This window comes from Hathewaya proteolytica DSM 3090, from assembly GCF_900142225.1.
Classification (GTDB): domain Bacteria; phylum Bacillota; class Clostridia; order Clostridiales; family Clostridiaceae; genus Hathewaya; species Hathewaya proteolytica.
In genome coordinates this window covers 230,686-288,356 of sequence record NZ_FRAD01000003.1, presented here as the reverse complement: position 1 = coordinate 288,356, position 57,671 = coordinate 230,686, and the positions used below count along the sequence as shown (strand labels likewise).

Genomic DNA, 57,671 nt, shown 5'->3' with positions numbered 1-57,671 from the left:
TTATCAATGGTGATGAATCAATCGAAAGTACAAGAAGCAGCTAACATAGCAGTTATGAAGATGGCAATGAATACTGGCAAAGAAAATGCTATGCAAATGACAGAGATGTTAAAGAGTGTGGCAGTGGACCCAAATTTAGGACAAAACTTTGATGCTATAGTATAATCCTTAGCCACAGCCCCCTTATCTCTGCCAATATTTTATTAAGAAAGTCACCTATGTGGTGGCTTTATCTTTTGAATGAAAAGCTGTGTTTGACTTTCCAGTGGTGAATTACTTATTCCCAACCTAGCAATTTTCTCTCTAAGGATTCAAAATCATAAGTGCGCTGCGGATAATTTGTAAAGTTGCCTTTGCATGATTTGAATGTAGTTTTCTCGTTTAGATAGCCTTCAAACTTGTCCCCAAAAAGTGTTTGAGGTCGTAAATATTTGCACATCTCTGTATTTTCCCAGGACTCAACTTTTTTATCAATGACAGTTTTAAAATCTTCCTCAGTAAAACCTTCGCTCAACCTGGCACTTATGAGCTTCACTGTTTTTTCGCAGGATGGGCTATACTTTAAGTTTGCCCTTTGGTTTAGATACTCAACTATATTTATACATATTTTTTTATTAAAATCGTTTTCTTTAAAAGAAGAATTATTAAAAGATCTATCTTTTGTTATGGTGTTTTCAACATGGGTTTGTTGATTATATAACGGAGGGTAGGTGTCATTTTTAACATAGGAGGTAGGCAATTTTAACGACAAAAACTCCTGACCAAAGCTATAAAAGGAGTATGTACCATTTTCTTTTAATGTCATATGTTTTAAAACCCTTAATTTCACCATTTTTTTTAGTTTTCTATAAATGCGATCCTTGGAAATGTTTAAAATCGGCAATGATTCCATTATGGCATCGTATTTAAGCCAATAGTACACATCCCCCTTGTGTTTGTGTTCAATCATCTTGCCAGTTTCCGCAAAATCTGCAAAATACCTTAGAATTACCGCATCGTCCATGTCCATGCCCAATCTGCATAAGGCTTCTTGCTTAAAACCTAAAATAGAATTTCTCATTTTACCAAAACTCCTCTCAACTTGAAATCAATCCTTTTAATAATATATACGACGAAGCAATTATAAAACTACAAAAAAATATGGATATTTCTTTTTAACTATGAAGAACTTAAACCAGGTTTAAAATCATAGGACGTTGGAAAAGCTAATATAAAGTGAAATAAAAACTAAGAATAAGACGACGAAAGGATTATAAAAATGGAGAGAAACACAAATTCAGAGAGAAATGATGATAAAGCAGACATGATTGAGGTGGTAGAGACCTTGGAGGAGAAAATAAAAACAGACCTCAAAATTGTGCCAGAAGAAAATAATGAAAATGAAGAACTTGATGATATGGGTGGCAACTTGGAAGATATGGGTCCAGAGTATTTCGAGGACGAATTGGGGGATGAAGTGGAAAAAGAAAGGGAAAAAAGATATTTCGACAAAAAATTTGAATAGGTGAGTTAGAAAAAAACTAATTATTTTACCATATAGCCCTTCTAGTAGATTAAAAAGCTGCTGATGTGGCTTTTTTGTTTTTTCCATAAAAAAGCTATGTTGTATATGTTGGTGTAGGGATTACTTTTATGATTAAGTAATGATTAAGACCTTTTTGTATATAATACCATCATTATTATGAAAATTCTTTGTACAGATCCATGCAATCGTGGTAAAATGTTTACAATAATATAAATGAAATATGGCATAATAAAAGGTGATTTTACAGGGGGTAAAAAGTGTGACTAATCATAAACAAATTCAAAGCGCAAAAATAGCAGATCTATATGAAAAATTGATAAAGGGGCAGTGTAATGCACTAGATATTTTTTGGGATGATATAAAACAAAGTGGCTCACCTATTATAGAAGAAATACATGGTGATGATAAAAATGTCATGGTGACTTTTGTATATAGGGCAAAGGATGAAATTGAAAATGTGGTGGTTTATGGGGCATTCCCAAGCTATAGATATAAAGAAAATCTCATGGAGCACCTGCTAGATACTAACCTATGGTATAAAACATACATTGTGAGAAATGACATAAGATTCGGTTATAATTATTCCGTAAATGATGCTTTAGATGATGATTACAAGAAAAGAAATATGAATTTTATTTTAGACGAGTTTAATAAGAATAAAATAGTTTTCCTGAAGGACGACGAAGATGAAGAAGATATGGATATACAAAGATCTTTTGTAGAATTATCTAAGGTAAAAGATGATGTATGGACAAGAAAAATGGACCATAAGTGTAACGGGACTTTAGATATAACTAGGTATGAAAGTAAAAGTTTGAATAACACTAGAAGAGTTTGGGTGTACAAACCTTTTGGGTATGATAATAATGACAATGATGAAAATATCAAAGAAAAAAATAATCTTATTGTGCTAACAGATGGTTTTATGCAAATTAATATACTTAATGCGGTGACTGTCTTGGACAACCTTATATACCACAACATGATACCGAGAAGTCTTTGTGTTTTTGTGGATAGTAATAGTGACAGGGTGAATGAGTTAGCTTTCAACAAAAAGTATGGCGAGCTTATTGTAAATGAAATTTTACCATGGGCTCGTAGTAAGTATAATGTTACTGATAAACCAGAGGAGACCCTTATAGGTGGAGTCAGTCTTGGTGCCCTTGCTTCAGCGTATATAGTTCTTGAGTTTCCTAACGTGTTTCATAATGTTCTTGCGCAATCAGGTTCATTTTTCTGGGATAATCAATGGTTAATCAATAGATATATAGATAGTGAAAAGGTGAACTCTAAATTTTATTTAAATGTGGGATTTTTAGAGGACAGACCTTATGACGATGAACCTGTAATGAGAGATTCTATTGATAAGTTGCGAGATGTGCTTTTGAATAAGGGATACGAGGTTGCCTATGATAGATTACCTTCAGGACATGATTATCTAAGTTGGGGAGAGGGTCTTGCCAATGGTCTTATAGCTCTTATGGGAAAAAAGTAATCTAAGAATAGGCTTTATGGAGCCACAATATGGACGATTTTTAAATATGATGTGAATAGAGGGTATTGAGAAATGAGTGATAATAAGTCGAAATTAATTGAGCTATGGGATAGTGTTGCAAGCAATTACGCACAGTTAGGTCCAAACTATTGGCAGAAATTTGGGCAGAGATTAATAGAATTATCCCACATAAAAAAGGGGGCGCATATTTTAGATTTAGGCACAGGACGTGGTGCGACATTGTTTACAGCATCAAGTATAGTTGGGGATGAGGGACGGATTATTGGCACTGATATTGCAGAAAATATGGTTAAGATGACTAATAGCGAGATCCAAGATAAACATATAAAAAATGCAATGGTAATTCAATGCGACATGGAACAAATAAATTTTTTAGATGAATTTTTTCATAACGTTACAGCAGGGTTCAGTATTGGGTATATATTAAATAATAGTCAGTCCTTACAAAATATTGTCAGGATGTTAAAGAAAGATGGAGAACTATCTTTTAGCATTTGGGGGACTCAATGTGATCAACAATGGCTCACGGATATAGTGGATGAATATCTAAACCAACATAAAAAAGAAGAAACAACAAGCAATCACCATATTGTGAATAATATAAAGGTTGCATTAAAAGCTGTACATCTAAAAGAAATAGAGGTTTATGAAGAAGAAAGTGAAGTAATATATTTAAATGAGGCTCAATGGTGGGACGAGATGTGGAACAATGCTGTAAGAGGAATTTTTGAAAGTATACAAAATCTCGGGGAAGAAAAATTTAAAGAGTTTCAGTTTAAAGTAAATAAAAAGTTGCAATATTATAAGAATGAAAAGGGCATATGCTTTAACATGAATGTTATATATTTTATAGTTAAAAAGTAAGTGGAGAAGCATAAAACTTATGTTAAATTAGGATAATGTGAATAGTAATATTCATCAAGAATATTATCTATATTAGTTTGGAGGGGTATTATGAAAAAGGTTTTATTGTATTTGTATAACAACATGGCAGATTTTGAAGTTACATTAGCTTGTGATAGTTTGAGTAGCATAGATGGTATTGAGCTTATTACATTTGCTCAGAATAAAAATAATGTGGAAGCAAATTCTAAGCTTAAGTATGTTCCGGATATGACTTTGGAAGAAACTTTGAAAATTGAAGACATAGATGCACTTATAATACCAGGAGGATATGAGAGAATTTGTAGTGACAATCTTGTAAAACTCATAAAGTCACTGGATTATAAGAAAAAACTTTTGGCAGCTATATGTGCAGCACCAGAATTCTTGGCAAAATCAGAAGTTCTTCAAGGACATAAGTTTACCACTAGTTTAAATAAGGAATATTACACGGAAAACAACATAGAGGACAAGTTTCAGTGGGACAATTATGTGGATGAAAAAGCAGTAAGAGATAGCAACATTATCACAGCAAAAGGGAATGCTTTTGTAGAATTTGCGGCAGAAATATGTGATTATTTAGGAGCCTTTCAAAACGCTGAAGAAAAACAAGAATTCTGTCTTTATTTTAAATAACTAGGTGGCTGAAAATGAGAAGTTGAAAAAATTTAAAATTTCCTCTTGAAATCTTCAGGTATATTGTATATAATAATCTGTGTCAAAGATAATAAATACAAATTACTATGCGGATGTGGCGGAACTGGCAGACGCGCTAGATTAAGGATCTAGTGGAAGAGATTTCGTGCAGGTTCGATTCCTGTCATCCGCACCAAGATGTTATATGAAAACAAATGCCGGACTTTTTAGTCTGGCATTTGTTTTTTTAAAAAAATATAAGTATAATATTTGTAAGATGTGCTAAAGAATAATAATGATGAAAAAAGGAGAAATTATGCAAAAACTGCTTATTGTAGATGATAATAAACAAATTACTTCTATTCTAGAGGAATATGCAAAAAAAGAAGGTTATGAAACTTTTTTTGCATTGGATGGGGAAGAGGCAATAGAAAAATTTGAAGAGCATAAGCCGGATGTTATGCTTTTAGATGTTATGATGCCTAAAAAGGATGGTTTTGCTGTTTGCCGAGAAATACGAAGGGTATCTAATGTGCCAATTATTATGGTTACTGCCAGGGGAGAGGATTTTGAAAAAATTATGGGTTTAGAAATAGGGGCCGATGATTATATAGTAAAGCCTTTTTCACCGGGAGAAGTGATGGCTAGAATTAAAGCTATTATGCGGAGAATTGTACGAGAAAAAGCGCAAGCACAGGTATTTACTTATGACAATTTAACTATTAATTTGGATGATTATACTGTGACAATTGATGATTCTTTAATACCGTTGACAAAAAAAGAAATTGAAATCTTTTGGATATTAGCTACTTCAAAAAATAAGGTGTTTTCTCGCGAAAATCTTTTGAACGATGTATGGGGCTATGATTATTTTGGCGATAATAGAACTGTTGATAGCCATATCAAGCGTTTAAGAGCAAAAATTGCAGAATTTAATCATCCGTCATGGGAGATAAAAACCATATGGGGTGTTGGATACAAGTTTGAGGTGGCCTTAGATGAAAAAAAATAAGATTGCGTTAAAACTTAGCATGAATTTTGCCGTGGCTCTTATAATTTTTTCTCTAGTCATTGGTGTTTTCTTCTTTTTACTTTTTAAAAACCACACTGTGGAAATGCATAAAAACCAACTTCAGAAATATGCAGAATCATTGGCAGGAAGCTTATCTGGAGACAACAATCATAAATTAGGAAATGGCATGGGTGGCTATGGCGCGTATCTTAAATTTATTGTGGATGTTGCAGAGACGGAGGTTTGGATTGTAGATGAAAATTCTAATTTCATAACTTCTGGAAAGGGACAGGGGATGATGAATGGATCTTCTACTTATAATCGGTCCCAGCTGCCGCCCAACGCCAATGAACTCATCAACCAGGTTTTCCGCGGTAAAACAACCTTTAGTCAGGAATTCAGCGAAACTTTCATGCAGTCCACTTTAACTGTGGGGACACCTATAAAAAACGAAGATGGATATGTATGGGGCGCTGTACTTCTTCATTCGCCTATAAATGGCACTACATCGGCTATTAAAAATGGATTTTCAATCCTTGCAATAAGCATTTTCTTGGCACTTATAGTTGCCTTTGCACTATCCATGGCACTTTCTTTTTCCTTTACAAAACCATTGACCAAGATGAAGTCCGTGGCCTTCCAATTATATGAAGGCAATTATTCAGCTCAATGCAATATTAAGCAAAATGACGAAATTGGCGAACTGTCCCAGGTATTGGACTTACTTTCAGAACATTTGGAGAAAGCGGACAAGGAAAGCAAAAAACTGGAGAATATGCGCCGTGACTTTGTAGCAAATATTTCACATGAGCTTCGGACTCCCATCACCGTAATACGAGGTTCACTGGAGGCTTTGTGTGATAAAGTGGTAACGGATCCTGAAAAAATTCAGGAGTATTATATTCAAATGCTTACTGAGGCTAAATTTTTAGAGCGTCTTGTGGGGGATTTGCTGGATTTATCTAGACTTCAAAATGTGGATTTTGTAATAGAAATGCAAGAAGTTTGCATTTGTGATGTATTATCCGATGTTTCTAGAAGCATTCTACAGGTGGCGAAGAAGAAAAATATCCATGTAAATACGGAGATGAAGGGGGATTGTACAACCATCCTTGGTGACTATGGCAGGCTGAGACAAATGTTTTTGATCATTCTTCACAATGCTGTGAAATTTTCACCGGAGAATTCAAGTGTTGACATAGTAGCCTTGGACCATGAAATAAAAATTCGAGACCATGGGCCAGGTATTGCTGAAGATGATCTACCCTATATATTTGATAGATTTTATAAAACCCAGGGTGAGGAAAATAAGAGTGGCACGGGGCTTGGACTTTCCATTGCCAATCAAATTGCAGAACGGCATAACATAAGAATCATTGCTAAAAATTGTCCAACGGGTGGTGCAGAATTTGTATTTCAAATACCTTCAAAATGAAAAAGAAAAAACATAGTTTTGACATAATTTATGTGTATTATTTAATTAAAGCAGAAAACAATCTGCAAAATTAAATTTTGGGAGGTAATAATAATGAAAAATCTAAAAAAAATCATTGCAATGGGAGCTGTTGTTTTAACTGTTGGAGTAACTTCTATCACTGCATTGGCTGTATCATCATATAAAACCCCTGCAGAAGCAGTTGCTGGAATAACTGGTAGAAGTGTAGACCAGGTTATTGCTGAAAGAAAGGATAAAAATAAAACTTACGGTACTATGGCATCAGAGGCTGGTAAGTTAGAAGAATTTAAAAAAGAAATGCTTGAAATTAAAAAAGCTAATCTTGCCGAAAAGGTAGCTAAGGGTTCTCTTACACAGGAAAAAGCGGATGAAATTATTGCAGCCATTGAAAAGAACCAAGAAAATTGTGATGGAACTGGTAAAGCTAAAATAGGTAAAAACATGGGTGCTAAATTTGGCAATAATAAACAGGGTAATGGGCAGTGTGATGGAAATGGCAATGGTAATGGAATGAAAAATGGTAATGGAAAAGGGAAAGGCCTTGGTGGTATGAGACTTCAAAATGGAACTTGTATGGCAGAGTAAAACAATAATAGTAAGTAGTAAAATTTAAATTTATGCTAAAGAATTAAGAAAAGCAGTGTTCTGTAAAAAATAAACAGGCACTGCTTTTGCTTTAAGGAGTGGTAATAGGGTTTACGATGCCTAACCACACTAGGTCTATATCTGTATCAAATTGCTCTATAAGGTTATAGGAACCGTTGTGAATGCACCAGTCGAAAATAAGGCCCCTTAAAAAACGAAATATGTAATCGGTAACATAGGCACAGTCTTTTATACGCATAAAGTTGTTTTCTATACAAAGGTGTACATAACAGGGGCGAAATCTACAGATATGCAGTCGCCAGAGAGTTGTGAGCACCTTTGTGGCAAGTGTGTACAATATGCTGAGCGTTGGAAAGATAAGGCTGATGTGCTTTGGGAAGATAGTTATTGTTAATATACAGGAGAGGCTTATTTTTGCACTTTTTTATATTTTTATAGTTTAGAAAACCCATCACTTTCTCAAATACGTCGTTATTGTTGTTAATCTTCTCTACTGATACAATATGATTAGAAACCGGTTTTGAATAGTGAAATGAAGGGAGAATTTTTATGGCAATAAATCAGGAAAATGTCGGCAAAAATATTGCGCTTTTGAGAAAGGCTAAGGGTCTTACACAAAATGAGCTTGGTGATAGACTTTGTGTATCTTATCAGGCTGTTTCCAAATGGGAGCGAGGTGAGAGTATGCCCGATGTGGGGCTTTTGGTTGATCTTGCTAATATACTAGAGACATCAACGGATAATATTTTGATGGGTGGAGAAAAAATGTTGAAATATAAAAGAAAAATAACCATGGACCAAATTATGGAGGGCATAAATTGTCTTGACAATATGGGTAAATTGCTGGGAAAGGATACTCTAATGTATCGTTATGCCATAGATGGCATAAACAATGGTATGAATATGGATATCCAAGAAAACTTAAAAAATGAATATGAAAGAGAAGCATTAGTAGCAGAGGCTGTTATCCAAAATCTTATGGTTGGAGCTTATATTGATGTATCGGATGTAAAAAGAAATTTTAAAAACACTCACTTCGCAGAAGTTGTTTTAAAATATGCTGAAAAGTATGAAATAAAATAAAAAATATTTCAAAAAATATTGACAATGTTCTTAAAAAGATGTACCATAAAATAGAATTGAATATTTAGTATAAACCGTTGAAGCGGAGATAAAAAAGTAAAAAGCCCTTACAGAGAGCGAGGATAGCTGAGAGCCTTGCAGGAGACAGTACTTTAAATGGACCGCTGAGGGTATGGTGAAAGGTCTAGTAAGGCTGAGTATTCCATAACGTAACAACTGCGTCATTGTTGAAGAATATGTCAGTATTCTGCAAAGAGGCAAGCTTAAGGCTTGCAAAACAAGGTGGCACCACGGGAGTGAATTTTAACCCGTCCTTGACATTATATGTCATGGGCGGGTTTTTTGCGCTTAAAAATGTTCATCTATTTTTATATGAAAGGGGATTTTTATGATGAAAAAAGACATGATTATGGGAAATGAAGCCATTGCATTAGGGGCTATGGTGTCTGGTGTGAATTTTGTTACTGGATATCCAGGGACGCCTTCTACAGAAGTGTTGGAAAGCATAGTAAAGTTTAGCAAAGGGGACATATACGCAGAATGGTCTGTAAACGAAAAGGCAGCAATGGAAGTAGCGGCTGGGGCAGCTTATGCTGGAGCCAAAACCATGGTTACTATGAAACAGGTTGGGCTTAATGTGGCATCTGATCCACTTATGAGTCTTGCCTACATTGGAATAAAGGGAGCTATGGTTATTGTATGTGCCGATGATCCAGGTCCTATATCTTCTCAGACGGAGCAGGATACTAGAAATTTTGCGCAGTTCAGCAAATTGCCAGTTTTTGATCCGGCAACTGTGGAAGAGGCTTATGAAATGATACAAGATGCTTTTAAATACTCTGAAGAGTATGGTACACCTGTGTTGTTTAGGCCTACTACAAGGATATGCCACAGTTATGCTTCCCTTCACTATGAAGAAAAGTATGTTCCTTGCAAGCCAATGGGCTTTGTGAAGGATACTTCAAAATGGGTGATTTTTCCCAAAACTTCGTATATGAATCACAGGAGAATATTAAAAAGAAATGAGGAATTGGCTGAACAGTTTGGAGCTTATAGATTTAATACCATAGAAGGTTCTGGAAAAAAGGGGATTGTAACTAGTGGTGTAAGCTATGGCTACGTGAAAGAGGCTTTGGATATGATGAATGTGACACTGGATAATGTGAGGATTTTAAAAATTGCTACGGCTTATCCATTTCCTGAAAGTCTAGCTTTGGAGTTTTTAAATAGTGTAGAAGAGCTTATGGCAGTTGAAGAATTAGATCCGGTGCTAGAAAATGAACTGCTAAAAGTATGCGGAAAGCATCATATTAATATTAATGTCATGGGAAAATTTACGGGGCACATGAGTGATGCTGGAGAAAATTCCATAGACAGTGTAAAAATTGTTTTGAAACAGTATCTTGGATTATGCCAGCATGGGGAAAAATGCAATTTTACTGAGTTAAGCAGTGGTGGCGTAAATAATGTGGTACAAAGACCACCAGTATTATGTGCAGGATGTCCTCATAGAGCTTCTTTCTATGCGGTTAAGAAGGCTATGGAGGGCAGGAAGGCTGTGTTCAACGGTGACATAGGATGTTACACTTTGGGAAATGCAGCGCCACTTAATATGGTGGATACCTGTCTATGCATGGGTGCCGGAATTACCATAGCTCAGGGTATAGGTAGAGTTAGTGATGATACAGTAAATTTTGCATTTATAGGTGATAGCACATTTTTTGCATCAGGCATTACAGGGGTTATTAATGCGGTGTACAATAGGGCTGATATGGTGTTGGTTGTTTTAGACAATTCCATCACTGCCATGACGGGCCATCAAGTAAATCCAGGCATGGGGAAAAATGTTTTTGGCCAAGTAACTAATGTAATCAGCATTAAGAAGGTATTGGAGGGCATTGGTGTGGATATGGTAGTGGAAGCGGATCCTCTAGATCATCAAAGGGCTGTACAAGCTGTAAAAAAGGTGGTAGATAAAAAAGGTGTGAGAGCTATTATATTTAAATCCCCATGTATTGCAATCCACAAAAGTAGAAAGTATGCTTTTGTTTGCGAAGAAGAATGTATAATGTGTGGGAAGTGCATTAGAGAAGTGGGCTGTCCGGCTTTATATGATGATGGGGAAAAAATTTATATAGACAAAAATTTGTGTAATGGCTGTATGCTTTGCCAACAGGTTTGTCCTGTCAATGCTATAAAAGGAAGTGAGAAATAACTATGAGTAAAAATTATATTTTATGTGGTGTAGGTGGACAGGGAATTGTGCTTGCCTCTAAATTATTATCTCATTGTATAATGGACAAAGGGGTGCAGGTGAGAACGGCTGAAACCATAGGTATGGCACAAAAAGGTGGCAGTGTGGTTACTCATTTGAAGATGGGAGACAAACTGTATTCTTCATTAGTGCCCAAACAAGGTGCGGATGTAGTCATAGCTTTTGAAGCTATAGAGGCTCTTAGAAATCTTCCATATCTTAAGGAAGACGGTGTCATGATAGTGCATAAAAAGGTAATTACTCCTTTTGGAAAAGTGGCTCAGGAGGAATTAAAGGAAGAAAATATCATAAAAGAATTGAAAAATAAAGTTAAGAACTTATACGTGGTGGATGGAGAAAAAATTTATAGGGAAGTAAAGAGCTACAAGGCTGTAAATGTTATGATGGTTTCTATGGTGTGTCTTTTAGGACTAGTGGATATCACTATAGAGGAGCTAAAAAATGCCATTGAAAAGTGTATAAATCCAAAGTTTCATAATATGAATATAAATGTTGTGGAATTATGTAAAAAATATAAAGGGGAGATTTTAAATGAGAATGAAGGAAGAGCAACTACAACTTATTGTTAAGCAGCTTAAGAACCTTGTGTCCAAGGATTGTTTTTACAAAGAAAAATTTAAGGACATAAATGTGGAGGATATTAAAACCCAAGAGGATTTCGAAAAGCTACCATTTACATGGAAGGGAGATCTTAGGGAAGCATATCCCTTGGGTCTTATGGCTGTACCACAGGAGGAAATTGTTAGAATTCATTCTTCTTCTGGTACTACGGGGACACCAGTTATAATTCCATATACGAAAAAGGATGTAGAAGATTGGGCCATCATGTTTGCTAGGTGCTATGAAATGGCTGGGGTCACAAATAAGGACAGAATTCATATAACCCCTGGTTATGGGTTGTGGACTGCTGGTATTGGATTTCAGGCAGGGGCTGAGAGGTTAGGGGCCATGGCAATTCCTATGGGTCCTGGCAACACTGAAAAACAGTTAAAAATGCTTATGGATATGGAATCTACGGTGCTTTGTGCCACATCGTCTTATGCTCTGCTTTTAGCGGAGAGCATTGAGAAAAAAGGCATAGGAAATAAGATAAAATTGAAAAGAGCTCTTATTGGATCTGAGAGATGGGGATACAAGATGAGAAAAAGAATAGCCAATGAACTTGGTGTACAACTTTTTGATATATACGGCCTTACAGAGGTTTATGGTCCAGGCATAGGCATAAGCTGCCACCATGAATGTGGTATGCATATGTGGGATGATTATATTTATTTTGAAGTGGTGGATCCTAAGACTGGTGAGGTTTTACCTGATGGTGAAATAGGTGAGCTGGTAATCACCACTCTCAAAAAGGAAGGTGCTCCTCTTATACGCTATAGAACTCACGATCTTACAAGAATTATACTTGGCCAATGTCCATGTGGTTCAAAATATCCAAGAATTGATACTATTTTGGGCAGGACGGACGATATGATAAAGGTAAAGGGTGTAAATATATTTCCAAGTCAGATAGAAGAGTTTTTAAAGGATGTTGAGGGAGCTTCTAGTGAGTACCAAGTAATTATTGACCACCTGTATGGAAAAGATATTTTGACTTTGTTTGTGGAGTGTGAAGAGGGGGTAGACAAAAAACAGCTTGAAAATACGATTGTGGCTGAATTTAAAAATAAAATCGGCATCACTGTAAATGCAAAAGCAGTTGGAATGGGTGATTTGCCTAGAAGCGAGAAAAAATCCACTAGAATCTTTGATAATAGATATTAAAATTTATCCTTGCAATGTAAGTAAATTAGGAATATAATAAATTGCGAGGAATATGCGGATATGGCGGAACTGGCAGACGCGCTAGATTCAGGTTCTAGTGAAAGCAATTTCGTGCAGGTTCGATTCCTGTTATCCGCACCAAAAAATAAGGGCTAGTGTCATGGATTAAAAGTTCCATGGACCTAGCCTTTCCTTTTATTTTTTATCGTTGAATAGATATTCTTGCAACTCAGTTTTTACTGTGGGAATATCAAATTTTAAATAGTATATACCTGTGCTCATATCTCCTTTGCACTGTCCATCCCTTGGAAAACGCTCCTGTTGTAGATTATGGCTTTGCAATGTAAATAGCTTAGTGCCCAGAGAAAGAAATTCGCCATATGTTAAGTTTGTTTGAACTAAAGGCAGCATATCATTTAGCAGTGACGGGTATGATGTAGGTGATGCTTTTAGCGCTTTGGCGTAGATAGCGGACATAACAGTTCTATGTCTGTGAGTTCTTTCATAATCACCACCAGTAGCATGCCTAATTCTGCAATAAGCTAAAGCTTGGGCACCATTTAGTAAAGTGTCGCCCGGCTTAGTTAAACCCGGAATATGTTTTATTTCCTCTTCAATAATGGGAATATTAATTCCTCCCATAGAATCGATTATTTTTGGCAAGGATGAAAAGTTTACCGACAAGAAATCTTCTATGTTGAGACCAAAGTTTTCGTTTAAAGTCTTTATGGCTAACGTAGGTCCTCCAAAGGCGTAGGCGTGATTGATTTTGTCCATGCCATGGCCAGGTATATTTACATAAGAATCTCGCATTATGGAGGTTATTTTTACTTTGTCGTGTTTTTCATCTATGGTAGCTATCATAATAGAATCTGAGCGCCCACGATGACCGTCATTTGCATCTATACCAAATAAAGCGATGTTTTTTATTGACTTGTGGTCTTCAAATTTTTCCAGCTCTTTTTGTGGTACAATACTTAGCTCTTTATTATCCAATGGAATGTTATTCATCTTGTTGAATAAAATAAAAGAATATGACATAATTATAAAAAATGAAAATAATATTAAAAAAATTAAAATCACTAAAACTTTAAATATAGTTGGTTTTTTACGAAATTTACTACACAAATTTAAACTCAAAATATGTCCACCTCCAGTTTATGATGATTTAATTTTAACATTTTTTCAGTGAAATAGAAAGTGGACAATGAAACTAATTATGTTGAAGTTGCCAAAATTTTTGCATTGAATAAAAAATATATATAATGGAGGAAAAACAATGAATAGATTAAAAAAGTTTACATACACAATACCAGCTGGGCTGTGGATGGTTATTATATTTGCCTTTTCTCACCAGCCCGATGATTTATCTAGCAAAAACAATCATTTTATAGCTGAGTTGTTGAGGAAAATTCATATTTCTCTATTTGAAAATATGGATTATGAATTGTTGAATTTGCTCATCCGCAAGGCCGCTCACATAACAGAGTTTCTTATTTTGTTTTTCCTTGTGTATTACGCAGTAAAAAATATTTGCCAAAATAACTGGGAGCTTACATCTTCTATAATTACATTGCTATACGCTTGCAGCGATGAGTTTCACCAGTTATTTATCAAGGGAAGGGCGGGAAGAGTACAGGATGTATTAATCGACTCCATGGGGATAATAATTGGCCTTATTATATTGAAGATTATCAAAATTATAAAGGACAAGAAAAAATCTAGCCATATGAGGAAAATGGGTATACAATAAATATAATAGTTTTGTTTGTCATATATTTAATTTAATCGGAGGAAATAAATGATTCTATCAGGGAAAGAAATACATAAGCATATTGGGAAAGAAATAATAATAGAGCCTTTTGACGAAAAAAGATTAAATCCTAACAGTTATAATCTGTCTTTGGCCAACGAGCTTCTAGTTTACGATAATGAAGTGCTAGATATGAAAAAGCCCAACTCAGCGTCTAGAATTATTATACCGGAAGAGGGCCTTCTTTTAGAGCCAAATAAGCTTTATCTTGGCAGAACCAATGAGTTTACCAGCACAACTAAATATGTGCCAATGCTAGAAGGAAGATCTTCTACGGGTAGATTGGGGCTATTTATCCACGTTACAGCGGGCTTTGGCGACATTGGATTTTCAGGTTTTTGGACTCTTGAAATATTTTGTGTCCAACCAATAAGAATTTACCCTAATGCTGAAATCTGTCAGATTTATTATCACCACATAGAAGGAGATTATGAATTGTACAAAAGCGGCAAATATCAGAACAATACTGGGATACAGCCAAGCCTAATGTACAAAGACTTTGAAAAATAGCATATATAACTTGAATTAATTAATATAAAGAGATAGAATTGATAGGTATCTATATTGACGAAAGAAGGTGTTATGCGCATGAAGTCTAGTGCAATATTGATGACTAATGGTTCCATAAGCAAAAAGATAATTAAGTTTGCCCTTCCAATATTTTGGGGCAATGTATTTCAGCAACTATACAACATTGTGGATTCCTTGGTTATCGGAAATTTTGTAGGTAGGGATGCCTTGGCTGCCATAAGCTCTACAGGATCCTTGATTTTTCTACTAGTGGGATTATTCGGTGGAATATTTATGGGGGCAGGGGTGGTGATTTCTAAATATTTTGGAGCAGGAAGCGAAGAAAATGTTAAGAAATCTATACATACTGCTATTTGTTTTGGTTTGATTGCAGGTACTTTTCTTACTGTCATAGGACCTTTTTTAGCTCCAGCTATACTTAGAATAATGGGGACTCCAGAAAGTGTTTTGCCTGATGCAGCATTGTATGTAAAAATATATTTTGGGGGAATTTTGTCCATAGTTATGTACAACACTGCCAGTGGAATTTTCCAAGCAGTGGGTGATAGCAAGCATCCTCTTTATTACTTGCTAATATCCTCTGTTATCAATGTGGTTCTTGACTTGCTATTTGTGGCTGGATTTGGCATGGGCATTGCCGGTGCAGGTATTGCTACCGTCATAGCTCAAGGAGTAAGTGCCATATTATCTTTTAGATATCTTATGAAGGCAAAGGATATATATAGGGTTGAATTTAAAAAATTACATTTGGACAAGGGCATGTTAAAACAAATTCTTCACATGGGGATTCCTTCAGGCATTCAGAATTCTGTTATTGCACTGGCCAACATGGTGGTACAGTCTAACATAAATGCTTTTGGGGCTGTGGCAGTGGCTGGTTGTGGGGCTTACTCCAAAATAGAGGGTTTTGCTTTTATCCCTATTACTAGTTTTGCCTTTGCCATGACCACATTCATAAGTCAAAACTTGGGGGCAAAGGAATATGACAGAGCCAAAAAGGGAACTTATTTTGGCATAGCCGTAAGTACCATAATGGCTGAAGTGGTTGGAATAATATTTTTCCTAGCAGCACCATTTCTCATCAGTGTTTTTAATAGGGAAGCAGATGTAGTTCTTATTGGAACCAATCAAGCTAGAATTATATCGCTGTTTTACTGCCTTCTGGCATTTTCACATTGCATTGCGGGTATACTTCGTGGTGCAGGTAAATCTTTAGTGCCAATGCTAGTTATGCTAATATGTTGGTGTGTAATTAGAGTGGCATATGTAACTGTTACCATCAACTTTATCAACGATATTAAGGTGGTATTTTGGGCATATCCAATAACTTGGACCCTTAGTTCCATTGTTTTTGTAATATACTATTTTAAGTCAAATTGGCTTCATGGACTGGATAGCAAAGTATAATTTTTTAAAAATATTTGATAATTAATTTGTTTGGTGATATAATGATTTCGTAAAAACAAGGTCGGTTACAGCCGCCTTGTTTTCTATGCTGATGTGGCTCAATGGTAGAGCAGCGGTATCGTAAACCGCAGGTTGTCAGTTCGATCCTGACCATCAGCTCCAAAAAAACCATGCGATTTTAAATTTTGCATGGTTTTTTTTAAGTAAATTTTAAAAAAAATTCAGAAAAAGTTTTTCATAAATATTGGATTTTTAATTTAATTATGCTATTATATTCACATGGTAGTATAGCTACTAATAAAGCTAAAAAGGAGATCATATTATGTTAACAACTTTTAAAGCAACTGCTAAAAAATTATCTGATGGTTTACAAGTAGAAACAAATGCTAGAGGTTTTAAAATCATAATGGATGAACCAAAAAATTTAGGTGGCACTGATGAGGGAATGAACCCTGTTGAGGCACTACTTTGCACACTAGGAGCATGCCAAACAATTGTAGCAAGTGCTTTTGCTCCAGCTCATAATTTTACCTTTGAAGAATTTCACGTTGAATTAGAAGGCGATTTAGACCCAGACGGTTTTATGGGTAAAGCAGATGTAAGAAGTGGTTTCCAAGAAATTCGTTTTGTAATGCATTTTAAGACAAACGAGCCAAAAGAAAAAGTAGAAGCTTTTGCAAAGTTTATTGAAAATACATGTCCAGTAGGAGATTGTCTATCTAATGGAGTAAAATTGGTGATGTCAGGTGTTGAAATTGATTAATTAGTAGAATACATAAAAAGCAGCCCAAAGGCTGCTTTTTTTAATGTAGCCTCCTATTTTCTATACTTATATTATATGTTGTTAAAAAAATATCAAGTTTTAATATATACCCTGAGCATTCATGGCTTCAGCAATTTTAATAAAGCCTGCCATATTTGCACCGGAAACTAAATCATAGCCTAAGCCATATTCTTCAGCTGTGTTCATGGCGTTGTTGTGTATGTTTACCATAATACTATGTAGTTTTTCGTCTACCTCTTCTGCAGTCCAGGAAAGTCTCATGCTGTTTTGGGACATCTCAAGGGCAGAGACAGCAACTCCACCAGCATTGGCAGCTTTTGCAGGTCCTATTAGTACCTTGTGTTCTTTAAAATATGATATAGCGTCGTTGGTTGTTGGCATATTGGCTCCCTCGCAAAGGAAAGAAACTTTGTTTTCTACTATATTTTTTGCATCCTCTAGAGTAATCTCATTTTGTGTAGCACAAGGCATCACTATATCACATTTTACCTTCCAAGGTTTTTCCTTAGGGAAGAAGTCACAGTTAAATGTATCAGCATAATCTTTTAAAGTCAGTTTCCTTTTGTTTCTCATTTCAAGAAGGTAGTTAAGCTTTTCCTCTGTGCACACGCCATTTTTATCGTAGACATACCCATCAGATCCTGAAATAGTAATGACTTTTCCACCAAGGTCCGCAACTTTTTTACAAACACCCCAGGATACTTGACCATAGCCTGAAACGCATACTGTTTTGCCTTTCATATCTGTTCCTTGATGTTTTAACATTTCCTCACAGAAGTAAACGGCACCGTAGCCTGTGGCTTCAGGTCTTATAAGGCTGCCACCAAAAGTTAGACCTTTACCCGTTAGAACTCCATTCTCGTAAGAACCTCTTATTCTTCTGTATTGACCGAAGAGGTAAGCAACTTCTTTTCCACCAACGCCAATATCGCCAGCGGGAACATCTACATTGGGACCAATATGCCTATATAATTCTGTCATAAAACTCTCACAAAAACGCCTTATCTCACTATCTGATTTGCCCTTTGGATCAAAGTCAGAACCACCCTTACCACCGCCAATAGGAAGGCCAGTTAGGGAATTTTTTAGGATTTGTTCAAAGCCAAGAAATTTTATGATGCCAAGGTAAACAGAGGGATGAAATCTAAGGCCACCCTTGTATGGTCCAATGGCTCCATTGAATTGAATCCTATAACCACGGTTCACGTGAACTTTATTATTGTCATCTGTCCAGGGAACTCTAAACATTATCTGCCTTTCTGGCTCGCATAGCCTTTCAAGAATGTTGTTTTCTATATATTCTGGGTGCTTATCTAGAATTTTTTCAAGGGTAGGGAGGACTTCTTCTACAGCTTGAATAAACTCCTTTTCGCCTGAATTTCTAGATTTTACATTTTCAATTACGGAGTTGATATAGTCTTTTGTATTCATTACTTTTCTCCTTTATTTATTAGTTTGATTATTTTACTTGTGCCAAGTCTGTCAGCTCCAAGTGATATGAATTTCTCAGCATCTTCTAAGGAGGATATACCTCCAGCAGCCTTTATCTTTATTATCCCTTTTAATGTTTCATTCATGAGCTTAACGTGGTGGAAGGTAGCTCCACCAGTGGAAAAACCTGTGGAAGTCTTTATAAAGTCAGCCCCTGCATGTGCCACTATATGGCACATCATGGTTATCTCATCATCACTTAGAAGGCAAGTTTCTACTATAACCTTTAATATTTTATCACCACAGGCGGATTTTATATCCTTTATTTCTTTTTTTATTTTTTCATACTTTTTGTCTTTTAACATACCTATGTTTATGACCATGTCAATTTCATCGGCGCCATTTTCTATGGCATCCGTGGTTTCAGCTAGTTTTATCTTACTAGTGCAGTAGCCATTAGGAAAGCCAACCACAGTGCATACCGGTATTTTGCCCTTTAAGTAATCGTGACATGTTTTAACATAGCATGGAGGCACACATACTGAAGCAGTTTTGTATTCTAAAGCTTCACGGCATAGTTTTAATATATCCTGTTCAGTACAGGTAGGGTTTAGCATAGTATGGTCAACTTTGGTTAAAATATTATTAATATCCATTTATACACTGCCTTTCAATAAAAAGATTAATTGTATAACATATATTATACATCTATATTTATATATAATTAATAAAAAAGCAATATATTTTATAAATAATGATAAAATATATTGACATAAACATTTTAAATGAATATACTATAACATATAGTTATGAAAACTACATGATAACAAATTATAGTGTGGAGGAAATTATGAGAACAAGATTATGTGACAGAGTTTTACCAAATTATACAAAGGAAGAAGAGCTTTTTAATTTTGTATCCCACGTGGTTGGCGGTGCCATTGGCATAGTTGCCACTGTGATGTGCATAATTATAGCGGCAATGCACGGAAATGCTTACGGTGTAGTAACATCTTCTATATATGGAGCGTCCATGATCCTATTATATACTATGTCCAGTATCTATCACGGACTGAGGCCAGGTATGGCAAAAAAGGTATTTCAGATTTTAGATCATTGTTCTATATATATATTAATTGCAGGGACCTATACTCCTATAGCTCTATGTGCCATAAGAAAAGTTAGCCCTACAGCTGCATGGTGGATATTTGGTATAGAATGGGCATTGGCGGCTATTGCCATTGTATTTAATGCCATTGACATAAAAAAGTATCAGATACTATCTATGATATGCAATTTGGGTATGGGATGGGCAGTGGTTTTTATATATAATATTGCCTTAGAAGCCATGGGATTTTCTAACATGATGCTTGTATTGGCTGGTGGCATTGCCTACACAGTGGGGGCTGTGCTGTACGGTATAGGGAAGAAAAAAAGATATATGCATGGGTTGTTTCATATATTTGTGCTTATAGGAAGTTTATTTCATTTGGCAGCCATAGTGTGTATATTATAATAAGAAAAAAATTCAATGAATATAACCTTAAAGTGTGATAAAATTGATTTAGAAAATATTTGCACGCTAGGGGGAAAAGATTTGAAGATTGTAGTAATTGACGGACAAGGTGGAAGAATAGGAAAGAATATAATAGAAGAGATTAAAAATAGCGGTATGGATTTGGACATATGGGCCATAGGGACTAACAGCATCGCCACTTCTGTTATGTTAAAAGCTGGAGCAGATTACGGTGCTACTGGAGAAAATCCCATAGTAGTCAATGCTAGGGATGCGGATGTGATTATAGGGCCACTGGGTATTGTCATAGCAGATGCTCTTTTAGGAGAGGTGACGCCAATCATGGCTACTGCCGTTGGACAGAGTAGGGCTGAAAAATTCTTGTTGCCAGTAAATAAATGCAGAAATCACATAGTGGGCATAGGGGATTTTACCTTAAGCCAGATGATATCATCTGTTATTCAAGATATTAGAGAGATGTACAAGAAGTAATTGAACATTAAAAATAAGTATGATATAATGTCATAAGAATTTAGCTGAAGCTAAATGGCTATAAGTAGAAAACTTATTATGTACAATTTTTAAAAGTATAAAAATAAAAAAGAAAATATAATCGCAGTCCTAACGATATCACGCAGGTATTAAGTTTCATAGAAATGAGACAGAATAGCTGCGTATTATTTTTAGGAGGAAAAATATGAATAAAAGTAAAAAAATCGTATTATCAGGGTTATTGTTAGCATTGACTATGATATTGCCATTTCTAACAGGACAAATTCCACAAGTGGGGAAGATGCTATCGCCTATGCATATACCAGTTCTTATAGCTGGTTTCATCTGCGGCTGGCCATATGCCATTGTTATAGGTTTTATTGCTCCTTTTTTAAGGTTCTTTCTTTTCCAAATGCCAAAAATATTCCCAACAGGTCTAGCTATGAGTTTTGAATTGGCAGCCTATGGTTTTTTAGCAGGGATTTTATACAAAAAATTAAGAAAAACTAATGCAAATATATATGTTACTTTGATAGGAGCCATGTTAGGTGGTAGAGTAGTTTGGGGGATTGTCATGTTTATTATATCCATGGCTACTACTGTAAAATTTAGCTTTAAGATTTTTATGACAGCCGCTTTTATAAATGGGATTCCTGGAATAATACTTCATATAATATTGATCCCAGTTGTAGTCATGGCTTTGAAAAAGGTAGGGTTTATGAAGGATGAAAGCGTTGCAGAGCTTAGTAGAAAATAAAGAGTGTGAAAAAACACGAAGTATAGAGAAAATCACAAAAAAACTCATAGAAATGTCACATAAAAGTGATGGTATCATAGTAGTGGCTATAGACGGTAGGTGTGGTAGTGGGAAAACCACTTTATCAGAATACTTATCACATAAGCTACATTGCAGTGTGATCCATATGGATGATTTTTTTCTCCCAAGTCACCTTAGAACTCCATCTAGATTGAAGGAACCTGGTGGAAATATTCATTATGAGCGATTTAGTGAAGAAATTAAGGAAAAGCTTAAAATTGATAAATGTGATAAAATATCTTATGGTATATTTAACTGTGCAAAAATGTGTATAGACTCACAAGTTGTCCTTCCTAAAACCAAAATAATTATAGTTGAGGGGACTTATTCCCTCCACCCAAATTATGATGAAATGTACCACTATAAAATTTTCTGCAATGTGGATGAGGAAATTCAAAGGCAACGGATTATAATGAGAAATGGTAAAAAAATTTACGAAAATTTTAAAAATAAGTGGATACCTATGGAGGAACGATATTTTTCTTCCATGGACATAAAAAACAAGTGTGATATAATTTTAAATATGGATTAATAATAAACTTTCCTCAATAAAAAGATAAAACTTTTTGTTTTGGAAAGTTTTTTTCGAAAGTATAATTTTCATTACATAGTTAATTTTCTTTATAATTGTATACTATAAATGTATAGTATATAATTACCTTGTTATATTAAATTGAAGCAATGAAAATAGGAGAAATTATGGAAAATAAGTGTATTTATGAATATGATTATATTGAAAATGGACAAGCACCTTACAATGATGGAGATGATAAGAGCAAAAGCATATATATATTTCTTACAAAGACCAATACTTTGTTGTCTAATATAATTCATTATATTACCAGATCAGAGTATACTCATGCAGGTATAAGCTTTGATTTAAAAATGAAAAATCTATATAGCTTTAGTAGGATATACAGAAATAATCCATTTATCGGCGGTTTTATGCGGGAGGATATCGAAAATGGGGTATATGCATGTGGAAAAAGTATTCCCTGTGCCATATACGAACTGAAGGTTTCAGAGGAGGTTTATAAAAAAATAGACATAAGAATAAAGCAGATGATGCTAGAACAAAAAAAGTACAGATACAATGTGAAGGGACTTATTTATAATTATTTTAACATAGAAAAGCAAAGACCTTATTATTATTTCTGTTCGGAGTTTGTAGCGGAGATGCTTTTAAATTCGGGTGCCATAGATCATCCCATAATACCGTCATTCACAAAACCAAAAGATCTAAAGGAAATTCCCGAGATGAAATTGGTTTTTAGTGGGGATATAAAGAATTTGAAATCCATATCCCTTTAAATGGTTTTCAAAATACAAATGATAAAAGGAGGAAATAATCATGAAAATAACTAAACAAACTGCATATGAATACGGGCTTATAATGGTGGGGTGCACTATACTTGGTTTTGCTATAAACCAGTTTATAACTCCCAACAATCTTGTCATGGGTGGCATCGCCGGTATAGCTGTCATACTTCAGTACTTTGCTAGCATCCCTGTGTGGCTTACCAATATTATAGTAAATGTTCCATTATTGCTTGTAAGTATAAAACAAAAGGGTTTTAAATTTGTGGGGAGAACAGTTTTTGCTGTAATTTATTTGTCCTTTGCTATGTGGTACACAGAGTATATACCTTTAATGCTTAAAAACTCTAATATATTCTTAAGTAGTATCTTTGGGGGCATAGCTTTAGGACTTGGTGTTGGACTTGTATTAAGAGCATCTGCTAGTACTGGGGGGACAGACACTGTGGCGGCTCTTTTGCACGATAAATTTAAATCAGTTTCCATTGCAACCTTTTTAAATACCTTGAATTCTGCTATTATTATAATTGGAGCCTTAGTATTTGGTGTAGAGATTGGGCTTTATGGATTAATTTCTGTTTATATTAGTTCAAAGGTGGTGTCTATGATATTAGAAGGTATGCATTTTGCCAAGGCTGCCCTTATTATATCTGATAAAATGGAGAATGTATCCACAGCGCTTAATCAAAATATAAAACGTGGGGCAACAATTATAAAAGGAAGAGGCATGTATACTAAACAAGAGAAAGATATGATATACATGGTAGTATCTGAAAAGCAGATATTTCAGTTGCAAAAAGTTGTGAAAAGTGTGGACCCAACAGCCTTTATCATCATAAGTGATGTAAGAGAAGTGCTAGGGGAAGGATTCCAAAATGAGGCACTGTCAGACAATTAAAGTGAATGTTGTGTTGAAAAAACTAATTAACTAGTGTACAATAGACAATTGAATGAATACAAATAAATGGGGAGCTTGTGTGTCAGGCTGAGAGGAAGTAAATAACTTCGACCCTTATACCTGATTTGGGTAATGCCAACGTAGGAATAAGAGAAGATTTTGAGAAAATTCCTTTGGAGTTTTCTTTTTTTTGACACGTGAGATCCTAAATGGGAGTGGAAAATAATGAATGAAAGTAAAACATCTGTATTTTCTAATGGCTTAATTTGGTTTGGAGCGGCGGTATCTATTGCAGAGATTATCACAGGTACCTTCATGGCACCACTGGGGTTTAAAACTGGCATTATGGCTATTCTGCTTGGACACCTTATAGGCTGTGTTCTTTTATATTTGGCAGGAATTATAGGAGGACAAACGGGTAGAAGTGCTATGGAGACAGTGAAGTTGTCTTTTGGAGAAAAGGGGTCTCTTATATTTTCCTCACTTAATGTGCTTCAACTGGTGGGTTGGACTGCTGTTATGATTGTAAGTGGTGCCGCAGCTGCTAATACTATTTTTAGTTTTGGGTCACAAAATGTGTGGAGTATAATAATCGGACTACTTATAATATTATGGGTTATGGTAGGATTGAAAAATTTGAGCAAAATAAACATGATAGCCATGGGTGCACTTTTTATTGTTACTCTTGTGCTGAGTTTTGTAGTGTTTAGGGGAAATGCTTCTTCCATCATTACAGGAGATATGACTTTTGGAGCCGCTGTAGAGTTATCTGTGGCTATGCCACTTTCCTGGTTACCACTGATTTCAGATTACACAAGAGTTGCTGAAAAGCCTAAAAAAGCTACATTTGCCAGTGTGGGTGTGTATTTTATAGTAAGCTCGTGGATGTACATAATTGGCCTTGGTGCTACCATATTTACAGGTAACAGCGATGTGGCAAAAATTATGGTTTCATCAGGACTTGGAGTTATGGGATTAATTATAGTTATATTGTCCACTGTTACTACTACATATTTAGATGTATACTCAGCGGCTGTGAGCAGTGAGAGCATATATAAAGGATTTAAGGAAAAACCAGTGGGTGTTGCAGTAGCTATAGTAGGTGTTTTGCTAGCTATGTTCACACCTATAACTAAGTTTGAGGACTTCCTTTACCTAATAGGCTCCGTATTTGCACCGATGATTGCCATTCTTATAACTGATTTCTTTATACTTAAAAAGAATAATTCAAAAAAGGGAATAGACATGACAAATGTATGCATTTGGATTGTTGGTTTTATAATTTACAGAGTGTTTATGCAAGTGGATACATTTGTGGGAAGTACATTTCCTGTGATGATTGTTATATCATTGCTATGTATAGTAGTAAATATGGTTGGCAAGAAATTAACAAAATAATATGTGAGGCGATTTTATGATAAAAAAAGTTTTGACCATTGCTGGTTCTGATTGTAGTGGAGGAGCTGGGATACAGGCTGACATTAAGACTATTACAGCTCACAAAATGTATGCTATGAGTGCTATTACTGCTCTTACGGCACAGAATACCACAGGAGTTTATGGCATCATGGATTGTACTGCAGACTTTGTTGCACAACAGCTTGATTGTATATTTAAGGACATAAGGCCTGATGCAGTAAAGATTGGTATGGTGTCTAATAGCAACCTTATAGAGGTGATTGTAAGTAAACTAAAGGAGTACAAAGCAGAAAATGTTGTGGTGGACCCTGTCATGGTATCTACCAGTGGAAGTAAACTTTTATCACCTGAAGCCATTGACACTCTTATGACAAAGTTATTGCCTATGGGTGCTGTAATAACTCCGAATATACCAGAGGCAGAGGTGCTTTGTGGTTTTAGTATCAAGGATAGAGATGATATGATAGAGGCTGCCAAGGCCATTGGGAAAAATCTTCAAAATGCTGTGCTTATTAAAGGTGGTCACCTTGTCAGCGATGCTACGGACTTGCTTTATTGCAGAGGAGAAATGAAATGGTTTTCTTCAAAGAGGATAGATAATCCCAATACTCATGGTACGGGGTGTACTTTATCTTCTGCCATTGCATGCAACTTAGCAGAGGGGAAAAACGTAGAGGAAAGTATAAAACGTGCTAAGGAATACCTTACCGGAGCTCTTAATGCTCAGCTAGACCTTGGAAAAGGTTCAGGTCCTTTAGAACATACATATTGGTTAAATATAAAATAAAAAGAAAATAAGTATAAAATACCATGTGATATTGCCTATTATATTAGTATAGAGGAAAATCACATGGTATTTTTTTAATCATAAGATAGATTTAAAATCTTCTGTGTAGTATCTTAGATCCACCACAAATATGTTGTCAAAATGCGATGTTAAAAATGGTAAAAAGCAGTTTGCATAGGAGTCCTTTATAAGAAGCAATTTGCTTTTATTTTTAGCTTCTGTGCGTATTTTCATATGGACGAGTTTTTTGTGAAAGTTTGTTTTCCACTTTTGATACACTATTATTTTCTTTTTTTTCTAATTTTGATACGTTGTTACTGATTTCTTCTTTTGATGCTACTTTTTCTTTTGCTGTTACTTTTTCTTCTGATGCAGCCTCATTGGGTTTATTGCCACAGCCATAGAAGTTACAAATAAGTAGGGAAAATAGTATAGAAGCTATAAGTTTTTTTGTATGTTTCATTTTTATACCACCTCAAAATATGTTTTACACGTTAAGCTTAAACTTTTTTTAAGAAAAGTTGGTAACATTAGAGTAACATTCAAAGATATACAGTTTACAAAATTATTAATATGAAAATAAAAGCCAGTATTAGACAATGATATCTAATGCTGGCTTGGTTCTTGGGAGTTATATTATTATTATTTTTTCAATACTGAAATATTTTTTAATATAATGTATAAAATAAAAGTCTCTAGGGGAAGTATAGCTAGATTCTTCACTATTCGCATTGTGGAGTAGATGGCGTAGGCGTTGCCATACATCATTCTAAGCCAAATTGGTGTTAGAAGAATATTTACAATAACATTCACTGATAGTTTTGCGTAAAATACACGCCATATGGATACTGGTTTTTTATAGAGAAATATACCCATAATAAAACCACCCAAAAATTCATTTAAAGTAAAACCCATGAAAAATGGACCTGTGGGGTGAATGAGAAATTTTATTATATCTAGAAATGCTAGGATAAGTCCTGACATGACTGGACCGTAAAGAAAAGCCGATATTCCCACAGGTATAAAAGTAAATCCAATTTTCAAAACCTTTGGGATAATAGTGATGGTAAATTGAGTGACGATGATGTTAATGGCGGACAGCAACGCGCTGCCAGTGATACTAGATACTTTTTTGAATTCCAAGGCACTAAATTTAAAAGCTTGGAATAAACCTTGTTTTTTGGAATTTTCCATAAAAAAAACCTCCTGGTATACAGTTTTACAGAATTATCTGCAATAATAGTCACTGCATATAGGCGATTACGCTCTTGTATGCAGCAGCGGGATGCAAAATCAAAACCGCAAAGGTAAACTTCTTCGTCCGTAAAGCAACTCCCCGTCTTTACAGCACTTGACGCTTTGATTTTTACTCTGCTGATATGTGTCCTAAGGACACTTATTAGACAATTCAATTATATATGAAAGCACTTATAAGTACAATAGTATTTGCAATGAAAGTTTGTCATTGCTATGGGAATATATTATAATTAATCTGATGGAAATTTAAATAGCAAATAGAAGAGGTAAATTATGAGCTCAAAAAAATATAAAAAAACAAATGAAACATCTTATTCTTTAGGAATAACGCTCACTGTAGAATTGCTTAAGAAAAAGCCACAGCAAGTTGAAAAGCTTTACTTCCACAGTGATTTTGAGAAGAAAGAAGTATATTACGAAATAGAAAAAATCTGTCAAGAACACAGAATTCCCATAGAAACGGGCAATAAAATTTTTAATGTGGTATCTAATAAAGAAAATTGCTACGTCATAGGTGAATTTAAAAAATTTGAGGGCCAAGCAAAAAAATCTGGAAAGCATGTAGTCCTTGTAAATCCATCTAATTCTGGAAATCTGGGGACTATACTAAGAAGTGCTTCTGGATTTGGCATAAGCAGTGTTATAATAATAAATCCAGCGGTGGACATTTTTGATCCTAAAACTGTAAGGGCCTCCATGGGAGCAATTTTCAATGTGGATTTTAGACATTATGATTCTTTTGAAGCTTACTATGAGGAATTCTCAGAGAGAAAAATGTACCCCTTTATGCTTCAAGCGAGCAAGAGCATTCAAACTGTAGATTTTGAAGAGGATTGCTCTCTAGTTTTTGGCAATGAAGCCACAGGGTTGCCACCAAGATTTCTTAACATTGGGCAAAGTCTCATTATACCTCACACAAAAAATATAGATAGTTTAAACCTACCGATAGCTGTGAGCATAGCCATATATGAGGCTACTAAAAAGCAATTCAATATGATATAATAATTTAAAACAATGGCACCATGGAAGATGTTGTGCCAGATTTGGGGGAGGATTGTATATGGGTTTATTTGATAGGCAGTTAGCCAATATTGTGGAGTGGAATGAAACTAATGAAGATATGATTTTTTGGAAGTGGTCCAACAACGAACTTAAGAAAGGATCAAGACTTATTATAAGACCTGGTCAGGATGCCATATTTTTATATAACGGTGTAATAGAAGGTATATTTAAAGAAGAAGGCAATTATGAAATCGAAAGTGAGATAATACCTTTTTTGTCCACACTAAAGGGATTTAAGTTTGGTTTTAAAAACTCTCTTAGAGCAGAAGTCGTTTTTGTCAACACAAAGGAATTTACGGTAAAATGGGGTACAAAAAATCCACTTAACATACCTGCACCTGGTATGCGTGGCGGTATGCCCATAAGATGTTTTGGAACTTATAGGTTTAGGATTGAGGACTATGTTTGTTTTATCGAAAAAATTGCTGGTATAAAACAACAATACTGTGTTGACGATGTAAAGCAGACTAGTGGAACTATCCTGGATCAGCTTATTATGAAGTGGCTTATAAGAGAAGGAAAAGATATGTTCAATCTTCAAGCTTACTCCACAGAAATCTGTAGCGGTATAATGAAGGATCTCAACGAGGAACTTTTGAGAATCGGAATTATGGTTACAAGCTTAAATATTGAGAATTTCAGTTATCCTGAAAGTGTTCAAAAGATGATAGACAAAAATGCAGCTTATGGTATGGTAAATGCTGATGCCAATTATCAAACTGTAAGTATGTTAGAGAACATGGACAAAAACCCATCTTCAGGCAATAACGCCATGGGCAATATGGCCAGTGGCATGGCAAACATGGCGCAGATGGGCATGGGTATGCGCATGGGCATGAATATGATGGATTCTATGGAAAAGACTTATAATAACACCTACAACAATCAGAACCCTTCAAGTAAGTCCAATGGAAACCAGGAAGCTAATGGTGGAAGTAATAATGTATGCAGTAAGTGCCATGCAAATGTGGAGCCTGGTGCAAAATTCTGCCCTAACTGTGGAAATAAAATAGAGGAAAAACCTATGATTGCTGCCGGCAGTAAATTCTGTACAAACTGTGGAGCAAAAGTGGAGGCTAATGCTAAATTCTGCCCTGAATGTGGAACAAAGGTTAACTAGTGTAAAGAAAAAAATACATTTTAAGGAGTAAGAATATGAAGAACTTTGGTAAAATAAGCGATAAAATAGTTGGAATGTTGCATGGTGCTGATTACAACCCTGATCAATGGCTCCACGTGGATAACATTATAGATGAAGATATTAGACTTATGAAGTTATCTCACTGCAATGTGGTGGCTATAGGAATATTCTCATGGACAATGCTAGAACCTGAGGAGGGAAAATACAATTTTCAATGGCTAGATGACATCATGGATAAAATGCATGAAGCAGGAAACTATGTAATTCTTGCTACTCCATCTGGTGCAAAACCAATATGGATGGCAAAAAAGTATCCTGAAACTTTAAGAGTTAATAGCAATAGACAAAGAAATCTTTATGGTGAGCGCCACAATCATTGCTATACATCACCTATTTATAGAGAAAAAATCGAGAAATTAGATACCTTGCTAGCAGAGAGATACAAGGATCATCCTGCTCTTATAATGTGGCATATTTCCAATGAATTCGAAGGTCAATGTCATTGTGAGCTTTGTCAGCAAGCATTTAGACAATGGCTTAAGAAGAAATACCACAACAATCTTGAAGAGTTAAACAGGGCATGGTGGTGCAAGTTCTGGAGTCACACTTACACTGACTGGAGCCAGATTGAATCTCCGTCACCACGTGGCGAATCTGAACTTCATGGTTTGAATTTAGATTGGAAGAGATTTACTTCAGATCAATGCCTTGATTACTATAAACATGAAAGAGAAGTCCTAAAGAGGATCAGTCCAGATATACCTGTAACAACAAATTTCCATGATTTTATGAAATTACAAATTTCCGTAGACTATTGGAAGTTTGCAGATTATGTGGACGTGGTTTCTTGGGATAACTACCCTTACTGGCACGGTGAGAGAAGTGATGCACACGAAGCTAGTAGAAGGGCATTCATGCACGATATAAACAGGTCAATAAAGGGTGGAAAGCCATTTATGATGATGGAAAGTTCACCTAGTGCAACAAACTGGCAGCCGGTGGCAAAGCTTAGAAGGCCAGGTATGCATACTTTGGCATCACTTCAAGCTGTAGCTCACGGATCAGATACTGTACAATATTTCCAGTGGAGAAAGAGCAGGGGTTCTTCTGAAAAATTCCACGGTGCAGTGGTAGATCACTGTGGTCACGAGAACACACGAGTATTTAAAGAGGTTGCCAATGTAGGTAGGATTTTAGATAAATTATCAGATGTTTGTGGAACATCAGTGCAACCAGAAGTAGCAGTTATATTTGACTGGGAAAACTCTTGGGCCATAGATGATTCTCAGGGGCCAAGAAGAGAAAAAAAGGAATACTTTGAGACTTGTCAAAGCCATTATAGAGCTTTTTGGAACATGTCTATACCTGTAGATGTAATAAATATGGATGTTGATTTTTCAAAGTATAAGGTAGTTGTAGCTCCTATGCTTTACATGGTAAAGGAAGGTGTGGGACAGAGAATAGAGGAATTCGTAAACAATGGTGGAACTTTTGTCACCACATATTGGAGTGGCATCGTAGACCAAAACGATCTTTGTTATCTTGGAGGATTCCCAGGACCACTTAAAAAGGTAACGGGTATATGGTCTGAAGAAATAGATGCATTATACGATGGCGAGTACAACTGTGTTGTTCCAGAAGATACTTGTAAAATGGATATGAAGGGCGAATATAAGGCAGAAATTTTCTGCGACATTATTCATGCTGAAGGTGCAAAGGTTTTGTATAAATACAATGATGATTTCTACAAGGGCATGCCAGCTCTTACTTGCAATGAATTTGGAAAGGGACAAGCTTACTACATTGCTTTCAGAAATAACGAAGAATTCCTTTGGGATTTCTATAAATCCTTAGCTAAAAACAAGGGTCTTAAGCCTGCTATAGAAGTTGAACTTGCAGAGGGTGTAAATGCCACTGTGAGAAGAGATGAAAAAAATGAGTTTATTTTCATCATGAACTTTACAGAAAAAGAACAACATATAGACCTTAAAGACTACAAGCTTATGGACATGGAAGATGAATCCATGGTACCTAAGCAATTAGCAATGAATCCTTATGGTATAAAGATATTTAAAAACTTAAAATAAGATATAAAAAAGCTCCATCTGAATGTAAATAAATAAAGTCAGAAGGAGCTTTTTATTGTGGCCATATGTTGGAACTAGTTTTTACTGAATCATTTAATAATTGAAAAAATAATTTTATTATGGTATACTTTTCATTAGCACACATAGAAAATTTAAACAACAAAAAGGTGAGGAAAAATTAAATGGCACGATTGTCTGGAATTAAAACAAAACTACTAAAATATAATATTGATGAAAAAGTGACGAAAGAAATAATTGGAAATGGTGACCTTGTTGGTGTTATTGAAAGAATGGAAAAGCTACTCTCCCCTGAAATTATATATGAAATTCTAGATTCCAGTGCTTGCGCCACATCAAAAAAAGAGCTTAATGGAATCAAAAAGATTGAAGCAGAAACTTTGCAAAAGAAAATTGCTAACATAGCTTTATTGGGAGATTTTCATGCGGATTGGAATGTTGTCCTAAATGAAGACAACACGTTAACAGCGGGTTGGGTCATTAAGGAGAATGATGGATTTGCTTGTGTATGTACGTCTACTGTTAATAAAAAACTAAAAGTCAGAGACATCACTCATGAAAACCGCACAATGCCACTTACATACTGCTTATGCTGTGCCGGTCACTGTCGCCAGCACTTGGAAAAGCTACTTGATATACAATTAAAAACAAAAGAAATTGTTTCTTCACCAATTAACAGCAAAGGTCAAAAACCTTGTGAATTTATTTTTCATATTATAAAATAATATGGTAAAATGTGAAATACGAGAGGTTGGAAAAGTCATTAAGCTTTTTCAACCTCTCAATTTTGTGTTTTACTTAAGTTTACTTATACCATAAGTATTATCTGTGCTATCTTTGAACATAGGTAATCTTGGCGGATTAAAGGTGCAGATTGTAAAATAAAATATAAGGGCAGCTATTAGAAAAATAGAGATATAAAATGACATAGCATTGCTTTTTGTGTGAGCATACATGTGTAGTGCAAACCATTGAGCAAAGGTTACTGCAAATACCATACAGAGTATATCCATTATAAGGCTATGGCATCCTGTGGCTCCTGTATATAAATAGTATATACCTAATTGACATAATATATAGGTCAAAAGGCATATAAGGCAGCAGGTAAACCAGTGAAACACATTTATTGTTACCTTATTTTTTAGAAGAAAGTAACCTAAAGTCCAATAAATTATAAGAGGGTAAAAACAAAGTTTTAGATGTTCCCAGACACTTTCGTTTACAGGTGCAAGAATTCCTACAAGGGTATTTTCACCTGAAAATTCGTAGGCAAAATGCATAGGGAATCCTAGAATTATTATAATAGGAATCCCCCAAAGTATATATTTTTTTACTAAATTATTTTCTGACATCTTTTTTTCTCCTCTCGCATATTTATTTTAGTTTATTCTACAGAAGGAAGAATTATTCATAAGATAAAGTAACTTGCCATATAAAGTGAATATTATTTCCTCGGAAATATGTTAAGGTGAAATTGGGTTCATTAAATTTCAGCATAATGGTATGCAAGAATACCAAGTACCACAAATCAATGAAAAATTATTTACAAAAAAGTATTGCAGGAATAATTATTAATTAAAAACAAATTATTGAAAAATATAATATCTTGGATTGGTGGTTGGGTTTATAGCCAAGAAATTTGTCTGGAATTTTAAAACAGCTCTTATTACTGGCTTAATATTAAGTATTGTAGCGCCTTTGATAGGAACTCCTATTGGAGTATGGGTTTATGGTGGACTTACTGGAACTGTGTCAGATGTTTTTGTTCTATGGCTTAAAAATAGTGGAGCAAGTATATTTACAGCCTCCTTTATTCCTAAAATATTCAACAATTTTTGGGACAAGACAGGTACTTGTCTGTTAGTATACGCACTAATAAAAGCATTGCCTAGACAATATAAGCCATCATCATATTTAAAAACAATTAAACAGTAATTAAAATGCCTTGCCTAAATTTCTTGGGTAAGGCATTTTATGTTTATTTAGGATTGTGAACTATTTTCGTCTATAGTCTGATAATAATTTTGTATTGACAAACCAGTAACAAGTTACTATACTATATATAGTAACTTGTTACTGGTTAAATTATCTAAAAAGAGATGGGATAAAATATCAAAGTAGTTAGGTCATATTTATAAAATATAAGGCAGGTTTTTTATGAAAAATATTGTTACAGTTCAACATACGCAATCATTACATCACACAAATGGTATGGTAGGTTCATGGACAGATTGGGATTTAACTGAACTTGGTATTTATCAAGCCGAAAAAATTGGAGAAAAATTAGCCACTGAATTATCTGGACAGCCCTATAAAATTTATTCATCTGATTTACTAAGAGCAAAGCATACTGCTAGTATTATTGCAAAACATTTGAATTTGAAAGTAATCATAAGACAAGAGTTAAGAGAAAGAAATCTTGGAAAATGTGTTGGAAAATCAGTACAATGGCTTCGCGAAAACATGGAAAATACTGAAAAAAATGTTGATGATAAAATATTTTCCGATGCAGAAAGCAGGCGGGATGAATGGAATAGGTTACGTCCTTTTTTTCATGAAATTATGAACAGTAAAGATGAAAATATTATTATAGTTTCTCATGGTGATTTATTAAGTGTATTTAATATGATGTGGCTTGGATTAGAAGTGGAAACAATGGATCAGTTTGAATTGTTTGGACTTGCTGGAGGCGTTACGTTCATGACTGAAAATAATGATGGTAAAAGAATTATTAAAAAAATGAGTGATTTATCCTACATGAAATAAAATCACTGCAATGAAGGTAGTGATTTACAAGTCATTACTCCAAAGATATTAGCTTCAAGAGTATTACCTTCAAGAGTATTAGATACATGTGTATATAGATAAAAAAATAATATGATAAAGGAGAGAAAATTGGCAATAAATATAAAAATAATGAAATGGTGGTATATGCTTAGATAAATAAGCATTTTTCACCTAAAAATTGAAAGGTAGAACAATTATGTTTTATAAGTTAGAAAATGATGATTACAAAACTGTAAAAGAGTTATTTAAAAAATTGGATAATAATTTGCAGATTGAATCTATATTAGAAAGGCACAATGGATTGGTATTTGTAGATAATGTTAAAAAACCCCTAACAGCTTGTATTTATGATTGCCAACATAATTTTTATATAGCGGGTAATGTAGATAATAAGGAATTTAATGAAGCTTTGAAAGAACATATGTTACATAACATTTTAATTATGACCTACCAGATGGTTATATAGTAAAAAGAATTGATGAAGAATTATTAAGTAGAACAGACTTGAAGAATATGGAGGATATAATCCAATGGACTTCAACTGAATCGTGGATAAGTAAAGATGATTTTTTAAAGAATGGCTTTGGATTTTGTATAGTAAATGGGAATGATATAGTAAGTTGGTGTATATCAGACTATGTTATGGGGAATAAGTGTGAAATAGGAATTGAAACAGATGAGGGATATAGGAAAAATGGATTTGCTACAATTGTAGTATCTGTATGTATTAAATATTGTATGGAAAATAACATAGACCATATATGGTGGCATTGTTTTGAATCTAATATAGGGTCTCAAAAGACAGCTGAAAAAGTTGGATTTAAATTATGCAAAGAGTATAAACCTTTATTCGGTTGGTATAACAGTTTTGATAATTTTTTAGTACATGCTTATGATTATTATACAAATAAGCATTATGCAGAAGCTTCAAAACTATATGAAAAAGCATTTAGATTGTTAGAAAGTAATAATAAAGAAAGTAAGATTTCCAATATATGCAATGAAAATAATAAATATTGGTTTTATTTTAATGCAGCTAGGGCTAATGCATATATCAACAATATTGATTTAGCTTATGATAAATTAAAAAAATCAATTGAAAGGGGTTTATCGGATAAAAATATGATTATAAACGATGATGCCTTTAAAAAACTAATTAACCTAAATGACTTTTGTGAACTTATGCATATAAATATTTGAAAAATTATTTTTGAAAGAGGTGTAACTATGGCAATACATAAATTTACTATGTTGTATAAAGATCTTGTTAATACATTAGGGACAGAACAAGCTAATAAAATATTTCCAGAATACAATAATTTACCCGATAAAATGGATAAACAAGATCAAATTAGCATAGCATCATGTGTTATGCAAAGAATGGATGTATCTTTAGATAAAGATACAATTATTAAGATTAGACATGGGCATACATGTAATTTACCAAAGAAACAAAGAGAAGAAATGATGGAGCTTTGGAATAAATGCAGTAGTATCGATGAATTTTTAAAGTCCTATGGCTGTGAAAAACAAGTTGATGGAACTTATATTCTATCATGGGAGAAATTAAATCAGACAAAATGTTTATGTCCGTTATTTTATAAGGTTAGTGAATATAAGCCAATTTCTATTACATGGTGTGAATGTTGTAATGGTCATACAGAAAAGAGCATTAAAGAAATATGCGGACAACCAGTAAAATCTGAAATTATTGAAAGTATATCAAGTGGAGGCAAAGCTTGTATATTTAAAATAATTGTTCCTTAAAATAGAATTGCGATAGAAGATACATTGATGGATGGAAAGGTTATGCAACTGTCGCGCGTTACATATGACTATTGTAATGGAGGTAATCAATATGTGGAAAGAACTTTTTCAAAAATATGATTGTGATACAATACACAGAAAACAGGCAATATTTTCGAGTATTTTTGTTTTACAAAACCGTATGCAGACTGCCGGTGAAAAACTTCAAACAGAAATTTCTATGAAACAATGGTTGTTACTTGCTATGACAGAGAGTTGCCAAGAACCACGCACACTAACAAATATCGGCAATTTAATGGGATGTTCTAGGCAAAATGTAAAAAAGCTAGCTATATCACTTGAAAAGAAGGGGTTTGTTAGACTGGTATTAGGTGGCAACAATTCAGTATATATTGAATTAACAGAAGAAGTGGCTAGATATGCAAAAAAAATAGGGGAACGACATACAAAAGCTTTGAATTTGTTATTTGAGGATTTTAGTGAAGAGGAAATAAAACAATTATTTAGCCTATATTCTAAACTCCACGCAGGCGTAGAGCGTGTGGAGAATTATGCCAAGGAAGTAGACTAAAATGAAAAAGATGAGGAAAAGAAAAATGTTAATATTAATTGGAGTGCTGCTTGCTACTGTTGGAGTAATTATAGTGTGGTTTAATATTCCATATTCAAAAGTAAAAAAAGAATTTCAGAAAGATGTAAATGCACTTATGTCCAACAATCACTTAAAAGTAAGTAATCATATTTTTGTAGAAAAAGATTTTGCCCACTTACCTAGTGCCATACAAAAATATATTAAAAGCTGTAATTATATTGGAACTCCTAAGATGAGTTATTTAAAAATGGAATATAATGATGTGGATTTCATGCAGAAAAAAAGCGGATCTTCTTTGCTAATTGACTATATTCAATACAATTTTGTCCTTGAACCTTGCAGAATGGCTTTAATTGACAGCAGTGTGTTTGGAATTCCTTTTGAGGGATACGATTATTATGAAAATGGTATAGGCGGCATGAAAGGTGTTATGGCAAAAGCCTTTACATTATTTAATCAAAGGGGAAAAGATATGAATAAAGCGTGCCTTGTAACCTTTCTTGCTGAAAGTCTGTTTGTTCCCACTGTTTTATTGCAAGATTATGTTAGTTTTGATGAACTTAATGATTTTGAAGTCAAAGCTACAATTACTTATGGTGGTGAAACTGCAAGCGGAATCTTTAAATTTAATGAAAAGTACGAAATGATTTCCTTTAAGACGAAGGATCGGGCTGTTGTAAGAAAAGATGGAACGATGGAGTATGTACCATGGTCTGCAAATTGCACTGAATATCAGGTTTACGAAAATGGTATTAAATATCCAACGAAGTTTCAAGCGGTTTGGAACTATACGGAAGGAGACTTTGTTTATTTTGATGGCAGCATAAAAGAAATAAGTTATGGATTTTAGATAAAATCTATCTTATGGAAAACATAAATTTGAGGAAATAAATAAATGTAATAGAAATTTTGACGCATCATGGTTTTGATGATATAATATCTCACAATATTCGTTAAAATATCGAAATTTGGGGGATTAATATGATAAAAGCTATATTTTTTGATTTAGATGGAACTCTTTTGGACGATAATAAAAGAATACAGAAATCTTCTATAGAAGCTCTTCAACAATGTAGGGAAAAAGGAATAAAATTATACATATCCACTGGACGCTCACCTCTTTTAAAGAAAATGTTATCCTTATCTGCAGAGGAAGAACGGCTTTTTAATGGAGGTGTTTTTTGTAATGGAGCTTGTGTTATGGTGGATGGTGTGCGAGAGTATACCTGCATATCTGAGGGTACGGTTTTAGAGATAATAGAGGCTACTAAAATGTACCCTGGTTTAAATATTGCTTTACAAATGGAAAATGAAATCCATGGGTTTAGGTATCCATTGGCACAGTATGCATATGGAAAATGGGGTATTGATGAGGAAGAAACTTTAAATCTTAAGCAGTCAAACAAAAATAGTGTAGTTAAAATTTTAATTTTTTACGAAAATATAATCGATTCAGTTACAGAGATAGAAGAAGCATTTATTGAGCGGGTTCAAAGCCTTTGTAAGAATATAGCTGTGATGTATATTACAGATGGTGGAAAGGTACTTCAAATTATGTATAAAGATATAAATAAAAAAGAAGGCATTGAAAAGATTAGAAAAATCAATGGATTTAAAGAAGAAGAAGTGGCGGTTTTTGGCGATGACGTAAATGATATGGAAATGCTTAGTTTTTATAAAAATAGTGTAGCCATGGGAAATGCACCTGAAGGTATTAAGAAAATAGCAGGTATGGTTACAAAGTCCAATAACGATAACGGTATTGCATATGCTGTGGAACATCTTCTTCATGTATAAAAAGATTGTGGGTGTATAAGGTATGGATAGTATTTTTAAATTGCCAAAGGATGTGCTCTGGCTCATTGATTTAATAGAGAAAAATGGATTTAACGCTTATATTGTGGGTGGATGTGTGAGAGATATAATCATGGGAAGGGTGCCCCACGACTACGATATGACTACAGATGCCAGTCCAGAGGATATGATAAGGATTTTTCAGAAAAAATCTTTGAAAATGATTTTGAATGGTTTAAAACATGGTACTGTAGGTGTGTGCATCCATGGAGAAGTATATGAGATAACTACCTTTAGAATTGATGGTGAATATGGGGATCACAGACGCCCTGAAAGCGTCACTTTTACTAAAAGTATTTATGAGGACTTAAAAAGAAGGGATTTTACTATAAATGCCATGGCATATAATCCATCTAAGGGGTTAATAGATATCTGTGGTGGAAGGGATGATATAAAGAAGAAAATTATACGCACCGTGGGAAATCCCTATGACAGATTTTCAGAGGATGCACTTAGAATTATGAGGGCCTTTAGATTTTCAGCACAGCTCAGCTTTGCAATAGAGGATAATACTTTGAAAGCTGCAGAGAAACTTGGGGCAAGTGTAGGGCACATAGCTATGGAAAGGGTGCAGGAAGAATTTAATAAAATAATTCTCAGCGATGTGACAAAAGTTTTGGATCTTCATGATTATGGGATTTTAAATTGTATCATAGGGAATTTGCAAATGGCACCAAAAAATAGTGAGCTTAGGCGGGTTGTAGAGTGTACTGCTGAACTAGAAAAAAAGTTGAGTGTTAGGCTCTCTATGTTGATGATGTCTATGGACTTAAAAAATGTGAAAGAATTTTTGAAGAGTTTAAAGTATAGCAATGCAATTGTAAAAGATGTGCTTAATACAATGGAGGGGTCACTTAGAGTATTAACTGATAAATGTCATGTAAAAATGCTTATAAGGGACTTTGGTGTTATTATTGCAGAGGATGTGCTTAACATAAAGTATGTACAATATTCTGTCATGGGAGAAAAGGAAAAAATAAAAGCTATAGTAGAGCTTAAGGAAAATTTAAAAGAGATAATAAAAAATAAAGAGTGCTGTTCGAAAAAAGACTTGGCTGTCACTGGAAACCATATTAAAGAACTTGGTGTGCAGGGGGCTATGGTTGGTAAGGTCATGGATTATCTTGTGCAGGTTGTCATAGAGAACAACGTGTTAAATGAAGTTGACACACTTATTTCTAAAGCTAAAGAGTTTTTGGGCATAGAAAAAGCTTAGGGGATAAACCCTAAGCTTTAATGTCTTAATTAGATAAGAGTAATTCTTTCAGCCTGAGGACCTTTCTGTCCATCAACTACGTCGAATTCTACTTTCTGTCCTTCTTCTAAAGTTTTGAATCCTTCTTTCTGAATCTGAGAAAAATGTGCAAATACATCTTTTCCTTCCTCAGTTGTGATAAATCCAAATCCTTTTTCGCTATTAAACCATTTAACTGTTCCAGTCATTCTACTGTACCTCCGAAATTTTTATTCCTTTAATTCTTTGTAAAATAAACCATGAATAAAAACCTCGAAATCTATATATACCTAATTTCTATATAATTCCTATTGTATTCATATCATTTACTAATTTACTCTTGAATCAAAGTCTATAATACTATTATATACTTTATTAAAAAAAAAGCAAGTATTTGTGAAAAAAAAATTAAAATAAAAAAAATATTTCATTTCCTGTGGTATACTTAATTGAGAAAAAAGAAATGTATAGTAGAATTTAATATGAGGAGCAAATTTGTGATGAATTTTTCAGAATTGGGTATAAAGGATAATATAGTAAATGTATTAAATAAAAGAGGTATAAAAAAAGCTACTGAGATACAAGAAAAGTGTATTCCTATGGTAATGGAGGGTAGAGATGTTATTGCGGAGGCAAAGACAGGCACTGGAAAAACCTTAGCCTTTTTATTGCCGTTGTATATGAATCTGTCTGCTAGTGCAAAAGGAGTTCAGGTACTTATATTGACACCAACTAGGGAACTTGCCATACAAATAACCAGCGAATGTGAGCACATAAATCATAATGGCGATTTTACTGTCCTTTCTGCATATGGTGGTAAGGATGTGGGTTCACAGGTGAAAAAGTTGGAAAATAGCATTGATATTGTTATTGCAACGCCAGGAAGGTTACTGGATCATCTAAAGAGAAAGAGTATAGATTTATCTTCTGTTAATGCTGTGGTATTTGATGAAGCGGATGAGATGCTTTTAATGGGATTCAAAAATGAAGTCAATGAAATCATGAAATATGTAAACAAGAAAAGTCAAATCTTGTGCTTTTCGGCTACTATTAACTCTGAGGTAAAGAAATTAGCTTATAGATACTGTAGAGAGCCTTATGTGGTAAGTGTGGATAGTGATGAGGTTACGCTTAAAAATATAAAACAGGAAGTAGTGGAAACTACGGATAGAAACAAGTTGGAGGATCTATGCAGTGTGCTTAATGAAGATAATCCTTTTATGGCCATTATTTTTTGTAGAACTATAAGACGTGTGGAAAAGCTAGAACAGGAACTTCACATTAGAGGTTATAATTGTGCCATGCTTCACGGCGATATGCCACAATCCAAGAGAGAAAAAGTTATGAAAGACGTTAAAAATATGAAAATACAGTATCTTGTGGCTACGGACGTGGTGGCTAGAGGAATAGATATTGAGGGCATGACCAATATTTACAATTACGATATGTCGGAAAAAGTGGAAGAGTATATACATAGAATTGGTAGAACGGGTAGAGCAGGAGAGAAGGGCTACACTTGTGCTTTTATGGCGGAGAAAGATAAGTACAATTTGGATAAAATAGAAGAAGGGATAAACTTTAAGATCCCGAGAAGAGTTATAAAGAATAAGGGTGAAAATCTATAAACAAAATTATAATTGCAATTGACAATATTTAAAAAAAGTAGTACAGTGATTTTAAAAGTAAATATATTAATCTTCAGGGCAGGGTGTGATTCCCTACCGGTGGTATAGCCCACGAGCTAATTTTTAGCATGATTCGGTGAAATTCCGAGGCCGACAGTAAAGTCTGGATGAAAGAAGATGAATTAACCTTATTTTAAGTTTGGTGTAAAGTCTACATGAAAAATCTTTTGTGTTGATTTTATTAAATTTAAAAAAGTTATTTCTGCTCTGAGACAAAATGTTTCAGAGCTTTTTTCTGCCCTAAAAAAGTAAGAGGGGGAGATGATGCTTTTGGAAAATGAAGACTATATGAGAAGGGCTATAGAGCTTGCCAAAAAAGGTGAGGGAAGGGTAAATCCTAATCCTCTTGTGGGAGCTGTAATTGTGAAGAACAACAGTGTAATTGGGCAGGGTTATCATAAATTTTTTGGAGGACCTCACGCAGAAATTGAAGCACTAAATAGCGCCACCGATGATGTAGCTGCTTCTACTATGTACGTTACTTTAGAGCCTTGTAGTCATTACGGGAAAACGCCGCCTTGCGCCGTGGAAATTGTAAAAAGAAAGATAAAAAAGGTGGTCATTGGAATGGAAGATCCCAATCCTCTTGTCCGTGGTAGAGGCATTGAAATATTAAAAAATGCTGGGGTAGAGGTGGAAGTGGGAGTTCTAAATTCAATGTGTAGGGAAATCAATGAGATCTTTATTAGTTATATGGTGAAAAAGAAACCCTTTGTCTTGATGAAGTATGCCATGACCTTGGATGGAAAGATATGTACAACTTCAGGGGAATCTAAGTGGATAAGCTGTGAAGCATCGAGAAATCAGGTGCAATTGCTTAGAAACAAATTCAGCAGCATTATGGTGGGCATCAATACTGTGTTGCAAGACGACCCTATGCTCACTTGTAGATTGGAACATGGAAGAAACCCTGTGAGAATTATAGTTGACAGTCATCTTAGGATTCCTATGGATAGCAATGTGGTGAAGCTTTGCTCCATGGGGTGTGGGGAAACTATCATAGCCACAGGAAAAAATGTGGATGAAAGTAAGATATCAAAACTGACACAATTAGGGTGTTGTATTGTACAACTGGAATCTGAAGATGAAAAATGCAACCTAAAAAAGCTAATGAAGGAATTATATGAAAGGGATATCGACAGTGTGCTTCTTGAAGGTGGAGGAACACTGAATTTCTCAGCCTTAAATGAAGATATAGTGGACAAGGTTCAATGCTACATCTGCCCTAAAATTCTAGGGGGAGTTAAAAGCAAAACTCCGGTGGAGGGAGCAGGTTTTCCATTTATGAAAGATGCAAGGCTATTTAGGGATATTAAAGTAAGTCGTTGTGAGGATGATGTGCTTATAGAAGCTTATGTAGACAAGGAGGGATGATAAAAATATGTTTACTGGAATAATAGAAGAGGTGGGCCAGGTAAAGAATATTCAGGTTAACAATGAATATGCTGTGATTACCATTTCAGCTGAAATTATCATGGAAGATTTAAAAATAGGTGACAGTGTAAGCACTAATGGTGTTTGCCTTACTGTGGAGAAAATACTTGATTCTTCTTTCAGGGCTCACGTAATGGCTGAAACCCTTAGAAGAAGTAATCTTGGTTATTTAAAAATTATGGACAAGGTAAATTTGGAAAGAGCCATGATGTGCAATGGAAGATTTGGAGGTCATATGGTAACGGGTCACGTGGACTGCCTTGGCTTTGTAAAAGGCAGTCATAAAGAAGGAAATGCCATATGGATTGACATTGACATTGAAGAAAAATATATGCGCTATATAGTAGAAAAGGGGTCCATTACTTTAAATGGCATAAGTTTAACTATTGCGGCTGTGAAAGAACATGAATTTTCAGTGAGCATAATACCACATACGGCTAAGAGCACAGTGCTAATTGAAAATATCCAAGGTGGGGTTCCTATAAATATTGAGTGTGACATATTGGGAAAATATGTGGAGAACATGATGAAAAGGGAACATGAAAGTTGTGCTAGTAGCAAAATAAGCGAAAGTTTTCTTGCGGAAAATGGATTTATTTAAAAAGGAGATAGTGAAAATGAGTGTATTTACCAGTGTAGAGGAAGCCATTAAAATTATAAAAAAGGGTGGTATGGTTATAGTAATTGATGATCCTTCCAGGGAAAATGAGGGAGACCTTTTGATGAGTGCAGAAAAAGTTACGGGAGAAGCTATAAATTTCATGGCTACTTACGGCAGGGGACTTATATGCATGCCCATGGAAGAAGAAATGATAGAAAGACTTAAATTTAAGCCTATGGCTGAGTTTAATACGGACAACCACGAGACGGCTTTTACGGTGTCAATAGATCATGTGGATACAACTACAGGTATATCTGCTTTTGAAAGGGCATTGACCATACAAAAAGCTGTGGATGAAGGTAGCTGTGCTTCAGATTTTAGAAGACCTGGACACGTATTTCCTTTAAAAGCTAGAAAAGGTGGTGTGCTAAAGAGAACAGGCCACACTGAAGCGGCTGTGGATTTGGCTAAAATGGCAGGGCACAAGGGTGCAGGTGTTATATGTGAAATTATGAGAGAAGATGGGCACATGGCAAGGACTCCTTATCTTCAGGAATTTGCTGAAAAACACAATTTAAAAATTATTACCATTGCAGATCTTATTGAGTATAGGCGCAAATCTGAAAAGCTTGTGGAAAGGGTAGTGAAGGCTAAGATGCCTACAAGGTATGGTGAGTTTACAGCTTATGGGTATATTAATAAATTGAACGGAGAGCACCATGTGGCATTGGTCATGGGCCATATAAATGATGAAGATGTTATACTTACAAGAATTCATTCGGAGTGTCTTACAGGTGATGCTTTGGGATCTCTAAGGTGTGATTGTGGTGAGCAGTACGATTTGGCCATGAGAAATATTGCCAAGGAGGGGCGAGGAATTCTTTTATACATGAGACAAGAGGGTAGAGGAATTGGACTTATAAATAAATTGAAGGCTTATGCACTTCAGGATATAGGCTACGACACGGTGGAGGCAAATATTAAATTGGGTTTTCCAGCTGATATGAGGGATTACGGTATTGGGGCTCAGATCTTAAAGGATCTTGGAGTGAAGAGATTGAGATTGATGACTAATAATCCAAAAAAACTTTGCGGTCTTTCAGGCTATGGGCTTGAAATTATGGAAAGAGTTCCTATTCAGATTCCACTTCACCAGGAGGATGAAATATATCTTAAAACTAAGCAGGAGAGGATGGGACACTTACTAAATTACTAAACAATTAAATAGATAAATCAATAAATTGAAAAATAAAGGAGAAAGAATTATGAAGGTGTATGAAGGAAGTTTAGTTGATAGCAATATAAAAATAGGAATTGTCATTGCAAGGTTCAATGAATTTATAGGAAGTAAGCTGTTAGGTGGTGCTTTAGATGGGCTTAAAAGACATGGGGTTCAGGAAGAAAACATAGAAATAGCATGGGTACCTGGTGCTTTTGAGATTCCGCTTATAGCTTCAAAACTGGCCGAAAGTGGTAAGTACGATGCTGTAATATGTCTCGGGGCTGTCATTCGAGGAAACACACCTCATTTTGAGTACGTATCTGCTGAAGTGTCTAAAGGTATTGCTAGCGTTTCTCTTGCCACAGGTAAACCAGTTATTTTCGGAGTGCTTACTACAGACTCCATTGAACAGGCCATTGAAAGAGCAGGCACTAAATCTGGAAACAAGGGATATGACGCCGCCATTACAGCAATTGAAATGGTAAATTTAATAAAGAGTATTTAATTTAAAATGACATAATCATAATGGTAAAAGTGCCATATGCTGAAGAGTATGTGGCACTTTTTATGGCAGTGGTAGAACTTCCTTTTGAATCTTATGAATAACATTATTATATCTGGTAACAATCATAGATATATTGCATTATAAATATGATATAATAAAGGAGAGACGTATGGAGAAAAGACATGATTTCGATGCAGCATGGAAGTCAATTTTAGAAGCTTTTGAGAGTGAAATCGTTGAGCTGCTGTTTCCAGAGATATATGGTGAGATTGATTGGAATCTTGGAACGGAGACATTAGATAATGAGCTTAGGGAGATACAAAAGGAAATTTTCGATAAAGATAGTAGTGAGAAGATAATATCGGATAAAATAATCAAGGTAAGATTGAAAGACAATAATAGCAAGATATTATTTATCCATGTGGAAGTGCAAAGCTACAGCAGTGATGACAATGTTTTTGGCGAGAGGATGTTCAGGTATTTCTATAGAATTTGGGATAAATTTAGATATAAAGAGAAAGATAAATCGGAGATAATTGCGGCTGCCATTTACACGTATAAAGGCAAAAAGGGAAAAGATCAAAAGTACATATATAAGATACCGGAGATAGAAAAGGACATACTTATATATAATTTTAGGACTGTAGATGTGGAAAAAATAAAGTTTCATGAAATCCATGACGATAATCCCTTAAAGTTAGTATTTAAGATGGCAAAGTGTTTGCTAGAAACACCTATAGATGATAACGATATATACAATGCAAAAATTAAATTGGCTGAAGAACTTAAAAACTATAGGAAAGTAAAAAATAATGAGCAGGTAAAGGCATTAGTTGACTTTTTGGAGTACTTATTTTTAATACAGGATCCAGAGTTAGAAAATAAATTCTATGAGTATAGGAAGAAAAGTGGAGGTGCATTTAAGATGAGTATAGAAGAAATAAGGAAAATACATTATAAGGAAATTGGACGTGAGGAAGGAAGAGAGGAAGGAAGAGAGCAAGGCGAGACAATTGCTCTTGTGAAAACTGCGGTAAAACTTTTGAAAAAGAAATTTGGAAATTTACCAGAAGGTCTAGAAGAAACCGTATCAAGACAGAATATTAATGTTTTGGAGAATATTATAGAAAATATATTAGATTTGGGCGACATTGAAGAAGTTAAGAAATACTTTTAAAAAGATGTGATGTCTATGTAAAACAAGAAAAAACTGCTGGTAAATTTCCAGCAGTCTTTTTTTTATAAGCATATTGTGTATTTAACCTAGCAACATTTTTGTTCCTATGTCAAAGGCCTTGTTTAATAGGAAAATTATAAGAAGTGGGACTAGAGTGTTTATTATACAATATTTCAACTTTGCCATGGATGTTTTGTATATGTTGTTGCAGTATTTAAGTATTCTATATATGAATACTATTGTCACAATCCATACCAAAAGGGATTCTGTAGAAAATACGGCACCTAGAAGTATGAATAGTGTAAAAAATAAAGTAAACCATGGAATACTCATTTATCTAGCCCCCTTAAAGTAATTTGTTTCAATGATTTTATTGCTATAGTCTGGTATCTTTGAAAGCATGTCCATTTCTTCTTTTGTTAGGTTTTCAGATTTTATGTTACCGTTGAATAGCATGGTGTAATTTCTTTTTGTGTTTAAAAGATTTCTTCCCATGGAAGTGTACACGTACTTTTCTTCATCGATACCAACAAGGTAGCAAATGGTAGGAAGAATGTCCACTTGACCTCCAAGGGTTTCAACAACATGGGCTTGTGATCCTTCGCTGTATATAATAAATGGAACTTCATAATTGTTATCTTTTGCATAGTCAGGTATGTTCTTCATACTGTTTATTTTATCTTTTGCAAATTTATGAGGACCTTCGTGGTCTCCGTATATTACGATTATGGAATCCGAAAGTAAATTTTGCTTTCTAAGGTCTTCTATAAAATCTCCAATGGCCTTGTCAGTATAATGTACAGATTCATAGTAATTGCCAAGATCTGTACCCTTAAGTTCTCCTGTAAGCTTCAAAGTTTTCATGCTTTCAGGTAATTTAAATGGTGAATGGCTACTAAGGGTTATGGAAAAATTATAAAAAGGTTTTTCTTGCTTTGTAATGTATGGCACCAGCTGTTTTAAAAAGCTTTTATCGCTAAGGCCAAGACCCACGGTTTCATCCATTGTAAAGGATTTTTCGTCATAACATTCATTAAATCCAATGGAGCTAAGGGCTGGCATCCAGTTCCAATAGGAACCCATGTCAGGGTGAATGGCTTGGGTGTTATAACCTTCTTCCTCTAAAAGTTGAGGCAAGGATGCTGCATAGGTGTTAGAGGGATACCTGAAAAATGTACTACCTCTTCTCACGGGGAAGAGAGAAGTATTGCAAAGGAATTCACCGTCTGAGGTGGTGCCACCATTAGTTTGCTCAATAAAGTTGTTGAAATATATGCTATTATTTAATAATTTATTTAGGTTTGGTGTGATTTCATTGCCCTCTACTTTTTGACCAATGACGAAGTTCTCCAGGGATTCTACTTGAAGAGTAATGATATTTTTACCCTTATAAATTCCCTTAAATTTGTTGTCTGGAAGAATTTCTGCCTTTTGCTTAAACCACTTGTCTATTTCTTCTTCATCTTTTTTTGCCATTATATGCTGCTTGCTGTCTTTGTAAAAATTGTATCCGTCCATGATGTGATACCCTATAGGCATAAGGTTGAACATATTTTGGTTTTGAGTCCATGTAGTAAAAAATAAATACTGTTCTCTGAAACCTTTCTTAAATACATCTACTTTAAAGTGATTGTATGTAAGGTACACAGATGGAATAATTAGCAGTATGAAAAAAGTCATCAGCCTTTTTCTAAAGGGTTTATTCTCCGTAGACTTTTCTTTGAATTTTCCCATGGCTATAAAAATTAACACCGGAATATCAACAATAAATGCTAGGTCAATTAATCGCCCCATGGCAATAATGCTGTCTGACAGGTTATTGAGATTGGACGTATAATTTATTAAGTGAAAAGTTAGATAGGAGCTGTTGCTCCTAAAGTACCATAAGTCTCCTATAACCACAAGGGTGTAAAGTATATTTAGTATTACCATTACTATATAGCATGTCTTCTCTTTAAATAAAAAGGAAAATGACAAAAATATAAGTAAAAAGCTGATGTAAACAAGCAACGGCGGAACACTAAAAAATACATTGTAAATATTTACACCTTTAAAGGATGAGTCGGAAGATAGGATAAGTAGCAAGAAACCTTTAAATAGCAGAGATAAGTTAGTAAAAAGGAAAAATTTATGGTGTAAAATCCCTTTTAAGTTTTCAATGAAGTTTGAAAGAGAATTTGGGGTTCTTATTTCAGGCGAAAAAGTTTCAACATTGTTCATATAAATCACGTCCTTTCTATATATGATTTAAAAATGATTTTAATCTTTTGTTATTCTAGGTGTGAATTTCTAATTTTAAGTTCTTTTTAGCTCTCATTAGCAGTATGCTGCCAATGATCAATGTGCCCATTTCTGAGGCAAACATGGCTGTCCAAATGCCAATGCTGCCAAAAATTCCAGGTAAAAGAGTTATAAATAGCTTTATAAGTATAAGACCACGCATAAAGCACAGTAAGTTAGATTTCCAAGGCATACATACTGATTGGAAAAATGTTATTATGATCATGTTGAGGCCTAAAGGAATGTAGGCAAGATCAGTATATGTCAGTATGGTATAGGCTAGGTTCGACACATCGCTGTCCCTTGTAAATATGCTGATGGCAGCTTTCCCTAGGGGGATGTATAGAGCAAAAAGCACAGTGGAAAAGATAAAGGAAAATATAAGACCTAGTTTACAATACTTAATAGAGTTTCCGAATCTTTTTCCTCCATATTCATAACTTATAAGAGGTTGAACAGCTTGGCTCACCCCTAGGAGCATCATATAAGACAAATTGGTGATGTAATTTACTATTCCATAGGAAGTAACAGCAGCTGGTCCAATTTTGCTTATAATTACTTTGTTGTAGAAGTACATAATGATAGAATAACTTATATCCACTAAGAAGGAGGCGAGCCCTATGGACACAATATCTCTTATATTGTAATAGCTGAATTTAACTTTGCCAAAGGAAAGTTTAGCAGTTTTCTTTTTAAAATGCAAAAGACAAATTATCACTGATAGAAGTTGTCCAAGTCCTGTGGCAATGGCTGCACCTTTAAGTCCCATGTTTAGTGGAAACACAAAAACATAATCTAGGACTATATTTGCCAAGGCCCCGCAGATCATGGCGTACATGGAAAGCCTTGGAGAATTATCGTTTCGTATAAAAGTACTTAGAGTAGTGGAAAAAAGTACGGGAATACAGAATAGCATATAATATGTATAGTATTCTTTAGCTGGTGACCTTAAGTCACTGGTAGCACCTAAAAGTCTAACTATTTCATCGGATAATACTACTCCTAAAAATGTAATTATAACACCAATTATAGTTAAAATATATATGGATTGTCGAAAAATGTTGTTAGCTTTTTTTATATCATTTCCTCCAAAATATAAAGATACAAGGTTAGAGCCACCCACTGCAAAGATCATGCTTATGGCAGTGAATCCAGTTGTAATAGGAAAAACCAAAGTTACTGCAGCTACACCTATTTCCCCTACACCCCAGGCGATAAAGATTCCATCCACCACAAGATACAGTGATGTAATGAGCATGGCTATTATAGATGGTATGGCGAATTTCATAAATTTTTTAAACATGAATATCTCCTTGGATTTGTTATATTTAGGTATAACCTATTTTAATTTTACACAAACTTAGTATATATTAAGATTAGAGCAAATTCAAATAATAGTTTAATAATACTTTTTTACATGTACTTTTCTGTGTTATAATAGTCATAAAGTACAATTGATATGGAGGAAAAAATATGAAATTCAAAGATTTTGAATATGTAAGACCTAATATGGCAAGTGCCGAAGAAAAAATACATAGCGCAATGGAAGCATTTAAAAATGCAAAGAATAAGGAAGAGCAAATTAATATAATAGAAGAAGTTAAGGAAATAAGAAGTAAGGTGGAAACTGCTTACTGTCTTGTTAGCATACGAAATAGCATAAATACTGTGGATCCTTTTTATGAAGGGGAGATGGCATTTATGGATGAAAATATGCCTTCATATAGCAATGTTATAAGTGAATTTTATAGGGCAACTTTAAGCTCAGAGTTCAGAAAAGACCTTGAAGAAGAGTATGGAAAACAATTCTTTACCTTAGCTGAAAATGAGGTTAAGACCATTAATGAAGATATTCTTGAGGATCTAAAGGAAGAAAACAGGCTTTCTACGGAGTACACAAAATTAAAAGCTTCAGCAAAAATTATCTTTGAAGGTGAAGAGAGAAATCTTATGGGTGTTGAAGCCTTCATGGAATCAGATGACAGAGACATGAGAAAAAAAGCTTATGATGCATGGGCTGGCTTCTTCGAAGAAAATGAAGAAAAATTTGATACATTATACGATAAACTTGTGAAGGTAAGAGATAAAATAGCAAAGAAACTTGGCTACGAAAATTTCATTGATCTAGGCTATATTAGAATGCAAAGAATAGGCTACAATAAGGATATGGTAGCTAATTTTAGAAATGAAGTACTTAAATATATAGTACCTGCAGCTGTGAAGGTAAAAGAAAGGCAAGCTAAGAGGCTTGGACTGGATTCTTTAAAATATTACGATGATGCTTATGAATTCAAAACTGGAAATCCAATTCCAAAGGGTTCACCAGAATGGCTTATCGAAAATGCCAACAAGATGTACTCTGAGCTTTCAAAAGAAACTGGAGAATTCTTTAACTTCATGGTGGAAAATGAATTGCTTGACCTTGTTAGCAAAAAAGGTAAAGCAGGTGGAGGATTCTGTGAATTCTTAAGTCAGTACAAATCACCTTTTATATTTGCAAACTTTAATGGAACTTCAGGGGATATAAACATACTTACCCATGAAGCTGGTCACGCATTCCAGGCATACAGAAGTAGAAATGTAAAATGCCTAGAATACGCATTTCCAACTAGTGAATCTGCAGAAATACACTCTATGAGCATGGAATTTTTAACATGGCCATGGATGAATGTGTTCTTTAAAGAAGATGGAGATAAGTACAAATACTTACACTTAGCTTCAGCACTTACATTCATACCTTATGGTGTTACTGTAGATGAGTTCCAACATTTTGTATACGAAAATCCTGAAGTTACACCAGCTGAGAGAAAAGCAAAATGGAGAGAAATTCAGAAAAAGTATATGCCATGGCTAGACTATAGTGAGAATGAAGGATTGGAAAGAGGCGTATATTGGTTTAAGCAGAGCCATATATTCCAATTGCCATTCTACTATATAGACTACTGTCTTGCACAGGTATGTGCTCTTCAATTCTGGGTAAAGGCAGATGAGAACAGAGAAAAAGCATGGAATGATTATTTGAACCTATGCGATGTTGGTGGAAGCAAGCCATTCCTTGAATTACTTGAAATTGCAAACTTAAAGAACCCATTCAAAGAAGGATGCGTTGATGAGGTTGTAAGAAAAGCTGATGAGTATTTAGCAGGTATTGATGACACTAAATTTTAAGTTAAAAAAAGCTGGAGAGTCCTCTCTAGCTTTTTTTTTACATATTGATATGGTATTATATACATTAGAAATATAATATTGATTGAGTGAAAGGAACTGGGTTGTCCCAGAGGTGAATATATGGATTTTACTTTAATAGCCACGTCTACCTTTGGCATTGAGAAGGTTGTTGCCAACGAGCTAAAGGAACTTGGGTATGATGATTTAAAAATTGAGAATGGGAAAGTCACCTTTCAAGGTGATGAGATGGATATTGTCACATGTAATATGTGGCTTAGAACGGCGGATAGAGTTCTTATACAGATGGCAGAATTTAAAGCTGAGTCTTTTGAGGAATTATTTCAGGGTACTTTAAAGGTCAACTGGGGAGAAATTATCCCAGCTGATGGCTATATGCATGTCACTGGTAAGTCAGTGAAGTCTACTTTACATAGTGTACCAGATTGCCAATCCATAGTAAAAAAAGCTGTGGTGGAGAGCATGAAGAAAACTTATGGAGACATAACTTTCGAGGAAACTGGCGCAGAGTATAAAATAGAGGTGGCAATTTTAAAGGATGTGGTTAGTTTAACGGTGGATACTAGTGGTGAGGGGCTACACAAGCGTGGATACAGAGAGAATTCAGGTGCGGCACCTATGAAGGAAACTCTTGCTGCTGCCATGGTGCTTTTAAGCGATTGGGATAAGTCTAGACTTCTTGTGGATCCATTCTGTGGTTCAGGGACCATTGCCATAGAAGCTGCTATGATTGCTACCAATACTGCACCAGGACTTAAACGCCATTTTGTATCTGAGCGTTGGCCCATAATTTCCAAGGATATTTGGGAGGATGCAAGGAGATTTGCCAAAAATGCCATTAAAAAATCAGATTTTAAAATAAAATGTTCTGATATTGATAGTTGGGTATTGCGCACAGCTATGAACAATGCTAAAAAAGCTGAAGTGGAAAACTACATTGAATTTCAAAAATGCGATGTAAGAGATGTGGAAATTATAGAAGAGCATGGTTGCATTATAACTAATCCTCCTTATGGTGAAAGACTTAGCGATATGAAACAGGCAGAGGAATTATATAAGATACTTGGAGCCCTATATAAGAGGCTAAAAAATTGGAGTTGCTTTGCTATAACTTCTCATGAAAAATTTGAACAATGTTTTGGCGCCAAGTCTAGCAAAAATAGAAAATTGTATAATGGAAAACTTAAATGTTACTATTATCAGTATTTTTCAAAATAAAATATAGAAACTAATAAGGTAGGATTTGTGGATGAATAACGAATTTGAAAAACTGGGGTTAAAAAGCCATCTCATAAAATCATTGGATGAGATGGGCTACATAAAACCCACAGAAATACAGAGTAAGGTATTGCCTATAACTTTAAAAGATAAAGATGTCATTGTAAAGGCTAATACAGGAAGTGGCAAGACAGCTATATTTGGAATAAATTTAGTTGAAAAAATAGATGTGGAGAACAACAATGTTCAAGGGCTCATATTGACACCTACAAGAGAACTAGCATTGCAGATAAGAGATGAGATCTCCAGTATTGGTTTGTACAGTAGAATTAAGGTGGTGGCATTGTACGGAAAGGAACCTTCTTCTGTGCAAAAAAAGCAGCTAAAGCAGAGAGTCCATATTGTGGTAGGCACCCCGGGCAGAACTTTAGACCACATAAGGAATAACAATCTTGATTTGTCTTCTGTTAAATATGTTGTATTGGACGAAGCAGATGAGATGCTGAACATGGGCTTTATAGAAGATGTGGGCAGTATTGTAGAAAATGTTCCTGTTAAGAGGCAGACTATGTTATTTTCAGCTACTATGAATGAGGGCATTGAAAAAATCACTGACACTTACATGAAAAATCCGGTGATGGTTGAAATTGAAGAGGAAGAAGCCACAGTAAAAAACATACGCCAGTGCTTAATTGGAGTAGAGGCGTCTCATAAGTACAACTTATTAAAAGACCTAATAGCTGTAAAGAAGATCAATCAGTGCATTATTTTTTGCGACACTAAAAAAGCTGTATCAGAGCTGGCTAGCAGGATGAGAAAAGATAAATTTTCTGTCAATGCTCTTCATGGAGACATGGAACAAAAAGATAGAATAAAGACTTTAGATGATTATAAAGCTGGATTATTTACCTTTATTGTGGCTACAGATGTGGCGGCCAGAGGAATTCATGTGGGTGGAGTAACTCAGGTCATAAATTACGATGTTCCCATGGAAGCTGAGGCCTATGTGCACAGGATTGGGAGAACGGGCAGAGCGGGAAATGAAGGAGAAGCCATTACCTTTGTGACTCCAAGAGATGGAAAATTCCTTTCAGCCATAGAAGAGTACATTGAAATGAAAATTCCTGTAATTGAACCACCAACTTCAGAGGAAATAGAGGAAAATAAGGGAAAAGTCATAAGGACAAAGAAAGTAGTTAAAAGTAAAAACGAAAAAAATTTAAAGATTTATTTGTCTGCAGGAAAAAAGAAAAAACTTAGGCGAGGAGACATAGTAGGCAAGTTTGTAAAAGAATTTAACATTCCTATGGAGTCTATTGGTGTCATAGATATATACGATTATCATACTTATGTAGATATTTTAGATGGCTATGGCTATAAGCTCCTTGGCATGAAAATCATAGATATAAAGGGCATCATCATAAACGTAGAGGTTGCCCGAGAGTAATTGGGGTGGAATTATGGCATATGTGTATATTGTGGAGTGCAGTGATGGCACCTTGTATACGGGATACACCATGGATATAGAAAAGCGCATTAAGACCCACAATGCAGGTAAAGGAGCCAAGTACACTAGATGCAGGCTCCCAGTAACTTTAAAATACAGTGAACAATATGATACAAAGGAAGAGGCTATGAAAAGGGAGTGTAGTATCAAGAAACTTAAAAGGGAAGATAAGTTTAAGCTTTTTGAAAATAAAACACATGGCCAAGGACAGTTATAGACTTAGAGGAGAGGATACATATGAAGTTATTTTTTATATCGGACATTCATGGTTCGGCTTACTACATGAAGGAAGCTATAAGAGCCTTTGAAGAGGAGCAGGCAGATTATATGGTGATTCTTGGAGATGAGCTTTACCATGGTCCAAGGAATGATTTACCAAGGGATTACAATCCTAAAGAAGTGCTTGCAATTTTAAATGAATACAGCAATAAAATAATAGCCATAAGAGGTAATTGCGATTGCGATGTGGATCAAATGGTTTTAAAATTTCCTATTATGAGCGATTACAGCTACTTGTTATATGAAAATAGAAGGCTATTTTTAACTCATGGACACGTATACAACAAGGACAACATGCCTCCATTAGGCCAAGGAGATGTGTTCATTTATGGGCATACCCATATACCATGCATAGAGAGAATAAATGGGACTTTATTTATAAATCCAGGGTCTATATCCATTCCAAAGGGCGGATTTGAAAATTCCTATGGAGTGCTTTTCAACAATATCTTTACCATAAAAACATTTAATGGCCATATAATTTTTAGTGAAAGCATAGATAATTAAATTTTACCTTGAATAATGTATCATTTGGATTTTCCTATCATAAATTAGTAGTGTAATTTAATATTTGGGAGGAAAATATGAGCAGTTTTGAAAAATATCCAAGTGTGCTTTTAGATGGAGATGAATATAGTATGATTCCCATTAAGTCAGGCCTTGATTTAGAGGAGGAAGTATCTCGCCAGCCTTTTCTACGCAATGATGATGTAAAAGAGATTGAAAAAGAGCCTTCCTCAACGGAAAATGAGGAAGAATTTATTACAGAATCATCTGAGAGAAGCTTTAAACCGGTGTTTGGTGTGCCCTTATTTATTGAAGAAACATATATGGACGATGAAGATAATTATAGGGGGAAAAAACATCAAAAAGAAAGGTGTGAAGATAGCGCTCATTGCATTTTTGAGCACATACAACGATGCCATCCTCAAATTTATAAGACTTTGAAAAGGTATGGCATGAATGGGGCTGAAGCAAAGAAAACTATCATGAGAATTATTGTGCTTAGCACTATGTACAAAGAAGAACGGTAATAAATATAAAATTAGTTTTCCTTATAAGATATCTGTATAAAATACCTGCGTTAAATACTTGTGACTCAGGTATTTTTTTTGTGCATTAAAATATAATCTAATATTGGTTTTAATTTTATAATGTTCAAATTAAAGGGGGAAGTGCAGTGGAAAATGAAAAATACAAAATAGTGGAGACTAATAACAAGTACAATAGTGCTATTAGGAAAAAGAAAAAAGATGGTGGTAAAAGTGGATTATTTTATTTTGTGGTGGTAATCCTTCTCGTGTCCATTGGGTACAACATATTTAGGAGCCTTAAAGTTAAAAACTTTGGGGGATTGGCAGTGGAAGATGTGTATAAAGGTGTAGAAACAAAAGTCGTAGATAAAAAGGCTATCCATGGTAATAATGCAGAGTTAATTGTAAAACAGTATGGTGTATTTACAAAAGAGGAGAATGCTGTGGAGTTCTTAAATAACAATAGAGAACTTTGCGGATATATGGTAAAAGATAAGGATTCGGTAAAAATCTTAGGTGAGATATACAGTAAAGATAAAATTGATGATTCTATGCTCCAAAATAAAAACTTTAACTATGTTAAGTTGGATTTGCGTTATAGTATTGAGGATAAAAATAACAAGTATACTTGGCTGATGATAGATGCACTTCTTCAAATTGCCAATGAATTCAGTAAAAGTAAAATAGAATCTATAAATACGTGGAAGATTAAAGCATGGGTTGACAGCATAGATTATAAACCCTATGATAAGGGAGTGTCTTCTAAAAATTTCGAGAGAACAAAAAACTACATAAAGGCTTTGCCAGAGGATGTCACTTCCAATAACTTAAGCGATATATATAAATTTGTATATGAGCTTGTAATTAGCAATTAAAAGTGTAGAAGTGTAATGGTTACTTAACAATTTTGTAACTAGAATGTTGGCAAAATAATATGTTAAATACTTGTTAATGGAATTATTAAATGATAAACTATATATGTGTGTACAATAACAGTGTTTGCTGTAATTAATGCTCACATTTTGTCGAAAAATAATACTATGAATTATTCAGGAGTGATATAGTGAATTATATATTAGCATCTGCTTCTCCTAGGAGAAGAGAATTATTATCATATATAGTAAAAGAGTTTTCTGTTATTTCAAGTGATTTTAATGAGAATGAAGTAAAATATACAAATAATCCAGAAGAATACGTAATGGATATAGCAGAAGGTAAGGCAATTAATGTATATGCAAATATGCAGATAAAAGAAAATAGTATTATAATATCCTGTGATACTATTGTATTATGTGATAATGAAGTATTAGGTAAACCTGGATGCGAAGAAGATGCGTTTTTTATGCTAAAAAAGTTGAGCGGAAAAACACACCGAGTATTTTCCGGGTTTGTTGTCTATAATACTAATACTGGGGAGATAATTAAAAAATCAGTGTGCACAGAGGTCCAATTTAAACAAATGTCTGATTGCGAGATTAAGGAGTACATAGACAAAGGTGAATCATTGGATAAGGCTGGTGCTTACGGCATCCAAGGTGCTGCAGCTATATATATAAAGGGCATACATGGATGTTATTACAATGTGGTGGGCTTGCCATTAAATGAATTATATGAGGTATTGAGAGGCATGGGGCAAATTTAGATAGGAGAGTTTTAAATTTGAAAATCTATAAAATGAAAGAATTGCCCGAGAATGAACGCCCAAGGGAAAGGCTTAGCCGATATGGTGCAGAATCCCTTTCCAATGCTGAGCTTTTATCAGTTATTCTTGGAACGG

At 34.7% G+C, this 57,671-nt stretch carries 63 protein-coding genes, 3 tRNA genes, 3 riboswitches and 1 other annotated feature (2 of these 70 only partly in view); of the genes, 55 read left to right on the top strand and 11 right to left on the bottom strand.

Annotation, left to right across the window (positions count from 1 at the left end; genetic code table 11):
• Nucleotides 1-165: the 3' portion of a YjfB family protein gene (locus BUA73_RS01460; RefSeq protein WP_072901493.1), read on the top strand. It extends 15 nt beyond the left edge of the window; only the last 165 of its 180 coding nucleotides appear in the window; its start codon lies beyond the left edge, outside the window; its stop codon occupies nt 163-165.
• A gap of 112 nt (nt 166-277) precedes the next feature.
• On the opposite strand, the gene BUA73_RS01455 is transcribed toward BUA73_RS01460, so the two are convergent.
• Nucleotides 278-1,060 carry a conserved phage C-terminal domain-containing protein gene (locus BUA73_RS01455; protein WP_072901490.1) on the bottom strand — a complete coding sequence of 261 codons (783 nt, stop codon included), beginning with the start codon at nt 1,058-1,060 and terminating at the stop codon, nt 278-280.
• A 198-nt stretch (nt 1,061-1,258) separates the two neighbouring features.
• On the opposite strand from BUA73_RS01455, the gene BUA73_RS01450 reads away from it, so the two are divergent.
• The 13 genes from BUA73_RS01450 to BUA73_RS01390 all read left to right on the top strand — a co-directional run bounded on the left by BUA73_RS01450 (nt 1,259) and on the right by BUA73_RS01390 (nt 12,896).
• Nucleotides 1,259-1,504 (top strand): hypothetical protein, encoded by a 246-nt coding sequence (locus BUA73_RS01450; RefSeq protein ID WP_072901488.1) that lies wholly within the window; start codon nt 1,259-1,261, stop codon nt 1,502-1,504.
• Between the two features lie 280 nt (nt 1,505-1,784).
• The gene (locus BUA73_RS01445; protein ID WP_072901486.1) at nt 1,785-3,020 is read left to right on the top strand and encodes an alpha/beta hydrolase; all 1,236 of its coding nucleotides are present in this window, start codon (nt 1,785-1,787) and stop codon (nt 3,018-3,020) included.
• 72 nt (nt 3,021-3,092) lie between these two features.
• Nucleotides 3,093-3,905, top strand: a complete 813-nt coding sequence (locus BUA73_RS01440; protein WP_072901484.1) for a class I SAM-dependent methyltransferase — start codon at nt 3,093-3,095, stop codon at nt 3,903-3,905.
• Between the two features lie 90 nt (nt 3,906-3,995).
• Nucleotides 3,996-4,559, top strand: coding sequence for a DJ-1/PfpI family protein (locus BUA73_RS01435; protein ID WP_072901481.1), 564 nt, complete (start codon nt 3,996-3,998; stop codon nt 4,557-4,559).
• A gap of 109 nt (nt 4,560-4,668) precedes the next feature.
• Nucleotides 4,669-4,755: transfer RNA gene (locus BUA73_RS01430), tRNA-Leu, on the top strand.
• A 120-nt stretch (nt 4,756-4,875) separates the two neighbouring features.
• A complete protein-coding gene (locus BUA73_RS01425) occupies nt 4,876-5,571 on the top strand; it encodes a response regulator transcription factor (protein ID WP_072901477.1) in 696 nt (231 codons plus the stop codon).
• Nucleotides 5,558-7,006: a HAMP domain-containing sensor histidine kinase gene (locus BUA73_RS01420; protein ID WP_072901475.1), complete on the top strand. Its 1,449-nt coding sequence runs from the start codon at nt 5,558-5,560 to the stop codon at nt 7,004-7,006. The genes BUA73_RS01425 and BUA73_RS01420 overlap by 14 nt, the downstream gene beginning before the upstream one ends.
• 93 nt (nt 7,007-7,099) lie before the next feature.
• Nucleotides 7,100-7,612, top strand: coding sequence for a DUF2680 domain-containing protein (locus tag BUA73_RS01415; RefSeq protein WP_072901473.1), 513 nt, complete (start codon nt 7,100-7,102; stop codon nt 7,610-7,612).
• A gap of 570 nt (nt 7,613-8,182) precedes the next feature.
• Nucleotides 8,183-8,716, top strand: coding sequence for a helix-turn-helix domain-containing protein (locus tag BUA73_RS01410; protein WP_072901471.1), 534 nt, complete (start codon nt 8,183-8,185; stop codon nt 8,714-8,716).
• Nucleotides 8,717-8,784: 68 nt separating this feature from the next.
• Nucleotides 8,785-9,035: a binding site (T-box leader), on the top strand.
• Between the two features lie 72 nt (nt 9,036-9,107).
• On the top strand, nt 9,108-10,931 hold the full coding sequence (iorA, locus tag BUA73_RS01405) for an indolepyruvate ferredoxin oxidoreductase subunit alpha (RefSeq protein WP_072901468.1): 1,824 nt from the start codon (nt 9,108-9,110) through the stop codon (nt 10,929-10,931).
• 2 nt (nt 10,932-10,933) lie between these two features.
• Nucleotides 10,934-11,560: an indolepyruvate oxidoreductase subunit beta gene (locus BUA73_RS01400; protein ID WP_072901466.1), complete on the top strand. Its 627-nt coding sequence runs from the start codon at nt 10,934-10,936 to the stop codon at nt 11,558-11,560.
• A complete protein-coding gene (locus tag BUA73_RS01395) occupies nt 11,523-12,755 on the top strand; it encodes a phenylacetate--CoA ligase family protein (RefSeq protein WP_072901463.1) in 1,233 nt (410 codons plus the stop codon). The genes BUA73_RS01400 and BUA73_RS01395 overlap by 38 nt, the downstream gene beginning before the upstream one ends.
• A gap of 54 nt (nt 12,756-12,809) precedes the next feature.
• A tRNA-Leu gene (locus tag BUA73_RS01390) sits at nt 12,810-12,896 on the top strand.
• A 54-nt stretch (nt 12,897-12,950) separates the two neighbouring features.
• On the opposite strand, the gene BUA73_RS01385 is transcribed toward BUA73_RS01390, so the two are convergent.
• Entirely contained in the window at nt 12,951-13,895 is a 945-nt protein-coding gene (locus tag BUA73_RS01385; protein WP_242942305.1) for an LCP family protein, read from the bottom strand.
• A 139-nt stretch (nt 13,896-14,034) separates the two neighbouring features.
• Between BUA73_RS01385 and BUA73_RS01380 the strand changes: the two genes are divergently transcribed.
• From BUA73_RS01380 to BUA73_RS01360, 5 genes are all read left to right on the top strand, one after another.
• Nucleotides 14,035-14,508, top strand: coding sequence for a VanZ family protein (locus BUA73_RS01380; protein WP_072901458.1), 474 nt, complete (start codon nt 14,035-14,037; stop codon nt 14,506-14,508).
• A gap of 48 nt (nt 14,509-14,556) precedes the next feature.
• Nucleotides 14,557-15,078: a dCTP deaminase gene (gene dcd, locus BUA73_RS01375; protein WP_072901456.1), complete on the top strand. Its 522-nt coding sequence runs from the start codon at nt 14,557-14,559 to the stop codon at nt 15,076-15,078.
• A gap of 78 nt (nt 15,079-15,156) precedes the next feature.
• Nucleotides 15,157-16,506 (top strand): MATE family efflux transporter, encoded by a 1,350-nt coding sequence (locus BUA73_RS01370; protein ID WP_341465297.1) that lies wholly within the window; start codon nt 15,157-15,159, stop codon nt 16,504-16,506.
• A gap of 87 nt (nt 16,507-16,593) precedes the next feature.
• Nucleotides 16,594-16,668: transfer RNA gene (locus BUA73_RS01365), tRNA-Thr, on the top strand.
• A gap of 160 nt (nt 16,669-16,828) precedes the next feature.
• On the top strand, nt 16,829-17,269 hold the full coding sequence (locus BUA73_RS01360) for an OsmC family protein (protein ID WP_072901452.1): 441 nt from the start codon (nt 16,829-16,831) through the stop codon (nt 17,267-17,269).
• 99 nt (nt 17,270-17,368) lie between these two features.
• Here the strand turns inward: BUA73_RS01360 and gdhA are convergent, their stop codons facing one another.
• Nucleotides 17,369-18,721, bottom strand: coding sequence for an NADP-specific glutamate dehydrogenase (gdhA, locus tag BUA73_RS01355; protein ID WP_072901450.1), 1,353 nt, complete (start codon nt 18,719-18,721; stop codon nt 17,369-17,371).
• Nucleotides 18,721-19,377, bottom strand: coding sequence for a deoxyribose-phosphate aldolase (gene deoC, locus BUA73_RS01350; RefSeq protein ID WP_072901448.1), 657 nt, complete (start codon nt 19,375-19,377; stop codon nt 18,721-18,723). The genes gdhA and deoC overlap by 1 nt, the downstream gene beginning before the upstream one ends.
• Before the next feature lie 194 nt (nt 19,378-19,571).
• Here deoC and trhA point away from each other — a divergent pair, with 194 nt between their 5' ends.
• From trhA to thiD, 8 genes are all read left to right on the top strand, one after another.
• Nucleotides 19,572-20,237, top strand: a complete 666-nt coding sequence (gene trhA / locus BUA73_RS01345) for a PAQR family membrane homeostasis protein TrhA (protein WP_178139199.1) — start codon at nt 19,572-19,574, stop codon at nt 20,235-20,237.
• 81 nt (nt 20,238-20,318) lie between these two features.
• A complete protein-coding gene (locus tag BUA73_RS01340) occupies nt 20,319-20,729 on the top strand; it encodes a DUF3842 family protein (RefSeq protein WP_072901553.1) in 411 nt (136 codons plus the stop codon).
• Nucleotides 20,730-20,934: 205 nt separating this feature from the next.
• Complete coding sequence (locus tag BUA73_RS01335; RefSeq protein ID WP_072901446.1) at nt 20,935-21,486, top strand: ECF transporter S component; 552 nt, start codon at nt 20,935-20,937, stop codon at nt 21,484-21,486.
• A complete protein-coding gene (locus BUA73_RS01330; RefSeq protein ID WP_072901443.1) occupies nt 21,455-22,078 on the top strand; it encodes a uridine kinase family protein in 624 nt (207 codons plus the stop codon). Before BUA73_RS01335 ends, BUA73_RS01330 begins: the two co-directional genes overlap by 32 nt.
• A 167-nt stretch (nt 22,079-22,245) precedes the next feature.
• Complete coding sequence (locus BUA73_RS01325) at nt 22,246-22,857, top strand: hypothetical protein (protein WP_084671896.1); 612 nt, start codon at nt 22,246-22,248, stop codon at nt 22,855-22,857.
• Between the two features lie 40 nt (nt 22,858-22,897).
• Complete coding sequence (locus BUA73_RS01320) at nt 22,898-23,761, top strand: YitT family protein (protein ID WP_072901440.1); 864 nt, start codon at nt 22,898-22,900, stop codon at nt 23,759-23,761.
• 57 nt (nt 23,762-23,818) lie between these two features.
• Nucleotides 23,819-23,925, top strand: a riboswitch (TPP riboswitch).
• Between the two features lie 61 nt (nt 23,926-23,986).
• Nucleotides 23,987-25,159, top strand: a complete 1,173-nt coding sequence (cytX, locus tag BUA73_RS01315; protein ID WP_072901438.1) for a putative hydroxymethylpyrimidine transporter CytX — start codon at nt 23,987-23,989, stop codon at nt 25,157-25,159.
• 19 nt (nt 25,160-25,178) lie between these two features.
• Nucleotides 25,179-25,967, top strand: coding sequence for a bifunctional hydroxymethylpyrimidine kinase/phosphomethylpyrimidine kinase (gene thiD, locus BUA73_RS01310; RefSeq protein ID WP_479723825.1), 789 nt, complete (start codon nt 25,179-25,181; stop codon nt 25,965-25,967).
• 211 nt (nt 25,968-26,178) lie between these two features.
• Here thiD and BUA73_RS01300 read toward each other — a convergent pair whose 3' ends face one another.
• Both BUA73_RS01300 and BUA73_RS01295 read right to left on the bottom strand, forming a co-directional pair.
• Nucleotides 26,179-26,430 carry a hypothetical protein gene (locus BUA73_RS01300; protein WP_072901434.1) on the bottom strand — a complete coding sequence of 84 codons (252 nt, stop codon included), beginning with the start codon at nt 26,428-26,430 and terminating at the stop codon, nt 26,179-26,181.
• A 179-nt stretch (nt 26,431-26,609) separates the two neighbouring features.
• Nucleotides 26,610-27,161 (bottom strand): folate family ECF transporter S component, encoded by a 552-nt coding sequence (locus BUA73_RS01295; protein ID WP_072901432.1) that lies wholly within the window; start codon nt 27,159-27,161, stop codon nt 26,610-26,612.
• An 82-nt stretch (nt 27,162-27,243) separates the two neighbouring features.
• A riboswitch (THF riboswitch) is annotated at nt 27,244-27,343 on the bottom strand.
• A 154-nt stretch (nt 27,344-27,497) separates the two neighbouring features.
• Here BUA73_RS01295 and BUA73_RS01290 point away from each other — a divergent pair.
• The 4 genes from BUA73_RS01290 to BUA73_RS01275 all read left to right on the top strand — a co-directional run bounded on the left by BUA73_RS01290 (nt 27,498) and on the right by BUA73_RS01275 (nt 32,257).
• A complete protein-coding gene (locus BUA73_RS01290; RefSeq protein WP_072901430.1) occupies nt 27,498-28,226 on the top strand; it encodes a TrmH family RNA methyltransferase in 729 nt (242 codons plus the stop codon).
• A 58-nt stretch (nt 28,227-28,284) separates the two neighbouring features.
• Nucleotides 28,285-29,406, top strand: a complete 1,122-nt coding sequence (locus BUA73_RS01285) for an SPFH domain-containing protein (protein ID WP_072901428.1) — start codon at nt 28,285-28,287, stop codon at nt 29,404-29,406.
• A gap of 35 nt (nt 29,407-29,441) precedes the next feature.
• A complete protein-coding gene (locus tag BUA73_RS01280) occupies nt 29,442-31,514 on the top strand; it encodes a beta-galactosidase (RefSeq protein WP_072901426.1) in 2,073 nt (690 codons plus the stop codon).
• 182 nt (nt 31,515-31,696) lie between these two features.
• The gene (locus BUA73_RS01275) at nt 31,697-32,257 is read left to right on the top strand and encodes a hypothetical protein (protein WP_072901424.1); all 561 of its coding nucleotides are present in this window, start codon (nt 31,697-31,699) and stop codon (nt 32,255-32,257) included.
• A gap of 69 nt (nt 32,258-32,326) precedes the next feature.
• Here the strand turns inward: BUA73_RS01275 and BUA73_RS01270 are convergent, their stop codons facing one another.
• Nucleotides 32,327-32,884, bottom strand: coding sequence for a DUF6512 family protein (locus tag BUA73_RS01270; RefSeq protein ID WP_072901422.1), 558 nt, complete (start codon nt 32,882-32,884; stop codon nt 32,327-32,329).
• A gap of 262 nt (nt 32,885-33,146) precedes the next feature.
• Between BUA73_RS01270 and BUA73_RS01265 the strand changes: the two genes are divergently transcribed.
• The 9 genes from BUA73_RS01265 to BUA73_RS01230 all read left to right on the top strand — a co-directional run bounded on the left by BUA73_RS01265 (nt 33,147) and on the right by BUA73_RS01230 (nt 39,748).
• Nucleotides 33,147-33,467: a hypothetical protein gene (locus BUA73_RS01265; protein ID WP_072901420.1), complete on the top strand. Its 321-nt coding sequence runs from the start codon at nt 33,147-33,149 to the stop codon at nt 33,465-33,467.
• Nucleotides 33,468-33,689: 222 nt separating this feature from the next.
• Nucleotides 33,690-34,298, top strand: a complete 609-nt coding sequence (locus BUA73_RS01260; RefSeq protein WP_072901418.1) for a histidine phosphatase family protein — start codon at nt 33,690-33,692, stop codon at nt 34,296-34,298.
• Nucleotides 34,299-34,515: 217 nt separating this feature from the next.
• Nucleotides 34,516-34,785 carry a hypothetical protein gene (locus tag BUA73_RS13660; protein ID WP_084671895.1) on the top strand — a complete coding sequence of 90 codons (270 nt, stop codon included), beginning with the start codon at nt 34,516-34,518 and terminating at the stop codon, nt 34,783-34,785.
• A gap of 38 nt (nt 34,786-34,823) precedes the next feature.
• Nucleotides 34,824-35,519 (top strand): GNAT family N-acetyltransferase, encoded by a 696-nt coding sequence (locus tag BUA73_RS01255; RefSeq protein WP_242942304.1) that lies wholly within the window; start codon nt 34,824-34,826, stop codon nt 35,517-35,519.
• A gap of 27 nt (nt 35,520-35,546) precedes the next feature.
• On the top strand, nt 35,547-36,086 hold the full coding sequence (locus BUA73_RS01250; RefSeq protein ID WP_072901416.1) for a DUF6144 family protein: 540 nt from the start codon (nt 35,547-35,549) through the stop codon (nt 36,084-36,086).
• Nucleotides 36,087-36,177: 91 nt separating this feature from the next.
• Nucleotides 36,178-36,657 (top strand): MarR family winged helix-turn-helix transcriptional regulator, encoded by a 480-nt coding sequence (locus tag BUA73_RS01245; RefSeq protein WP_093426657.1) that lies wholly within the window; start codon nt 36,178-36,180, stop codon nt 36,655-36,657.
• A 1-nt stretch (nt 36,658) separates the two neighbouring features.
• Complete coding sequence (locus BUA73_RS01240; protein WP_242942303.1) at nt 36,659-37,528, top strand: DUF6920 family protein; 870 nt, start codon at nt 36,659-36,661, stop codon at nt 37,526-37,528.
• A 131-nt stretch (nt 37,529-37,659) separates the two neighbouring features.
• Nucleotides 37,660-38,475 (top strand): HAD family hydrolase, encoded by an 816-nt coding sequence (locus BUA73_RS01235; RefSeq protein WP_072901414.1) that lies wholly within the window; start codon nt 37,660-37,662, stop codon nt 38,473-38,475.
• 22 nt (nt 38,476-38,497) lie between these two features.
• The gene (locus BUA73_RS01230) at nt 38,498-39,748 is read left to right on the top strand and encodes a CCA tRNA nucleotidyltransferase (RefSeq protein ID WP_072901412.1); all 1,251 of its coding nucleotides are present in this window, start codon (nt 38,498-38,500) and stop codon (nt 39,746-39,748) included.
• A gap of 29 nt (nt 39,749-39,777) precedes the next feature.
• Here BUA73_RS01230 and BUA73_RS01225 read toward each other — a convergent pair whose 3' ends face one another.
• Nucleotides 39,778-39,975, bottom strand: a complete 198-nt coding sequence (locus BUA73_RS01225; protein WP_072901409.1) for a cold-shock protein — start codon at nt 39,973-39,975, stop codon at nt 39,778-39,780.
• Nucleotides 39,976-40,266: 291 nt separating this feature from the next.
• Between BUA73_RS01225 and BUA73_RS01220 the strand changes: the two genes are divergently transcribed.
• The 6 genes from BUA73_RS01220 (at nt 40,267) to BUA73_RS01195 (ending at nt 46,390) form a co-directional block, all read left to right on the top strand.
• On the top strand, nt 40,267-41,391 hold the full coding sequence (locus BUA73_RS01220; protein WP_072901407.1) for a DEAD/DEAH box helicase: 1,125 nt from the start codon (nt 40,267-40,269) through the stop codon (nt 41,389-41,391).
• Nucleotides 41,392-41,456: 65 nt separating this feature from the next.
• A riboswitch (FMN riboswitch) is annotated at nt 41,457-41,574 on the top strand.
• A 141-nt stretch (nt 41,575-41,715) separates the two neighbouring features.
• Nucleotides 41,716-42,825: a bifunctional diaminohydroxyphosphoribosylaminopyrimidine deaminase/5-amino-6-(5-phosphoribosylamino)uracil reductase RibD gene (gene ribD, locus BUA73_RS01215; protein ID WP_072901405.1), complete on the top strand. Its 1,110-nt coding sequence runs from the start codon at nt 41,716-41,718 to the stop codon at nt 42,823-42,825.
• 7 nt (nt 42,826-42,832) lie between these two features.
• Nucleotides 42,833-43,486 (top strand): riboflavin synthase, encoded by a 654-nt coding sequence (locus BUA73_RS01210; protein WP_072901403.1) that lies wholly within the window; start codon nt 42,833-42,835, stop codon nt 43,484-43,486.
• A 16-nt stretch (nt 43,487-43,502) separates the two neighbouring features.
• Complete coding sequence (locus BUA73_RS01205; RefSeq protein ID WP_072901400.1) at nt 43,503-44,702, top strand: bifunctional 3,4-dihydroxy-2-butanone-4-phosphate synthase/GTP cyclohydrolase II; 1,200 nt, start codon at nt 43,503-43,505, stop codon at nt 44,700-44,702.
• A 49-nt stretch (nt 44,703-44,751) separates the two neighbouring features.
• Nucleotides 44,752-45,213 carry a 6,7-dimethyl-8-ribityllumazine synthase gene (gene ribH / locus BUA73_RS01200; protein WP_072901398.1) on the top strand — a complete coding sequence of 154 codons (462 nt, stop codon included), beginning with the start codon at nt 44,752-44,754 and terminating at the stop codon, nt 45,211-45,213.
• A 169-nt stretch (nt 45,214-45,382) separates the two neighbouring features.
• Nucleotides 45,383-46,390 (top strand): DUF4351 domain-containing protein, encoded by a 1,008-nt coding sequence (locus BUA73_RS01195; protein WP_072901396.1) that lies wholly within the window; start codon nt 45,383-45,385, stop codon nt 46,388-46,390.
• 81 nt (nt 46,391-46,471) lie between these two features.
• Here the strand turns inward: BUA73_RS01195 and BUA73_RS01190 are convergent, their stop codons facing one another.
• The 3 genes from BUA73_RS01190 to BUA73_RS01180 are packed head-to-tail and all read right to left on the bottom strand — an operon-like array spanning nt 46,472 to nt 49,973.
• The gene (locus BUA73_RS01190; protein WP_072901393.1) at nt 46,472-46,723 is read right to left on the bottom strand and encodes a hypothetical protein; all 252 of its coding nucleotides are present in this window, start codon (nt 46,721-46,723) and stop codon (nt 46,472-46,474) included.
• Entirely contained in the window at nt 46,724-48,610 is a 1,887-nt protein-coding gene (locus BUA73_RS01185) for an LTA synthase family protein (protein ID WP_072901391.1), read from the bottom strand.
• A 55-nt stretch (nt 48,611-48,665) separates the two neighbouring features.
• Entirely contained in the window at nt 48,666-49,973 is a 1,308-nt protein-coding gene (locus tag BUA73_RS01180) for an MATE family efflux transporter (RefSeq protein ID WP_072901389.1), read from the bottom strand.
• Between the two features lie 170 nt (nt 49,974-50,143).
• Here BUA73_RS01180 and BUA73_RS01175 point away from each other — a divergent pair, with 170 nt between their 5' ends.
• The 9 genes from BUA73_RS01175 to radC form a co-directional block, all read left to right on the top strand.
• On the top strand, nt 50,144-51,838 hold the full coding sequence (locus tag BUA73_RS01175) for a M3 family oligoendopeptidase (RefSeq protein WP_072901387.1): 1,695 nt from the start codon (nt 50,144-50,146) through the stop codon (nt 51,836-51,838).
• 120 nt (nt 51,839-51,958) lie between these two features.
• Nucleotides 51,959-53,074 carry a THUMP domain-containing class I SAM-dependent RNA methyltransferase gene (locus BUA73_RS01170; protein ID WP_072901385.1) on the top strand — a complete coding sequence of 372 codons (1,116 nt, stop codon included), beginning with the start codon at nt 51,959-51,961 and terminating at the stop codon, nt 53,072-53,074.
• A gap of 31 nt (nt 53,075-53,105) precedes the next feature.
• The gene (locus BUA73_RS01165) at nt 53,106-54,521 is read left to right on the top strand and encodes a DEAD/DEAH box helicase (RefSeq protein ID WP_072901383.1); all 1,416 of its coding nucleotides are present in this window, start codon (nt 53,106-53,108) and stop codon (nt 54,519-54,521) included.
• A 13-nt stretch (nt 54,522-54,534) separates the two neighbouring features.
• On the top strand, nt 54,535-54,798 hold the full coding sequence (locus BUA73_RS01160) for a GIY-YIG nuclease family protein (RefSeq protein ID WP_072901381.1): 264 nt from the start codon (nt 54,535-54,537) through the stop codon (nt 54,796-54,798).
• Between the two features lie 20 nt (nt 54,799-54,818).
• Nucleotides 54,819-55,367, top strand: coding sequence for a phosphodiesterase (gene yfcE, locus BUA73_RS01155; protein ID WP_072901379.1), 549 nt, complete (start codon nt 54,819-54,821; stop codon nt 55,365-55,367).
• A 77-nt stretch (nt 55,368-55,444) separates the two neighbouring features.
• Nucleotides 55,445-55,894, top strand: a complete 450-nt coding sequence (locus BUA73_RS01150; protein ID WP_072901377.1) for a hypothetical protein — start codon at nt 55,445-55,447, stop codon at nt 55,892-55,894.
• A 146-nt stretch (nt 55,895-56,040) separates the two neighbouring features.
• Nucleotides 56,041-56,769, top strand: a complete 729-nt coding sequence (locus tag BUA73_RS01145; RefSeq protein ID WP_072901375.1) for a hypothetical protein — start codon at nt 56,041-56,043, stop codon at nt 56,767-56,769.
• A 188-nt stretch (nt 56,770-56,957) separates the two neighbouring features.
• Entirely contained in the window at nt 56,958-57,536 is a 579-nt protein-coding gene (locus tag BUA73_RS01140; RefSeq protein WP_084671893.1) for a Maf-like protein, read from the top strand.
• A gap of 32 nt (nt 57,537-57,568) precedes the next feature.
• On the top strand, nt 57,569-57,671 hold the beginning of the coding sequence (gene radC, locus BUA73_RS01135) for a RadC family protein (protein WP_072901545.1). It continues 566 nt past the right edge of the window; the window shows 103 of its 669 coding nt (coding positions 1-103); it begins with the start codon at nt 57,569-57,571; the stop codon falls past the right edge of the window.

Bases quoted from the DNA above. Each gene is read 5' to 3' on its own strand.
- BUA73_RS01425 (WP_072901477.1), top strand. From the start codon at position 4,876: ATGCAAAAACTGCTTATTGTAGATGATAATAAACAAATTACTTCTATT.
- BUA73_RS13660 (WP_084671895.1), top strand. From the start codon at position 34,516: ATGTTTTATAAGTTAGAAAATGATGATTACAAAACTGTAAAAGAGTTA.
- BUA73_RS01285 (WP_072901428.1), top strand. From the start codon at position 28,285: ATGGGTTTATTTGATAGGCAGTTAGCCAATATTGTGGAGTGGAATGAA.
- BUA73_RS01415 (WP_072901473.1), top strand. From the start codon at position 7,100: ATGAAAAATCTAAAAAAAATCATTGCAATGGGAGCTGTTGTTTTAACT.
- yfcE (WP_072901379.1), top strand. From the start codon at position 54,819: ATGAAGTTATTTTTTATATCGGACATTCATGGTTCGGCTTACTACATG.
- BUA73_RS01160 (WP_072901381.1), top strand. From the start codon at position 54,535: ATGGCATATGTGTATATTGTGGAGTGCAGTGATGGCACCTTGTATACG.
- gdhA (WP_072901450.1), bottom strand. From the start codon at position 18,721: ATGAATACAAAAGACTATATCAACTCCGTAATTGAAAATGTAAAATCT.
- cytX (WP_072901438.1), top strand. From the start codon at position 23,987: ATGAATGAAAGTAAAACATCTGTATTTTCTAATGGCTTAATTTGGTTT.
- BUA73_RS01410 (WP_072901471.1), top strand. From the start codon at position 8,183: ATGGCAATAAATCAGGAAAATGTCGGCAAAAATATTGCGCTTTTGAGA.
- ribD (WP_072901405.1), top strand. From the start codon at position 41,716: ATGCTTTTGGAAAATGAAGACTATATGAGAAGGGCTATAGAGCTTGCC.
- BUA73_RS01380 (WP_072901458.1), top strand. From the start codon at position 14,035: ATGAATAGATTAAAAAAGTTTACATACACAATACCAGCTGGGCTGTGG.
- deoC (WP_072901448.1), bottom strand. From the start codon at position 19,377: ATGGATATTAATAATATTTTAACCAAAGTTGACCATACTATGCTAAAC.
- BUA73_RS01325 (WP_084671896.1), top strand. From the start codon at position 22,246: ATGGAAAATAAGTGTATTTATGAATATGATTATATTGAAAATGGACAA.
- dcd (WP_072901456.1), top strand. From the start codon at position 14,557: ATGATTCTATCAGGGAAAGAAATACATAAGCATATTGGGAAAGAAATA.
- BUA73_RS01420 (WP_072901475.1), top strand. From the start codon at position 5,558: ATGAAAAAAAATAAGATTGCGTTAAAACTTAGCATGAATTTTGCCGTG.
- BUA73_RS01205 (WP_072901400.1), top strand. From the start codon at position 43,503: ATGAGTGTATTTACCAGTGTAGAGGAAGCCATTAAAATTATAAAAAAG.
- BUA73_RS01435 (WP_072901481.1), top strand. From the start codon at position 3,996: ATGAAAAAGGTTTTATTGTATTTGTATAACAACATGGCAGATTTTGAA.
- BUA73_RS01235 (WP_072901414.1), top strand. From the start codon at position 37,660: ATGATAAAAGCTATATTTTTTGATTTAGATGGAACTCTTTTGGACGAT.
- BUA73_RS01275 (WP_072901424.1), top strand. From the start codon at position 31,697: ATGGCACGATTGTCTGGAATTAAAACAAAACTACTAAAATATAATATT.
- BUA73_RS01295 (WP_072901432.1), bottom strand. From the start codon at position 27,161: ATGGAAAATTCCAAAAAACAAGGTTTATTCCAAGCTTTTAAATTTAGT.
- BUA73_RS01320 (WP_072901440.1), top strand. From the start codon at position 22,898: ATGAAAATAACTAAACAAACTGCATATGAATACGGGCTTATAATGGTG.
- BUA73_RS01170 (WP_072901385.1), top strand. From the start codon at position 51,959: ATGGATTTTACTTTAATAGCCACGTCTACCTTTGGCATTGAGAAGGTT.
- BUA73_RS01280 (WP_072901426.1), top strand. From the start codon at position 29,442: ATGAAGAACTTTGGTAAAATAAGCGATAAAATAGTTGGAATGTTGCAT.
- trhA (WP_178139199.1), top strand. From the start codon at position 19,572: ATGAGAACAAGATTATGTGACAGAGTTTTACCAAATTATACAAAGGAA.
- BUA73_RS01440 (WP_072901484.1), top strand. From the start codon at position 3,093: ATGAGTGATAATAAGTCGAAATTAATTGAGCTATGGGATAGTGTTGCA.
- BUA73_RS01165 (WP_072901383.1), top strand. From the start codon at position 53,106: ATGAATAACGAATTTGAAAAACTGGGGTTAAAAAGCCATCTCATAAAA.
- iorA (WP_072901468.1), top strand. From the start codon at position 9,108: ATGAAAAAAGACATGATTATGGGAAATGAAGCCATTGCATTAGGGGCT.
- BUA73_RS01395 (WP_072901463.1), top strand. From the start codon at position 11,523: ATGAGAATGAAGGAAGAGCAACTACAACTTATTGTTAAGCAGCTTAAG.
- BUA73_RS01450 (WP_072901488.1), top strand. From the start codon at position 1,259: ATGGAGAGAAACACAAATTCAGAGAGAAATGATGATAAAGCAGACATG.
- BUA73_RS01400 (WP_072901466.1), top strand. From the start codon at position 10,934: ATGAGTAAAAATTATATTTTATGTGGTGTAGGTGGACAGGGAATTGTG.
- BUA73_RS01290 (WP_072901430.1), top strand. From the start codon at position 27,498: ATGAGCTCAAAAAAATATAAAAAAACAAATGAAACATCTTATTCTTTA.
- BUA73_RS01220 (WP_072901407.1), top strand. From the start codon at position 40,267: ATGAATTTTTCAGAATTGGGTATAAAGGATAATATAGTAAATGTATTA.
- BUA73_RS01150 (WP_072901377.1), top strand. From the start codon at position 55,445: ATGAGCAGTTTTGAAAAATATCCAAGTGTGCTTTTAGATGGAGATGAA.
- ribH (WP_072901398.1), top strand. From the start codon at position 44,752: ATGAAGGTGTATGAAGGAAGTTTAGTTGATAGCAATATAAAAATAGGA.
- BUA73_RS01240 (WP_242942303.1), top strand. From the start codon at position 36,659: ATGAAAAAGATGAGGAAAAGAAAAATGTTAATATTAATTGGAGTGCTG.
- BUA73_RS01360 (WP_072901452.1), top strand. From the start codon at position 16,829: ATGTTAACAACTTTTAAAGCAACTGCTAAAAAATTATCTGATGGTTTA.
- BUA73_RS01195 (WP_072901396.1), top strand. From the start codon at position 45,383: ATGGAGAAAAGACATGATTTCGATGCAGCATGGAAGTCAATTTTAGAA.
- BUA73_RS01185 (WP_072901391.1), bottom strand. From the start codon at position 48,610: ATGAACAATGTTGAAACTTTTTCGCCTGAAATAAGAACCCCAAATTCT.
- BUA73_RS01245 (WP_093426657.1), top strand. From the start codon at position 36,178: ATGTGGAAAGAACTTTTTCAAAAATATGATTGTGATACAATACACAGA.
- BUA73_RS01270 (WP_072901422.1), bottom strand. From the start codon at position 32,884: ATGTCAGAAAATAATTTAGTAAAAAAATATATACTTTGGGGGATTCCT.
- BUA73_RS01455 (WP_072901490.1), bottom strand. From the start codon at position 1,060: ATGAGAAATTCTATTTTAGGTTTTAAGCAAGAAGCCTTATGCAGATTG.
- BUA73_RS01335 (WP_072901446.1), top strand. From the start codon at position 20,935: ATGAATAAAAGTAAAAAAATCGTATTATCAGGGTTATTGTTAGCATTG.
- BUA73_RS01210 (WP_072901403.1), top strand. From the start codon at position 42,833: ATGTTTACTGGAATAATAGAAGAGGTGGGCCAGGTAAAGAATATTCAG.
- BUA73_RS01230 (WP_072901412.1), top strand. From the start codon at position 38,498: ATGGATAGTATTTTTAAATTGCCAAAGGATGTGCTCTGGCTCATTGAT.
- BUA73_RS01175 (WP_072901387.1), top strand. From the start codon at position 50,144: ATGAAATTCAAAGATTTTGAATATGTAAGACCTAATATGGCAAGTGCC.
- BUA73_RS01180 (WP_072901389.1), bottom strand. From the start codon at position 49,973: ATGTTTAAAAAATTTATGAAATTCGCCATACCATCTATAATAGCCATG.
- BUA73_RS01300 (WP_072901434.1), bottom strand. From the start codon at position 26,430: ATGAAACATACAAAAAAACTTATAGCTTCTATACTATTTTCCCTACTT.
- BUA73_RS01250 (WP_072901416.1), top strand. From the start codon at position 35,547: ATGGCAATACATAAATTTACTATGTTGTATAAAGATCTTGTTAATACA.
- BUA73_RS01260 (WP_072901418.1), top strand. From the start codon at position 33,690: ATGAAAAATATTGTTACAGTTCAACATACGCAATCATTACATCACACA.
- BUA73_RS01330 (WP_072901443.1), top strand. From the start codon at position 21,455: ATGAAAGCGTTGCAGAGCTTAGTAGAAAATAAAGAGTGTGAAAAAACA.
- BUA73_RS01370 (WP_341465297.1), top strand. From the start codon at position 15,157: ATGAAGTCTAGTGCAATATTGATGACTAATGGTTCCATAAGCAAAAAG.
- BUA73_RS01225 (WP_072901409.1), bottom strand. From the start codon at position 39,975: ATGACTGGAACAGTTAAATGGTTTAATAGCGAAAAAGGATTTGGATTT.
- BUA73_RS01190 (WP_072901393.1), bottom strand. From the start codon at position 46,723: ATGAGTATTCCATGGTTTACTTTATTTTTTACACTATTCATACTTCTA.